We start from the raw sequence: 57,671 nt of genomic DNA, 5'->3' as shown, positions 1-57,671 counted from the left end.
GGGTCGATATAAAATTATTGAAATCTCTCAAAGCGGCCGTCAAATCGGAAGGAGCGATCATGGAGATTGTGGCCCCCGGCGTGGGCGGAGTGGAAGCCAGCGACGGAACATGGATAGAAGCGGATCAAAAAATCGATGGCGGCCCATCTGTCCTGTATGACGCGGTCGCCCTCCTTCCCTCCGAGGAAGGAGGGCGGGCTTTGGCCAAAGAGCCGGCGGCGAGAGATTTTGTAGCGGATGCCTTTGCGCATATGAAATTTATCGGATATGTCGAAGCCGCGACTCCCCTTTTTACCAAGGCAGGGTTGACAGATATGGACGGGGGTATGATCGCGCTTGACGGAAATAAAGGCACCTCCAATTTCCTGGAACTGTGCCGTCACCTCCGGTTTTGGGACCGCACCACGGCTTCATAACTGGCAGATCGATCAATGAATCGGGTACCAATGACAGGTCAGTGAGGAGAACGGGAAATTGAGACACAATGCCAAACAAGTCTCGATCAGCTTTGTGCAAAAATTCCAATGCCTTCGCAACTCCACCACAGAGCGTCCCTAGGAGTCGTTTCATTTTTTACCAAACAACATAAATGAGATATTTAGCACTGGCGACTGATTATGACGGCACTCTTGCCCTCCATGGGCGCGTCTACGAATCGACCCTTCGAAGTCTGGAAAAAGTCTTAACAACCAATCGAAAGCTCCTTCTGGTCACAGGTCGGGAACTGGATGATCTACTGAATGTCTTTCCTCACCCTTATTTATTTGATTGGATTGTCGCCGAGAATGGGCTTTTATTGTATAACCCTTCTTCCAAGGAAACGATCACACTGGCGGATATACCGTCGGAAGATTTTATCATGCAGCTTCGTTCCCGGGGCATTCCCATTTCAGTCGGACGAAATATCGTCTCCACCGTCCGCCCGCATGAAACTGTCGTATTGGAAGGGGTCCGTGATCTTGGATTAGATATTCAACTGATTTTTAACAAAGAAGCCGTCATGATGCTTCCCGCCGGATTCAGCAAAGCGACCGGCCTGGAGAAAGCGCTTCACAAAATGGGCCTCTCACCACACAATGTCGCCGGAATTGGCGATGCCGAGAATGATCTGCCCTTTCTGGGAATGGTGGAATGCTCCGCGGCAGTCGGCAACGCCCTCCCGGCTATCAAGGAACGCGCCGATATCGTGACGGAAGGAGAGCAGGGAGACGGAGTCGTGGAGTTCATCCGGCATCTTCTGGCTGACGATTTACAATCAATTGACCCGTCCCTTCATCGGCATTATGTGGTGCTGGGATCCACAGAGACGGAGCAGGAAGTCCGGATCAGTCCCTATGGTCCGAACCTTCTCCTGGCCGGCTCATCGGGAAGCGGAAAATCAACGCTATCAACGGGCATCATTGAGCGTCTTACGGATAAACGGTATCAATGCTGTATCATCGATCCTGAAGGCGATTATGAAACGTTGGAACAGGCTGTGATCCTGGGTGACATGAATCACACACCCACCTCAAAGGAGGTTATCAATATCCTGGAAAATCCGGATACGAACCTGGTCATCAATCTGGTGGGTCTGGCGATACAGGAACGTCCTTCTTTTTTTAAAAACATCTTTACGGATCTTCAGGACTTTAGAGCACGAACGGGCCGCCCTCATTGGATTGTACTGGATGAGACTCATCATTTGATGCCGGCAGAATTGGATACCCCTTTCTCCTCCCCATCACCACATTCCCTGCTCATGATCACTGTGCATCCCGATCAAATGGCTGCCGACGCCCTTGCCGCTATTGCCTGTGTCGTGGTGATTGGCAAATCTCCAGGCGAGCGATTAGAGGCTTTCACCAATTCGGTGGGGGATTCTCTGCCTTCCTTCGAGGACCATCACATCCAACCGGGGGAGGCAATATTCTGGGAACGCTACGGAGGGGCGCTGCCGGTTCGATTCCGGATACACCCCAATCGGAGCGAGAGGAGACGTCATCGTCGGAAGTATGCAGAAGGAGAATTAGGACCTGATCGCAGTTTTTACTTTCAAGGTCCGGAAGGAAAATTGAACCTCCGAGCACAAAATCTTATGGTCTTTCTTCAACTGGCAGAAGGGCTGGATCCTGAAACGTGGATGTATCATTTGAAGCGCCATGATTATTCTTCCTGGGCTCGAGATTGCATTAAAGATAAAACCCTGGCCTCCGAGATTCGGGAAATAGAATCCAACGAACCGCTTGAACATGGGCACAGTCTGGCTCGCATCAAAGCCGCCATTGCATCCCGGTATGTCCTCTCTCCCCACCCTCCCTCTCCATCCCCTCTTCCCTCCCCTTGATTTATGTAGTTTTCAATTTCCGAAAAATTAAATAGGGCCACGGATCAATCGGGATCGTAGAAACATACCGTCCCACCGGCCTGTGGGTCTGAATTTGGAAGCAGCGGGATGAAATGCATCCCCAAATGAATGGGGAAGAAGGTAATCGCTAGGGGTAAATATGGCTAATTCACGGGTTTTCACCAGTTAGCGGTTAACGGAATTCCCCTCATAATTTTTCATAATATGCAAGAGGTTTTTACATTTTCTCTTTTGGAGTGACCGCATTCCCAAAATAAGGAGGTCGAATTATGAAGGTGTTACACGCAGTGCTGGGCGTCTTAATGGTCATCGTTCAAATAATCGATTTTATTGTTTTCGTACGCCCATTAGTCTTGGCGATTTAATGGTCATTAGCCTTCGCTCTAGATATCATTTTGTTAAGGGAGAGATATCGAAGGAAAATGGATCAAAAGACGAAATGGGTCTCAAAGAAGGAGGCGAGGTGGACTATCAGTGACTTTGTCTCCTTTTTTCTACTGAGCCCTTTAAACCTTCAATACCATTTATTCGTGACTTGTTGTCCGGCTTCCGCTCAATCTCCATGCAGGTAACCCGGAAACCGGAACAGGCTATCTGTTAGCTGTTTTCACGTGAAAGGAGGAACTATGTCACTTTCCATAAAATTTTTCTCAAACTGGAAAACCACTGTGCTTTTCGGATCATGTGTGTATCTTTTGGTGGGGATAACGGCTGCATCAGGAGGGGATAAAGCCTCTACAGGTACATCCAAACCCCAGTCCACCATGGAACAGGAGAAAATGGATGGAGGCCGGCAACAACCATTTACATTGCTTCCCGGCCATCGGGTTATTAAGGGTGTGGTGGAAAGCGTGAAAGCCGATCAGGCAAAGGTCAATTCCGGAGATACCGGAGAAATCAGCCCCCGCTATCTGTCACTGGAAAGGGCGAAAGAGAAGGGCTTTACTCTGAAACAGGGGGATAAGGTCACCATCATGGTGAATGATAAAAATCACGTCGTGGATTACCATCTCACCGGCGGTGAAGGCCACAGTCATCACCAAGTCGTCAAAGGCAAACTTGCGCAACCGCTCAAGGTTGGGCAGGAACAAGCGATAATTAAAACGAAAGATGGGAAAGAACAATCCTTTGCAGTCCGTCCGCTTGCCAGAAGCGAAGTCGCCGCCATTCCCTTCGACACCGAGGGACTGTTTCTCATCGATGAAACCAATAAAATTGCGAGCGCCACATTAACCAAGGATGTCACGTCCGAGGACGATTGGGCTCGTTCCACTGCCTATAATGTCTATCGTCATATTGAGGGAGTCATCCAGGAAACACCAGATAAGAAATCCCTAACGATTCACACCAAAAACAAGAAATCCCTGACATTACCGGTCTGGGATTATTTACAGAATGAGTTGGAGGAGCTTTCAAAAGGCATGCCGGTGACCCTCTTGGTAGATCAGAATGATAAAGTCGCTGATATTGCCAATATTCCTTTGAATGAGAAATAGTCTCATAGAAGAGAAAGAAGGTTTGAGCCTTGACCTGGAATGGAGGGCAAATGGGAGTTCGCGCACAAGGGCCATGTTCTCTGATTGACATCATCGCGCCGGAAGTAGGACCCCTGCATTCCTCCAGTTCCAGCTTGAGGCACAGACCATGATTGGCGTCTCAGAGTCGATCATCAATTGGAATCAGAGGAATGGCCGGTCTTGACGAGGAGGTTTCAGGAATCCGGATCATCCCACGAGGCTTTCCACATCATCGGAAACCACACTCCATCTGGGATTTTCCCTATTCACTCTCGTTGATTGCTAAAGCCTCCCCTTCCTCGTTCCCAACGCGACAATTAAGTTATCTCTCGAGACGATGATGCCTCCGTTTGAACGGCGAAAGGCGATGGGCGCGCGAGTCACGGTGTAGTTTTCAATTTACCATATGAGGGAATGAGACCTTGTCACAGCGGAAGATACCCTGAGAACAGGCATGTCATTTGACTTGAATATTATTGAGAACGGAATCCACCCCGGATACATTGATTGCGGCCTTTTCCGCCGCTTTTCGGTGTGGTTCTTTTTCCACGAACCCTTCCAACGTCACCACCCCATTTCGGACTACGATGTCAATAGGAGCCGCATCCAACCCCTCCTGTATAAGAGCGACTTTTACTCTGGCGGCGATATATTCGTTCCTATCCGACACCTCTGCATCATGGCCGAGCGGAGAGCCACATCCGAACGTCGCCAATACAAAAACTAGCAGGCATACAGCAGGAACATGCCGCCACCCATCGGAAAAGGAAAAGGAGGAGAAATGGCTCATATGAATCCTTGAAAAGATCATTCTCAATGGAGATACAGAAACATACCAGATACATTGTGCCGAATGGCAATCCTAAGCAAACATCTTTTCATGGGCCCCCATTTCCGGAATGAAAGCGGGTGATATTTCATGAAGCAACAAGAGAGACAGCAAGGGTGGAGTGGGAAACTTCTCACCTCAATCATCCTCCTCGCATGCGTGATTGTCATACCTGTTGCAGGAGGAATCATGCTGCTGAACTCCCAATGGTTTCTTCATTTCGCTGAATCCAGGCTGACGGAATCTCTGGGTCAACAGGTGACTATCGGCGCATTGAAGGTAGACCCAGGGCGTATTTCCCGGTTACGAGTTGAAAAGTTATGGGTCGCGAATCCGTCCTGGGCAGCAGATCCTTACCTGGCGTCGGTGGACGTTGTGGAGGTAGAGATCGACCTCATGAATATTCTGAGAGGCGATCCGCTCATCACCGACCTGCAAGCGACCGCACCAGTTGTACATCTGGAACGGTCTGGTCACGGCAAGAGCAATTGGGCGGAAACGAATAACGGGAATTCTTCCACGGATAATCCACAAAACGACCGGCAGCAGGACAATGCAACGTTTGCTTGGCCACGAATTAATTCCGTGACAGTCAAAGGGGGAAGAATGACCTATCTTGATCCTCGCAAGGATATCTTTCTTGCCCTGTCGTTCTATGCCGGAAGGAGAGAAGCCGGCATGGTTCAAGGCGGTGTGATGGCCAATGGGGGTGGACACCTTGCCGGAGAACCGGTCACGATTGAATTGTCGGCAAGGCCGGCGTCACCGGCAACACCTACACACGACAATCCTATTCAGTTGGCGTTACTCATCAACGCCGTTCAGACGAAATTGCATGTTGAAGGAGAAATTGATGCACTGGTCTCTCCTGAGAGGGCAGAGCTACAAATCCTGTTGGAGGGCAAAGACCTCTCCCGATGGAATGAGGTAATCGACACCGCCTTCCCGGCCTTTCCCACATATCAATTAGCGGGCCGTCTTCTGCTGGCTAATGAAGAATGGGCGGTTAATGACCTGAAAGCCATCGTCAAGGAAAGCGATGTGACGGGTACCTTGAAATTCATTCCCGAGGCCAATCCTGTCCGGATTGAAGGGCAGCTCTCTTCCACACGACTGGATATGGCACAACTTCAGGAATACGTTCCTCAACAACCAAACCCGGAACCATGGACCGTAAAAATCGGCAATATCTTGAATAGTATCGGCCAGGCCGCCTGGCAAACCAGTCTTACATATCGAGCCGATCTGATCGAAACAGGAATTGTGCCGGTACACAATGCCGATATCGCCTTGAGGTTGGAAGACCAGAGGCTCATCATAAAACCCCTATCGGCGGAAATGGCGGGTATTCAGCTCAACATCGAGACGCAGATATCCGTGGAAGAAAATCTGGCAAAAGGGCAAGTTCACCTGCGAGCTGAAAACAAAGACGCTTCAAACATGATTAAGATCGCCAACGCATTCACATCCGGATCGAACGCCATGCAAGACCTTCCCGGCAATCTTGAAATGAACCTTGCGATGAACATACACATGGTACCTCCACCAGATCAAAAAAAAGGCTCCCCGGTGGGAACCAGTCCCCATACACCAATCCATGTCGTTGAGTGGAGCACGCTGGACATCGAAATTTTCGATATTCGCTATACAGATCCTTCCACAAACACCCAGATCCTGGCGCACATGGATGAAAACATATCGGATGGCATGGTCATCAAAGCCAAAGGAGTTTTACGCAACGAACCGCTGACACTGACAGTGTCGGGGCCTACCGTCGACACTCTACTCGAGCCTTCACCCGATCATGCCCCACAAACACCGCTCTCTGCCGATTTACAACTGCTCAACACGACGGCTGCGCTTTCTGCAATGATTGAGCCCGCCTGGCCGCCCATGTGGATGGATCTGTCAGTTTCCCTTCACAGCGATGCCCCGTCCACTGTCGCGTCTCTGTTTGACATGAAAATTCCGGCATTGGAACCGATTGCAGTAAAGGGAAAACTGTCTAAGAGGTCACGGACCTGGACACTGGACAACCTGTCGGGCGTCATGGGCCACAGCGATTTTGCCGCAGCGGCTACCATTGACCCGGGTGACAGGACCCGTTTTTCAGCAACCGTGCATTCGGGAACATTCAATGTGGTTTCGCTGGTACCCCTGTCCGGCATCGGAGAATCTCCGGCACGACAACCCGGAACACAGAAAAGGGGAGGCTTACACATCCCCGACTGGCTGACGCATCTAGAAGGCATTCTCGAGATTTCTGTCGGAAACCTGGTGTTCCCGAATGTCACGTTAGAGGATGTTTCCATGGTGACAGGAATCGAGAATTGCCTGCTTCGCATCTCCCCGCTGACAGTGGAAATCGGTGAAGGCACGATAACGACATCGGCACTGCTGGATTTGCGCGATCCATCGCTGCCCTCCCGTCTTGAGACCGATATCCAACGGGTGGATCTGGATAAGGCCATGCAGGCGCTGGGGAACGAATCCGATAGCTTGGGAACGGTGAGCGGCCGTCTCGCCTTGAGTCTTTCGTCTGCAGAGCGCAACGTGAACTATCCGTTTGAGATGGAGGCCCTGGTTAATCGGTTGCGCCTCGACGAAATGCGGATACGCTATGATGATCCCGACTTACAGGCCAAGTCGGATTTACAGGTCCGGGCGGAAAGCTCCGGCATTCAGGTAAACGGCACCATAGAATATCGTGGAAATCCTGTTGATATACGCCTAGCAACGGGCTCCATTCAGAAAGCCTGGAGGGACTATCAGGCGATGCCGCTGGAGGCAACATTTTCCGTAAACGACACCGATATCGGACTGGACGCTACGATAGGAGATATATTTCCCCTGTCAGCCTTTAAGGGAAAAGTGTGGGTGAAAGGACCGGATCCGGCTCGTTTAGGCGATGCCTTAGGTATTCCCCTGCCGCATCTTCCCCCTTTTAAGTTAGAAGCTCTGCTTCACCGGAAGCAAGGGCCGGAAAACCGACAAACGGTCTCTCTGCAGAACCTGAGCGGAACGGTGGGAGACAGCGATGTCGCCGGCACCCTGCAGGTTATGACAGGCAGCGACCGTCCCATGGTCTCGACTCGCCTTCACTCACGCAAACTGGATTTCGATGATCTGGCCGGGCTGATCGGTGCACCGCCGGATCCTGAGGAAACCGCTTCAAAGGCACAGAAAGCCCGCGCCGAGGAAGCCGAAAATCGTCAGACGGTGTTACCGGAAAAACCCATGGATTTCACCCAACTCCGGAAACTGGATGCAGAAGTTGAATATGTGGCGACGGATGTTAAGGCACCGGACCTTCCGCTCAATGATTTTGCCCTGAATTTGACGATTGAAGACGGACATCTACAGATGGATCGACTGGATTTCGGCGTGGCTACCGGAACCGTGTCCATGCAACTTGAGGTAAATGCCCGTGAAGATCCCATCCAGGCGAAACTGCATACGGATGTTGATCATGTGAACCTCAGCCGACTGCTTGCCCGCTTCGACGTGGCTGATGATTCGTTTGGCAACATCGGCGGACGGGCGAAATTGTGGATGCGCGGAGAATCGTTGGCGGAGTGGTTGGGCTCTGCGGACGGCGGTCTGTTTTTAACCATGACCGGAGGGAAAATTGATGCCCTGCTCGTGGAGTTGGCCGGAATGGACTTCAGCGAAGCAGCGGCAGTACTCCTGAGCACGGATACGCGTGTCAAGATAGAGTGTGCCTATACCGACTTGCAGGCCCGCAGTGGTATTGTAACCATCCATCCCTTCTTACTGGATACCCAAGACACCAAATTCAAAGGTCACGGCTCGATCGATCTTCGCCAGGAAAAATTAAATCTGACCGTAGAGCCATATCCTAAGGACTTTACCATCATGAGTTCACGGGGCCCCTTACATGTCACGGGCACCTTTTCGAATCCGGAATTTTCTGTCGAACCCACTTTTCCCTCTCCAGAGTTTGGAATGGCTGACGATAGTGCCCGGTGTAGGGGGATGGTGGACGCGCTCCAGAACGCCCGAAAGAAGCAACTGGCAAACACAAACTGAGTCTGCTGTCCTATTTACCACCTACAATGTGAAATTGAACAGTGCTATCCCACCGTACCCCACATAACTAAGCATCAGGTGATGGGGAGAAAAGACTTCAGGGAAATTAACAGGTTTCTACGCAAATTTTCCGTGTTACGCTGAAAATTATATTTGGGCAGCCGTCCATCTCTGAGCCATCGAAAGGGACCCCATGTCAATCACCACAAACGATCTACAGGATCTCCTTGAACAAAAAGAAAGTCCATGTGTGTCCTTATACATGCCGACCCATCCCGCAGGTCCGGAAATCCGACAAGACCCGATCCGCTTGAAAAATCTTCTCAAAAAGACTGAACAGCAATTGACGGACCAGGGCATCAGGAACACAGACGCTCGGACCTGGCTGGCCCCTCTCTCAAAGCTCCTGGAGGATGAGCAATTCTGGCGGCATCAGGATCAGGGGCTGGCTATGTATGTGGCGAAGGATTGGTACCGTGTCTTTCATCTGCCTCTCAGTCTTCCCGAACTCACGATGGTGGAATCCCGGTTTTATCTGAAGCCCATCCTGCCCGTGTTCATGTATGGAGGAACGTTTTATCTTCTCGCGCTCAGTCAGAACCATATCCGGTTCTTCCAGGGTTCACAGGATGGCTTGCAGGAATTGTGCATACCAAACATTCCCCTCAGTATGGAGGAAGCCAAGCAAACCGAAGGCGGGGAGCAATCGTTGCAATGGCATACCAAAGCTCCCATTGCCGGCGACCAGCGGGCCGCCATGTTTCATGGACAGGGCGGTGGGGATGACGAAGCTAAATCCCGCATTACCAAATTTTTCCAACAGGTGGCAAAAGGTCTTCATGAGTTCCTTCACGATGCGCAGGCACGGTTATATTTGACGGGGGTGGAATATTTGATTCCGATTTACAAAGCTGCCAATACCTACCCTCATATCAAAGAGGAAGGGGTCACGGGCAATGCTGATGAAAAAAACCTTCATGAATTGCACCGGCAGGTCTTGCCCGTCGTGAAAGCGGATGCCGATCACGGCATAGAAGAGGCTAAAATCAAGTGTGAAGAGTTTTTGGGTACGACCAAAGCTTCCGATGATCTGAAAACCGTGGTTTTAGCAGCCCACGAGGGAAAAATCGATACCTTGTTCGTCGCCCGGGGAATTCAACAATGGGGGCGTATCGACGTCATGCAAAACCGGGTGGAAACGCAACCGAGAAAGTCCGCTGAATCACTGGAAATCTTAGATTTTGCGGTGGTGCAGACGTTACTTAAAAAAGGCACGGTTTATGCCCTCCCCCAGGAAAAGATGCCAGGCCGCACGTCGTTGGCAGCCATTTTTCGTTATGAATGAATTCCGCCGTTTCAAAATTTGTTGGGGCGGCGTCTCTAGATTCCCGCGGGTCATGGGATAGTAAAGCCGGTTGGGTTTTCTTTATTAGCCGGTCAGTCTGTAACACATACCAGGAATCTGTAGCGTTTTTCCCTGCGGCCGCATTCTCGCTCAGTCGGCAGAAGTCTTTTCAAGACTCCTCCAAGTGTCCTTAGAGCCGCACGCACTACTCTGAGGGCACCCTCGATATTTCGCGAAAATTAAGGGTTGTTGACAGTTCACGACTTCCTTCCTGTTGTTTATAAGTTATCGGCTGGGCTGCAGATGACTGCTGGAGTTGATAATTCGAGAGAATTTTTTAATGGAAGGAGACCGGGATGGCAAATGACATAAGAGAAAAAGCGAAAGAGATAGGGAAACAGGTTCAAAAAAAAGCGAATGAAGTGGGAGAGCGGGTTCGAACGCAAAGCACCGAATTGGCGAACCAGGCTCAAGATAAAGTAAAGAGCACACTCGAAAGCCGGAAACAAAAGGGTGTCGGGGAACTCAGCGGGCTGGCGGAAGCCGTCCGACAAACGAGTCATACCCTGCGGAAGCAACAGAAGGAGAGTGTCGCCCAATATGTCGAGCGGGCGGCGGAACAAATGGACCGGATGGCGCAATATTTCGATTCCCGTGATGTCGGGGAATTGCTGAACGAGACTGAAATGTTTGCCCGCCGCCATCCGGAAGCGTTTTTAGGGGGGGCCTTTATGCTGGGGCTTGTGGCCGGAAGATTTTTAAAGAGTTCCAGAGATCGAGGGATAGACGAATCCTCTTCCTATGAACAGCAGGAATCGTTCAGGAGGAAAGAAACCACGGCAACAACGACCCCTGCCGCGCCAACCATGTAACGGGAAATCCTTTTATTCACATTGAGGAGAACATAGAAGGAGGGTGTTATGAGTTTATACCAGGAAGAACGACCACTCAGTGATCTCTTCCGTGACCTGATAAATGAAACAAAAATCCTCATTCAACAGGAAATCCAGCTTTTGAAGCTTGAAATGTCGCAAAAAGCCACACAGGCAGGCAAGGATGTGGCCTTTTTAGCGGTAGGAGGGGCGCTGGTCTATGCCGGATTGCTGGTTCTTGTGGCAGCGGCCACGCTTGGTCTGGCGTTGGTCATACCCGGATGGGCCTCAGCCCTAATCGTCGGTCTTGTGGTCGTGGGGATCGGTTACGGTTTAATTCAGAAAGGCATCAGCGACTTGAAGAACATCAATCCCGCCCCGCAAAAAACCATAGACAGTGTAAAGGAGACTAAACAGTGGACGACCAACGCGCTCAATTAAATACGTTAGAAACGAAAAAGATTGAAGATCCTGCCCGGCTTCGCGAACAAATCCGAGAAACCAGAGCGGAACTGGATGAAACAGTTCATACACTTCAACAACGTCTGTCTCCGGATACCCTCAAAGAACAGGTCAAAAACGCAGCAATGGATAAAGTCGAAACAGCAAAGGAAAATGCCCGGACGAAGGTGAACCAATGGCAATCCATCCTGGTAGAAAGGGTCCTGAACAATCCCTTACCTACCGCCCTCATTGGCATGGGTCTCCTATGGATGATGAAACAAGCAGCCAATTCCTCATCAGCCAGAAGCAGATTTGGTAGGGACCGATATAGCGATGACTATTCCCTTGATCCCTATGAAGAGTGGCCGGAATATGCTCCCGAAATTAAAGCCGGACGCATTCCCAGAAAACCATCCCGCCGGGGAAGATCCCTGGACGCTATGAAAATTAGAGCACAGGCCTCGGGGCAACAGGCAAAAGAACAGCTATTCGAATGGACAGACCAGGCAAAAGAATCATTGGAAGACTGGAAAGGAAAGGCGTCACACCGGCCTGATGAAATTCGGGAACGCACACGCGAGCAGGGCGAACGCATAAAGGATGGAGTGTACGGGTATATACAGGAGAGCCCTCTGGCGATCGGGGCCATGGCATTTGCCCTTGGAATTGCTATCGGCCTTTCCCTGCCCCGGTCTGAAAAGGAAGATCAATGGATGGGTGATACACGCGACCGGTTGCTGAAGGAAGCCAAGGCAACCGCCAAGGAGATCATGCCCATGGCCAAAGAAGCCGCTAGTGAGGCGCAGCGGGCAGCTGGCGAAGCGATAAAAGAACAGGTCGGCCTGAGATAGAACGCAAGCCACATTCACGGTTGCATGAGCCGGCTCGTCCCATGGTCAGTATTGATATGTGAAGACTGACTGAAATATTCAGGTCGGGTCCCATTTCATCCATGGGTCTGTTGAAAAAAGCCGCCAGCGGCGTTCTCGCCATTTTTCCGTGCTCACGTACTACGCGTACGCTCCGCGCGTAGAAACGGTTGCGGCCTTGCTGAACGGACTCTTCGGGAAGACTCAGGGCATGCTTTTTTGAACCGACCCGGAGCCTTTGATGAGTCATCTAATCCTGGGCAAATTTGTCCTTGACAATCTTAATTATTCAACACTCCCATCCATGAAATTTACTATCCGGACAAAATTTCACAACAAGAGGAGATAATATGTCCCGTGCCACAGCTGAAAAGAAATTCGGCACAAGAGGCCGGAATGCGACTCAGCCCGGTCAAATCCCCAATACGGGGTGGTGGGACATCCTCCTACGCGTAAAGGATCAGATTTCACAGGATAACGTTTCGATTGTCGCCGCGGGAGTAGCGTTTTATGCCGTCCTCGCGCTCTTTCCGGCTCTGGCGGCCATGGTCTCGCTGTATGGATTGTTTACCGAAGTCTCTGATGTTCAGCAACAGATTACTTCTCTCAGTTCCTTTCTCCCGCAAGACGCCCAAACCTTGATCGAAGAGCAGCTGACAAGCATTTCGACCAGCGGTGAATCGGCGTTAAGTTTTGGAGCGATCGGGGGATTACTCTTTGCTATTTGGAGCGCCTCCAAAGGCATGTCTGCAATGATCACGTCCTTGAACATTGCCTACAATGAAGAAGAAGAACGGAGTTTCATCAAAGTTACCGCGCTGGCGTTAGGGCTGACGATGGGAAGTCTTATTTTTGTCATCCTGACTCTCTTTCTCATTACCCTGCTGCCGGCGGTTTTGGGAATGCTGGGATTCGACCAGAGAATACAAACGTTCTTTTCTCTCAGTCGTTGGCCGCTCTTGGCCGTGATCGTCATGGGAGGATTGGCCATCCTGTACCGGTATGCGCCCTGCCGGAATTACCCGAGATGGCAATGGGTGTCTTGGGGTGCCGGAATCGCCACGCTGATGTGGATAATTGGGTCGTCGGCTTTTGCCATTTATGCAAATGATTACAGTAGTTACAACCAGACGTACGGGTCACTCGGCGCGGCCGTCATTCTGCTGATGTGGTTCTGGCTGACCGCATTCATCGTCATGATCGGGGCCGAAATTAACTCGGAAATGGAACGACAGACGCGGGTAGACACGACGGAGGGTGAACCCGAACCGATGGGCCAACGCGAAGCCTATTCGGCCGATACCCTTGGACAGCAACACTGATCATTCCATAATGCTTGGATTCCATATCAATCCTCATTTAATCTCTGCACTAAGTGTTACGATTTTCCTATTTTAGGAGGTGAAAATGCCGAGAGGAGACAAATCCAAATACACCGGAAAGCAAATACGTCAGGCGGAAAAAATTGAAGAAGGATATAAAGAACGAGGCATATCGGAGGACGAAGCGGAACGACGTGCATGGGCTACGGTGAACAAAATGACCGGTGGAGGAAAGAAACCAGGGGGATCCGGTCGAGAAAAAGGGATGAATACCGCTCCGGCCAAAAAAGGCGGGAAAATAGGCGGCAAAGCTTCTGCCTCACGGTCGGAATCCGCCAAATCCGCCTCTGCCAAGAAGGCCGCCGAGACTCGTGCTCGAAAGAAGAAATGAACGGCATGGGAAAGCAACTCTTCCCGCAAGCGCATAGACCCGTTTATTAGGAATCAGAGAAGAGATCGGGATAGCGTCTGCCGAAGATCAAAAAATCCTTTCCATGGATCTGCCCTAAGAGTCTGAAGTCGATGAGGAAGAGTGGTAAGAGTAAAGAACTGTGAGCCGGAGATGAAAGAGAGTTCATCCCAACTCACGGGAGTGGAAACAGGCGCTCCCGGGAGAGCTCGGGTGCCATAGGTGGCAATAGAAGTCGCCCCGAAGCTGTTACGCAGATAATCAATGTATATTTTCTCTTTTCGTTTGGCCTTACTCATCGTCGCCACAAATCCCGAGGGGTGCGCCTGGGCAATTTCCATCGCCAGTCTGTGAGAGTAATGTTTTAACTGGTCCCATGTGATACGGCGTGTCAAGGGGGCCACGACATGCAATCCTTTTCCTCCTGAGGTTTTCACAAAACTTTCTATCCCATCTCCTGAGAGACGATTTTTTAACATAAAGGCGCCTTCAACCACCTGTTCCCACTTCACGCCGGGACCGGGGTCCAGATCGAGGACGAGACGATCGGGTCGATCCGTCCGATCCTTCCGGCATCCCCAGGGATGAATTTCCAATACGCCCATTTGCACCAATGCGATCAGCCCCTTCACGTCATCAATCACCAAAAATGTATTTTCTGCGTTCGTTTCTTTTTCCCGGATCAGAATGCGGTGTACGGAATCCGGAAGAGATCCCGAGGCATGTTTTTGGTAGAAACATTTTTGTTCAGATCCCCGAGGACACCGCACCAGCGTTAGTGGACGGCCGGCCACATGAGGCAGCACCCACTTGGCAATCTGTTGATAAAATTCCGCCAGATTACGTTTCGTGATGCCCTGTTGAGGATAGAGGATCTTTTTAGGATGTGTAAGCGCAAGTTCCGGGTTTTCCGTAGAGATATCCGGCGAGGAATTGGAACGCCGGCTGGAAGAATCGAGTGGTTCGGAAAAACTCTTGTTCATAAGGTGTGGAGTTTCTTTGATGATTTCTTCTGCCGGTTTATCCTCACGGAGACCAACAAACGAAGGATGGCGCAGCATCCCGTCACGTGTCCATTCAAAAAACTCTACCTCGGCGACAAGGTCAGGGTGTACCCAATGCACCTCCCGAATGTCCTTTTCGGAAGGCAACCGGGCAAATGGAGGATGAGACTGCGGCCGCTTGGCCAGAAGCGCATGAACACGTTTAAGCCGTTGGTGGGTAAAGCCGGTGCCCACCCGTCCCGCATATTGTAAATGTCCCCGCTTATCAAAGTAGCCCAATAGCAGTGCTCCGAAAAATGTTCTGGATCCCGAAGGGATGGTATACCCGCCGATGATAAATTCCTGCCGATGGTGGCATTTGACTTTGACCCATTGCTTTGAACGAGCTTGGCGATAGGGACTCATGGCATATTTGCTGACAATTCCTTCCAAAGCCCGTCGGCAGGCCTGTTCGAATACACGTTTTCCATGACCCTGAATATGATCGCTGTATCGGACGTGCAAGGCCGTCCCCTCCGGCATAGATTTGATTAATTCCCATAGCAATTCTTTTCGCTGGAGGAGCGGGGTCCGACACAGGTTATACCCTTCGCAGTAGGGCAGATCGAAGACAAAGTAGACCAGAGGGTCGGAGGCTTCACCCTTCAAGACATTTTGCAAGGCCTGAAAATCGGAGGTGCCGTTCGATCGAAGTACGACAACCTCCCCGTCAAGGATGCCCTGTTGAATTGGCAATGCCTTCAGCGCTTCAGTAATGTCGGGAAATTTTTTTGTCCAATCCTTTCCGTTTCTGGTCAACAGGTGAATTCTTCCGTTGTTCACAATGCTGACAATACGATACCCATCGAACTTGATCTCGTGCAGCCAATCCTCTCCTTGTGGAGCAATTTTGACCAATGTCGCCAACTGGGGATGAAAGGATGCGGGTTGGGAAGAGGACACGGCGGAAGGAAGGTCTGACGGATCAGGGACGCGGGAAGCTCCGGAAATCACATTCCCCCGTGGAGCCATACGGGAGGAACCGCTTTTTGTGGAACTGTTTTTCGACTTTGGTTGGCAACCTGGTTTCTGCCTGCTTCTTTTCTGATTCACCTCGGCAATCTCTTCCAGTGATCGTCCGGTGGCAACACTCACGGGGGCTATGTCAATAATATCGGAATGTTTCCCTTTGAGGGCTACCGAATCCTTTTCTTTGATCAGCAACCAGTTTTTTTCTTCTTTGGCTTTTGCCCCTCTCATCCGAATCAGGCTCCATCCCCCTTTCAGCTTTTGGCCTTTTAGAAGAAATTTCAATCGTCCCCGGTCGTAGGATTGTTGGGGATTTCCTTGGGGGACCCATTGTCCCCGATCCCATATCATGATGGTCCCTCCGCCATATTCTTCTTTGGGAATGGATCCTTCAAAGGATCCATATTTGACAGGGTGATCCTCAACATGAACGGCCAGACGCTTGAGGGAAGGATGTAAACTGGGACCTTTCGGAACCGCCCAGCTTTTTAATACACCGTCCAGTTCGAGCCTGAAATCATAATGCAACCGGCTTGCCGCATGCTTATGGACAACAAACGAAAACCCCTTTTTCCGGAAGATCGTCCCACGAGGTTCCGGGGATTTCTCAAACTGCCGTTTACCCTGATATTCCTTTAATCCCATGTTTGTGACTCCCTGCGAGCAGCCTTGAGTGTCTTCGTCTTGAAGGACTGAAATAAAGACCCTTCTGCTTAGTCAGGCGAGCAATTAGCGATGAAAGGGACTTTAACTGGCCTTACGGGATTTTCGAGTGGGGGCGGATTTACGTTTTTTGGCAGGGCCGGAGGATTTGGCCTTTTGAACGCTTTTCTTTAATAAGGACATGATATCAACGACTTGTCCTGAACCTGATTTCTCTTCTTTGGCGACAGGGGGGACGGATGTTCGTGACTGGGCATTTTTCGATTTCTTTTCGATCCATTGCAACAAGGCATCACGGTAATCATCTTGATAACACTGGGGTTCCCACTTGGTGCTCATGGATTCCACCAACTGTTGGGCCAAAGTCAATTCTTTTTCTGAAATTTTATAGGATTTCATACTCGCCCCCGGCACATCCAATTCTTTCACATTGCGGATTTCTTGATAAAATCGTAGAAGCTCCAGCAACAGAACCTGTCCTTGAGGAATAAGCGCGGCTAAATACTGGCGTGTTCGGATAACGACTTTGGCAATCCCGATTTTGCCACTCCGACGAAGCACTTCCCGCAACAGCACATATACTTTTTCACCCTTTTTGTCGGGAACAAGATAATAGGGTTTATCAAAGTACTCGTAGCCGATATCTTTTCCATTGACAAAATTTTCGATTTCAACTGATTTATTCACTTCAATGGCAACTTTTTCAAAATCGGCATCATTTAACAGAACATACCGACCCTCTTCGTATTCAAACCCTTTCACAATGTCCTGCCATGGCACCTCTTCACCCGTCTCCTCGTTCACACGTTCATATCGCACTCTGGCATGATTCCGGCTATCCAATAACCGGAAATGCAGGTCAAATTGTTTTTCAGCTGAATGAACGACAACGGGAATGGTGACCAGACCAAAGGTAATGTGCCCTTTCCAAATTGGCCTGGTCATCACTGAACCCTTTTCTCGCTCCATTATCGATTGGGAAAATATAATACGGGGATACCTATCACCTGGACCGTTCACGTGGGAACTGCCCGTGGAATCATTTTTTATTCCTTTTTCCGTCTTAAACCCGTAAACCGGTCTTCTCAATCCTTTCCATGTTGACAGAACTATCCACCGCCATGCTCATATGGGTTTTCAGGATATTTCCTCACGAAACATCACTCGGATAATGCTTTCCAGTTGATCGATAAAAGGGCCAATTGGATCGGTTGGAGTTTTCCTCATGACTTGATCGACCTTGTGATGATGCATGTTAACCATTAATGGGCGATTGGAGGGTCCACTGATCACGATAATTTTTCCGCCAAAACCTGTGGCACGCAGACCTTTCAAGAGGGTTACCCCATTGGGATCGGCAATGGACATGTCCAGGACGATGACTTCCGGGGCATGTTTTGCCACCAGTGCATGCACATCCTGCCGATGTTCCGGTGTAGAACATGCATAATCCTTTTCTTGAAAGTGAAGCACTATCGCGCTGCGAAGGGCCTCATCAGGGGTAATGACCATAATCATGATTGAAACCAAATGAGTTTCCCCGGCCAGTGCTTCATGTTTTCTCTTGTAGAACTTTTTCAGCTAAATTCAACCGTTTTGCAGTCGCCAAACCTCCATCACCCCAATAGTGAGACGCTTCTAATTCATGACGGGTTTGGTTTCCTTCAATCCTCCCGTTAGGCCGGAGGTCTTTTTCCGGTAATAAAACTCAAGGCAAAAATTATCAAAAATACGACAAATAACACCCAGGCAATGTTGGTCGCTGTACCTGCCACACCCGTTAAGCCGACCACTCCTGCAATGAGAGCAATAACTAGAAATGTAATGGCCCAACTTAACATAGGTAATTCTCCTTTGTTTCCTACCAGTAGGGTAGGAATGGTTTGTTCATCGGGAATGACTTATTTGCCATATTGATGGAATGTGCATCCCCCTTTTCAACATTCAGATTCATAGGTATTGATTAATGCTTTGTTCCCTCCATTTGAATCGGTCGAAAATTCACCACCTTATTTTGAGCGTTAACCTCGATCTGAACCATGTCTCCAATTTTGAAATTTTCTTTCTTCTTGGAATTACTCAAATTCAGATACCGGGGAGCTAACTCTCCTGCCTCTCCCGCATCGACCCGTATCGTATTTTCGTTCACTTCCTCAACCACTCCTTCAATGAGTCGATGACCTTTGTCTAATTGATGATCTTTCTGTATTTGAGTGGTTGCCGATCGGTCGTGTTCGGCAGTATGACCGGTGAGATCGCTACCAACAGCAAATCCCGGAACTCCCATTAGAACAGCAAATATTGTGATAATTTTTAACTTCAGGTACCAATTCTCCTCGTGTTTGGGGATAGTCATGTTCGCCTCCTTCACATTAAAATTTCCCGCTCAACCCCAAAGAAACAACCTTCGTATTCTGGGCATTCGTGCTGCTAACCTCCGTGCCCACATCCGGAATGTCCGCACTGACATTTTCCGCCCTTTGAAGGTTGGGAAGACGAGCAATTTTCCGAGCAAAACTCCTTCCCTGGCGGGGCTTCACATGAACAGGAAGGGTGAGCACATTTTTTGGCATTGGCAGTGGTCATCATTTCTCCTTTCCGTCAGGGTAAGATGAAAATTCTGGAATTCAATGACATAATCACTCCCCCGCAAACATTACCTCAATTCATAATTCAGTGTTGCCTTTTCAACCCATTTCATACAATGGACAAAATTTCTTTCAAATAAGGAAAAATGGAGAAACAACAATGCCTTCGTCAGGATTTGGAGATTTCTAATTGGCCGAATCCTGTATATTTTCTCCGGCCTGTTCCATCTTTTCTCCGGCTTTCTCCATTGATTCATCTACCTTTTCGCCTGCTCGTTCAGCAGGGCCTTCTTGTTCACAACCCAGGGCAAGAAACAGAGACCCGGCAAAACATGCGAACAGCAAAATTCTTTTGACATAGGATTCCATGTATTTCCTTTCTTCATGATGGCATGATATTGAGTGTTTGGACATTAGGAAGGTGGATATTCTTTATTCTGCAAGGCCTTCTTTACGACCTGCCCAGCTTTCTGTGTCACATCTTCGGCCGTCGCTCCAACTGCCGTTTTCACAGATTCCACCATTTTTTCACGAGAAGGTCCCACCCATACGTCTTCTTTTCGACTCACGGGTATCGCCGCTGCGACGGCTACGCCGAGTGCGACCATGCCTGCTCCGACAGCGAGAGGATGGGCATCCAAAAGCCGGCTGAATTCTCCTCGTGCAACCATCCTTTTTTCTGCAATATATGCCTTGACATTGTCCATTTTTTGCTCGGTCCCTTTCTTCCACTCGTAGGCCTGTTGCCTCGCCTGAACCTTCCACTCTGTCAATTGGCCCTCAACCGTATCCGTCGCCTTTTCCAATTGCTCTTTGACTTGTTCTTTTATCGGAGTATGGCCATTTTCCTGCTTGCACCAAGGAGAAGATTCACTTCCCTCGGACCGTAGTGACGTGAGAGAACCTTGCGAAGAATTTTTACATAACCAGTATAAACCCACTCCAACAAGAGCGGTGGGAATAGGAATGTTCATAATAATATTTCGCATTGACTGATCCATTTTTTTAAAGTGCGGCAAGTTTCATTCATTCCCAATCGTGAGGTTTTCCGTAAAAATCATACATCCGCACTTCATATTCTCTATTGATGGGCTTGTTTGGATCATACTCAGGACTCCTTTCAATGGTTTCCCGATTCATGGATACGTCAACCGTGTGATTGCTCCAATCAATAGAATTCACCCACCGGGGGGCCATGAGAACTTTCTTCCCCGGCAACCAATTATGGGTATCGATTACCAGGTATCGGATGTCCCATGAAATATCCTCTACGATAAAATCGTCAACATGGCCGATCTCTCCATCCATGGCGCCGATGTAATATCCCTGAACCTCAGCGGCAGACCGCAGATATGGATTTCCATCCAATGTCCCGGAGGAATGCCTTTCCTTTCTGAACGATGGTTCGATGGCTTCTCCGCCAGGCACACTCATCGGAGTGAGGCCGGCAGGCTGGAGAAAAACATCATCGTCCCAATAATCTCTCCAATTGAAAAACATGCGTAATTCCTTTTCTTTTTGAAGCGAAAATGGCAAGTCGGTTTCTACTCCCGGGCTGTCTTCGATTTCTGCGGAGGTCAGGGTCACGAGAAAAACCTTATTTTCCCAATCGGACCGTTCAAGGGCTTCCTGACCGATAAGCACATTTCTACCCGGGAGCCAATTCCCTGTATCTGCCACGAGATATCGGATTTTCCATAACCGGTCGTCAAAATAGAAATCATCGACACTTCCAAGATCCTTATCGATCGCTCGCAGTCGATAACCTCGCATTTCCAATAACGTTTTCAACATAATGTTCCTTTTATGGGTATGAAATGAGAGGGGGGCTCATTTCTTATCTTAAGAACAGTGCATTTCATTCGTTCATTAACTACTTTCTAGAGTTTCATAGCAATATACAAAACTTTTTCCGGCCAACTGGAAAAGTCGAAAAAGGACCAATATCCGGGGCACAAGCACAGGGGGAGGAGATAGGAAATAGAATTAGCGAAGGAGATTCAACATTTTGTCCATCAAAAGAAAACTCCGGGTGACTCTCTTATGTAACAAAGCCATGACCTGGCGGCATCGATCCTCCACGACCTCTAAATCTATTTTTTGCTGGATGGATTCCCGGCTCGCTCTTTGGACCATTTCGACATGACGAAGGATTGCCTCACGATCCTCATGTCGGACCACATCTTCTGCCATACGTCCCAGGCCGTCCAACAGAGAGATGACCACTGCCACATTACCTTTTCCGTGTTGTCGGATTTGATGAAACGCCGCATTCACCACCCCTTCAAACGTCACAGCCGGAGCAATGACCCGAAGGACCCCATCCCGGTCGTACCGGAAAGGGGAAGGAATTTTTCGTTGGCAAAGCTGGCATAAAATTGCGCTAAGATGATCAATACAGTTTATGCACGTAAAGGGGTCATTTATTCCAGGCGAAAGTGCCCTCACGGCCACTTCCACGAGCTGAAGCACGGAAAACTCAATATCCTGTTCCTGGGTGCGGTTAGTTCCACAGATCATTTGCATATTGATATGTTGAGACACGACATCTGTCATTGGCCCAAGTGCCACTACTTTGGCTAACGATGCTCCCTTTGTGATAAAATGCCCCGGTCGATAATGAAGAAATATCACTAAATTCTGTTCACGGGCGATCTTCATAAGGCCATCATTTTCAATTGCCTGCAGGTAACCCCCAACTTCGGCCTTTATTACCATCCCCTCTTTTTCAATTCTGGCCATGAGATGCGGAATAATGTTTTTGTTCGCCTCATTCCCCTCCGGCATTCCTAAACGCTCTGGGAAAAGCCTTGTCAGGTCCTCTTCCAATTCCCCATAGACCGCAGCGATCAAATTCGGCGCCTGAATGGAAATAGCAATATGATGCATGAAATAAATCAATACCCCTAGGCTACACACAGCCAAAATGAGGCCCATCAAGGTTCCCCAATATGGGGTATACCCATTGGGATCCATATGGATGGTTCGTAAGACAAGCAGGCAATACAGAAACGTCGCCACAAACGTTCCCAACACAATTTGATTACCTCGGTCCCTCAAAAAGTTTCCAAGCAACCGGGGACCGAATTGGGCCGAAGCCAGAGTGAGAGCCACAATAGTGATGGAAAACACCACACCGGCAATGGTAATCATGGAACCGGCAATGGTCGAAAGCAGAGTCATCGCTCCTTCCGGCCCCATATTGCTGAGCCACCAAAGAGCGTCAAATTTCTCGGGAGAAAAAAACTCGTCCAAATACGGAACGGCCAACGAGAGAAAAATGGCGGCAATGGTCATACACGTGGGTATGAGCCAAAGACTCGATCGAAGTTTAGTCAGCCAATTTACAACCCAAGCCGGCATGGGTCACTCTTTCTTGAGGGATAATGAGCATTCATCATCCCGACAGGTTATTTCGAGCAGAAGGGAAATGTGCTCCTGCCATTGTAAACTCAGCGACTTAAAAATTCTCCAATTGTATTGAGCGGTTCAATTTGATCGCAAATAATTTTAAAGGATGCCACAAAAGGGACAGCCAGGAGCGCCCCGACGGCTCCCCATAACCAGCCCCAGAACAGGACACTCACCAAAATTATCACGGGGTTTAATGTCAGTTTTCGTCCCAATAAATGGGGTGTGATAAAATTTCCTTCAATAGCTGTCAGAAATAAATACGTACCGGACACCAGAGCCACGTTGTTCATATGTTCAAATGTGATGGTCGCTGCCAGCGTCACCGCGCCTAAACCGATAATGCTTCCCACGTAGGGGATGAAATTCAAAATACCCGCCATGGCGCCCCATAAATACGGGTTAGGCATGCCGAGGAGATACATGGCAAAACTGGTCGCCAACGCAAGACCGACATTCACACTGGTCACCGTGACAAGGTAACTGGAGATATTTCCCTCTATTCCACGGACAATTTCCACTGCTCGTCGTTTATCCGAAAACCGTGGAAGAACTTTCACGAGTTTTTCCAGAAATAAATCGCCTGAAGCAAGAAAAAAATACAGTAAAATCATGGTTGAGACCAATCCCAGAATAAATTCCGTGGTCCAATCGATCAAGAGACCTCCCAAACTGTTCGTTTTCACTTCAATTTTTGAGGCTTTCCGGGATTCCGAAAGACTCGCCATATGTTCCAGTGCTTGGGTCGCTTTCCCCATTTCCAGAACCGAAGTTTTGATGGTCCGAACTTTACGTTCTACCTGTTGTAAGGCTTCCGGGGCACGGTCCAGCCAGAGAGAAGCGGGAGTCGACAACTGCATAATTCCAAACGTAAGGGTGCTGATTAAAACGAGAAGGATCCCCCCAGCTGCTAGGGGCGCGGGAATATAAAATTTTTCAACTCCCCGCACAAGAGGAGCTAATAAGAGATTCAGGAATAAAGCCACAAACACAGGAAGCATGATGGCTTTGGCCACATACATCACCATGAGTGAGGCATACAGAAACAGTCCCGTGAGCGCAATGGACCGGATATTGATCGGTCCCTGAAATAATTGGGATAGATGGCCGGCTTCAAATGTGGATGACAGAGATGGAGAGGAACCCTCATACTCGAATTGGGAGGTTTCCTTCTGGTAGATGTCAGGCATCGGATGGAGCCAAGTTCGGCAGAAGAGGTCGGGGCACCGAACTTAAGTCTGTGTCGCAGGAAACATCAAAAATCCTTCGGCTCCTTTCGTTCTTCAAGATTGGATAACCATTCATCAGCATGGGCCACCTATGAAATTTTTTCTCTCACCATTACCGGACCGGTTGGAGAATGGCCCTGGCTGGAGCACCATCTCCATTTGGAATTTTTAAGGGTAAACAGATGAGCATATACTCACCCGCTTTAACTCGAGAGAATTCGAGTCCCTCAATAATGACAATACCGGCTTGAATAAGTATGCGAGCAATTTCTTTTCCGCATTCGTGTTTCCCTCCAATAAACAGAGCATCAATTCCCACCGTGCTCACCCGCCGTTCGGCAAGCCATGCCGCAGCAGTTCGGTCAAGAAAGATCGTATCGTCATGGGGGTATTCGGCGCACCAGTCAGAAGCGGAATTTCGTGTTTTTAGAAGAATCCGATCATGCGAATAGATCCGGTGTTTTTTGAGTTCTTCCGCTTTTACAGAATTTCTGTCCTGGATCTCAATCACTTTGGCCAGACCAATGGTTGCGGAAAACTCAGCTTGCTCATTATCTTGGAAAGAATTTCCACATTTCACCGGAGCGCCAATGTGCGTTCCGGCATGAGAACTCATTGATATTTTAGAGACATGAACCATCTCCCCATTTTGCCTGTCCGTCACCGGTTCCATCTGAAATGGTGGATCTTCGGGTCTTTGAACCATTCCCGGATACAGTGGCATGGAAATGTCAATCCAATTAGCGATCATGACCTTCTTCCCATCCCGACTTTCAATCCCTTCTCTTATCCAACTGGGATGTAGACTAATACCAGCCCTGCCCCCTATGCCTCTTTTCAGTACACAGTATGGATGACATGATTGGCAGATTATGATTGCCTTATGTTGTCACTCAATAGACCTTTTCATAAGGCCTTTTTGAGATTTGTCCACAGTCTCTAGCCAAATACACAAATTATACTGCCGACAGTGAAGATCCTACTTGAAGAGAATGGTGCACCGGACATTCCGGACCCAAGAGTAACCTTTCGATGAAAAATTCGGTCGATGAGAAGTACATTCTCCATGCCACTGAATTTGGCTATCATTTATGGATCGGTGAGAACCGAACGGCAAGGGTATCTAGGCCGTTCGATTAATGTTGAACACTGTCATACCCGTGGTCAAACCGCAACATTCATCGACCCTCTTCTTCGCCGTCTCCCGCTATCGGAAAAGTGTATAAGGAATTCAAGCCTGGGGCAGGCTCCTCAAACTCTCCAACGGATGGCTGAGAAGGGATTGAGAGATGACTCAGAGCAATATTGCCGCACGAGCATTTCTAATGATCGACAGTTTTCTGCTTGCGCGTGGCCGAATGGCGGTCTGACCGGGCTTTATCTGATATTTGTTGCAACGGGAATGCTCTGCCACTCGTGATGACAGAGTAGGGTTGTGCCATAATGGCACAAGAAATGAGACTCTCTTTACACTAGCCAAATGATTGAAGGATACACACCCGGTAACATCAGACAAGGATCACTCAAACTCGCTTCCATAAAACAAACCTTTTTAACTTGGTTATGGGTTTTATCCCATAAGCGGAGGATCTTCCCGATCTTCTCCAGTCAGAACTTCGGCTTCTGTTGCCTCCAAACTTTCCATTTCACTGACCAATCCCAATAACACCTGTCGTCTTTGCTGCAAAGACTTTTGTAACAGGTCACGGGAGGTCGGTTCTTGGGCAGACTCAGGAAGATTAACCAGGGCTTCCGCTTCTGCCATGGTGGCAAAATTATAGGCAGCCATTTTGGTTTCTCTTCCGTCTACCCGATTCAATATCTCCTCAGTCTCACGATCAAACTGCTCCAACACTTTGGTATTGACCTGGGAGTTACTCAGGTGCTCCAACTTTTTCAATTGTTGTTTCAATTGATCTACCCGGGAAAAGGCAGAAAATGATGCATTGGTATTTGGCATAACAACATACTCCCTTCGATTAAATCCGATTTTCTACCAGGAATAATTTTTCGGACTCAAGTCTTGGATGGAAAATTTTTGGCCTCATGCCCAGGACTCTCCCTGCCTGTTTGCCAGGGAATAACACAAATCCATACTCACATGCTCTTGGGCAATTCGGATAGCGCCCAATATTCGATTGATGGCCAAAGGACGACCGGCCGTTTGTATAGCGCCAAATCTGGAGACCTCAGGAACAAGAGGGGCAGAAGATCCACCTCCTAACACAATCGTTTGGCCTTTATACCCATCAGCTTTGAGATGCTTTAAAGCTTCTATCGTATCAATATGAGGGCAATTACCATCCAGGATGATGATATCAGGAGGAGTTTGCCGGAGATGCGTCCACAAATCTTCAATATGTGAAATTCCCCTCGTACTTTTACCCATTTTTCGCAATCGGCCTGTCACCAATTCTAAAAATTTTTGGTCCTCTGTCACGAAGAAAATCATCTCCGCCTCCTTTCATTTTGACAAAATCAGGGTTCCGCTTTATAGCCAATTTCGATGGACTCCGCCACTATCAAAAACCCTTGAATGTGCCAAATTCGTGGTTCCTTCATTGTTAACCTACGTTTACAGAGGGGTCTTTAGTGGATGCTAGACAAAGTGCTGATGGATCAACATATTTTATCTATTTTAGTGAGTGGAATAGGAATCTACATTGAACAGAGCACCATGCTTCTTAAGTGAATGTTAGTAAAAAAACCTATGAATCCGCCGCACGATGGAGATCTATATGCCGGTATCCTTTTTAATGACTTTTTTCGCTTCCATCTTCATCCTTGAGCCCTGTTCCCAAGCTATGGCTTTTTCCCCTGACCAGGGCTCCTACAAAGCGAGTGAGCTGGTTGGAATATCAGTCAAGAATTTGCAAGGCGAGGATATTGGGCAGATTGAAGAACTGGTCATTGGAAGCAATGGGGAAGTCGGGTATGCCGTTTTATCTTTTGGAGGGTTTTTAGGTATGGGAGATAAGCTCTTTGCTGTCCCCTGGGCCTCGCTTGCCCACCAACCGGATCGCGAGTATTTAACTCTGGATATTCAGCCGAAAAAATTAGAAAAGGCCCCAGGCTTTAATAAAAATGATTGGCCGGACATGAAGGATGAAAAGTGGAAATTCCTCATATGGGAATTCTACTCAACGACGGATCAAATCCCTCAGAATTTCAAGGCCCGGTAAGCCTGTGGGGGGCCATGGGCCGAAACGGACAAGAATGAAGGGATATCAGCCATAGGTCACTTAACATCCTCACATCTGTACAAGAATGAAGTCTGGAAGAATAAAAGGAGTCATCTTGGCGTTATTAGCCGGAAGTTTTGCCATGGGGATCGGTGCACTATATTCCATCGGAAGTGCCGACCTGCCTGTTCAAGATCAGCAACCTTTACGTTTCAGTCATCGACAACATGCGGGAACGTTGAATATCCATTGTCAATTTTGTCATCGGTATGCCACGCAATCTCCAGTGGCCGGGGTGCCTTCCATGGCTGTGTGCCAGACATGTCATGAGTCCCTTTCTGAAACAACACCGGATATGAAAATGCTGCAGGTTTATTGGAAAGAAAAACGGCCGATCCCGTGGGTCAGACTGCAGCGCCTTCCGGATCATGTCTACTTCACGCATGAAATGCATTTGGTCGCGGGCCTGTCCTGCACCTCATGCCATGGACATGTTGCCCGCATGTCGAGCACCCCGAGAGCGCCCACCTATGAAATGGGCTGGTGTTTGACCTGCCATGAACAACGAGGAGCCTCTCACGATTGTTGGACCTGTCACAAGTAAAAGGACACACCAATGGAATTATACCGCCGGACTTTATTTAAGATTCTTGGACTGACCGCAGCCGGGTCATCTCTGCCGGGATGTGAGCGAGAGGTGCATAACCTGGTGCCCTATCTGTTGCCGGACAAGGATATTGTTCCCGGAGTGGCGAATTGGTATGCCTCCACATGTCAGGAATGCGAAGCCGGTTGCGGGACCATGGTTCGCGTCATGGAAGGGCGCGCAAAAAAAATTGAAGGCAATCCCAAACATCCGGTCAATGAGGGAAAACTCTGTGCCCGAGGACAAGCCGCTCTTCAGGGACTGTACAATCCCGACCGCCTTCAAGGCCCTCTGAGGCGTGAAGGCCAAAGAGGTCAAGGCCAATTCCGTCCGATCACCTGGGAAGAAGGCCTAGCAGAATGGGTGGAGCAACTCGGAACGCATACCGGAAAGTCCGCCATGGTTGCCCGTCCAATGTCAGGCACATTAGCCAGCCTGTTGACCACGATGATGGATTCTCTATCCGGTCGTCTCGTGATGTACGAATCCACGGGGGAACAGACTCTCAGAACAGCCAACCATCTCAGCTTTGAAACCCATGCCCTTCCATATTATGACCTGGCAAATGCGGATTATCTCCTGTCATTCGGTGCGCCATTCCTAGAACACTGGCTCTCACCAGTATCCTTTGGTGTGGCCTATGGAAAATTCCGGCAGGGTCGTCCATTGGTTCGAGGTCGTTTCATTCAGGCGGAGCCACGTCTGTCGCTCACCGCGTCGAATGCGGATCAATGGATTCCTCTTAGGCCGGGAACGGAAGGGTTACTGGCGATGGGCATTGGACAGGTTTTATTACGGGATGGCCTGACAGGACTTTCTTCTTTTCACCGGCCATCTTTTCACCAAACCTTTTCTGCTTTCTCATTGGAAGATATTTCGGCCAACACAGAAGTCTCGCAAGAGGTGATTACTCAAGTGGCCCATGAACTGTCATCAGCAAATGCTCCGCTTATTATGGGTGGGGGGGCGGCCACGGCCCAGACCAACGGTACCACAACGCTAATCCTCATTAATGCACTCAACGTGATGATCGGCGCTATTGGGCGACGCGGGGGACTCCAATGGATGGAATCTCAAGACTCGCCGGTGAATCTTGCCCCATCCGAGCTGGCCAGCGAGCGCACGATGATGGACTTGGCGAGGGAATTTGAACAAGGCTCCCGCACGCTGCTTCATCTATATCGCGCCGATCCTCTGTTCACCCTTCCACCGTCCCTGAAGTTTGAGCGGGTGTTTGACCATGCGCAGTTCATCGTGAGTTTCAGCTCCTTCCTGGATGACTCCACTTTGATGGCAGATCTGATTCTGCCGGATCATGACGCGCTGGAATCGTGGGGTGATGTTGTTCAACAGGATACGACCCCCGTACCGGCCTGGAGTGTATCGCAGCCTGTGGTGCGTGCTCTCTATGACACACGGCCCATCGGTGATGTGTGGTTGTACGCCGCTCATCGATTGGGCGGATCGCTCCGTGAACGGGTCCCCTGGAATACTCTTCACGATATGATGAAGAGCCGGTGGCAGACTGTCCTTACGAGACATGATTCGCCACAGTCAGTTGATACCCGCTGGAGAGAGACTTTGCAGAAAGGCGGGTTGTGGCCTTCCAACATGCCCATGCGTCAGATGAACCCGGTCCTACCCTCCGTCACCTATGAACCGCCGCAATTCCTGGGGAACTCCTCCGACTACCCTCTGCATTGTTATCCCTATCCGTCCCTGGGGTTGTATGACGGGCGTGGGGCTAATCGTCCCTGGCTTCAAGAATTGCCGGATCCTTTGACCACCGGCATGTGGGGAAGTTGGATTGAACTCAATCCAACCACCGCTCAGAGGTTAGGAATACATCATGGCGACCGAGTTCGAGTCACGTCGGATTATGGTTCGATCGATGCGTCAGCCATGGTGTTTCCGGGCCTGCATCCCGACATGATTGCCGTTCCCATCGGCCAGGGGCACCGTGCGTACGGACGATATGCCAAGGGGCGCGGAGTGAATCCCATGGTCTTGCTTGGTCCAAGTTTTGATCCGCAATCAGGATCTCTGGCCACAGGGGGGACGCGGGTGCGTGTTGAGCGACTTAAAGGCGGATCGCGGTTGCCGATGTTGGAGCAATCCAGAAAGAACCCTCTTATCGGACGTTTACAGGAAACGGGAGGTTTGTAATGAGTCAAGATCCTCAAGCAACGGAAGAGAATTCAAAAACGGCGGAATTACCCTATAAATGGGAAATGGTCGTCGATCTGGATCGGTGCTCCGGATGTGAAGCCTGTGTGGTGGCGTGTCATGCCGAAAACAATATTCGCATTTCCGGGGAGGAGGAAGCGGCCGAAGGGCGAGCGATCAATTGGATTCGCATTGAGCGATATTGGGAAGGAGACTATCCCGACGTCAAAGCCAAATTCCTTCCGGTCATGTGCCAGCATTGTGACGATGCTCCGTGCGAACCCGTCTGTCCCGTCTATGCTTCATATCACACCCCTGAGGGGTTAAATGCGCAGGTCTATAATCGTTGTATCGGTGTTCGATACTGCGGGAATAATTGTCCCTATGTCGCGCGTCAATTTAATTGGTTCGACCCCAGTTGGGACGAGCCGTTGACGGAGCAGCTGAATCCGGATGTGTCCGTCCGATCCGGTGGGGTGATGGAAAAATGTACGTTTTGCGTGCAACGAATTCGAAGTGGAAAGGAAGCGGCCCATAAAGAAGGCCGCCGGGTCAGGGATGGGGAAATCACACCCGCCTGTGTGCAATCCTGCCCCACATCCGCCCTGACATTTGGTGATCGGAATGATCCCGACAGCCGGGTGTCTCACTTAAAGAAGAGCCGGAGGGGGTTTCATCTGATGGAATCTCTTGGTACGCATCCGGCCGTGACATATTTACGGAGGCTGTCGGAATGACCGACCGGCCAACGGTTTGGAAAGAAATGCCCAGGATCAACCGGGACCTTCTCTCGCCGCTTCAAACGACCACCTGGACCTTTTATCTCTGGGTAGGCGTGCTGTCCTGCTTTGTCGCAGCGGGCGCAGGAGCCTGGACCTACCAAATTCAAACCGGAATCGGACAAACCGATTTGAATCATCCCATTTTCTGGGGATCCTATATTGCCTCGTTCGTCTTCTGGATCGGCGTCAGCCATTCCGGAACGTTTATTTCCGGTGTCTTGCGGTTAACGAATGCGGAATGGCGTCGACCTGTCACGCGAATAGCTGAGCTCATGACGGTTGTGGCCCTTCTCGTCACCGCGTTATTCGTCTTCTACCACCTGGGTCGGGTCTGGCGGTTTTATTACCTGATTCCATACCCCAATCAACGGGAACTCTGGCCGAACTTTCGATCTCCGCTGATGTGGGATGCGACAGCCATTTTTACGTATGCGACGGCAAGCACCATCTATATTTATCTGCCCTTAATTCCCGATTTTGCGCTGGCACGGGATCGAATTCACGGTTGGAGAAAAACCGTGTATCGCTGGTTGGCGATCGGATGGCATGGATCTCAAGCGCAGTGGCGCACATTGGAAATGGCCATACGCATTATCACGCCCTTGATCGTGATGGTCATGATTTCGGTACATTCCATTGTGGGATTTGATTTCGGCATGGCTCTCGTGCCGGCATGGCATTCGACTATTTTCGCTCCCTATTTTGTGGTCGGCGCGGTGCATTCAGGCCTTTCTATGGTGCTGATTGGTCTCTACGTTCTGCGGAAAGTGTATCATTTGCAAAATTATGTTCGAACCGAACATTTTGAGAAACTCGGGAAATTGTTGCTCGTCACGACCCTGGTCCTGGCCTATATGTATTTTGCTGAGCAGTTAACGATCTGGTATGGCAAGGTGCCGGATCATATTGCCGTGCAGAATTCCCTCCTCTACGGAGCCTATGCCGTGCCGTTCTGGTTCATGGTGAGTTGTATTTATATCGTTCCCCTGCTGACGCTGGTATGGCCTCGTTTTCGACAATGGCCGGTTGGACTCATGATGGTGGGGTTGATCATCAATCTCGGGATGTATATCGAGCGCATGCTGATCATTGTCCCTCCCCTCGCCCATCCGAGACTGTCATTTCAGTGGGATGAGTATTTCCCTTCGCTGATCGAACTCGCCATTCTGGTAGGCACGTTGGCCCTGGCTCTCTTGTTGTATTCCCTTGCGGTGAAATTCGTTCCGGTGATTTCAATCTGGGAAGAAAAACTGGGGAAAAAACATGCCCAAGAACACTGAGACCGCAGACAGACAGGTGGTGCTAGGATTATTCGATCCGGCGATTGCTCTCCCTCCTGTGCTTGATCAAATACGAAACCAGGGCATTCCCGATATCCTTATGGAAATTCTCTCCCCTCTTCCACTGGAATCCTCGTTGCTCAATAAACCCGTTCGCATTCCGATCCATCGCCTGACCATTATCGGAGGGATCGTGGGAATTGGAATCGGGATTTTTTTCGCCGCAGGAACCGCGCTTTTGTTTCCTTTAGCGACGGGCGGAAAACCCATTGTGAGTATTCCGGTAGTGGGAATTATCTCCTATGAAACTATGATGCTGATGGCAATTGTCGTGACCTTTTTTGCGGCGGCGATCAAAATTGCCTTCGTGCAACAGTCGGGCCTTCCCAATGATCCGCGCATTGATGAGGGGTCGGTAGGTCTATCAATTCAGGTTGGGAACGACACCGCCAAGGCTCACTCCATTTTCCGCCTGCTTCAAAATGCCGGGGCTTCTGAAGTGGAAATTCGGACCATAACAGGTAACTCATAAGGACCGAGGAAAGATGCTGAACCATTTTGATTGGAACCACTCGTACCGTTTCCTGGGTTGGATCATGTTGGCTGGACTGTTTCTAGGGGGATGCTCGGAAGATATGGAAGAACAACCTTCGTTTTCGTATCAAGAAGCTCCCCGGGTACATTCGCCGCCGGAAAGCTCTCCGAATATGATGCCATTTTCCCTTGCGACATCTCCCCTGAAACAGACAAAAAATCCGACCGATGTCGCACGGCTCTTTGCAATTAATTGCGCCCATTGTCATGGACAACAGGGAATGGGCGACGGACCCGTGGCCGGGTATTTGCCGGACATGCCTCCCAATCTTCATGCTTCGGCGGTGCAACAGAAACCTGATGAAGTGCTGTATACCATTGTGACCCATGGAGAAAACGTGATGCCGGCGTTTGAACCATTTCTCTCTCAGGAAGAGAGATGGGGCTTGGTGACATTTCTTCGGACTTTTGGGGATCATGCGCTATCCTCCGGTCCCTTGATGCAGGAACCGAATCCGGCGAGCTAATTAAGGCGTCCTGGTAAATGTGGTGAACATAATGACGGGTTCAAGTTTTTGGATCGGCTTCTTCAGTTTGGCCCATATCACCCTGGCAAGTCTTGGTGTGGGTTTCATGGTACTGGCTCCTATTGCGGAAGGGTTAGGACGCAGGCGTCCCTATTTTACGGATTTTGCATATTTGGCCACACGATTTACGCTGGTGACATATACCACCAGCATTGTGTTGGCGGTCTTCATGTTGGAATTATTCATCGGGCTTTTTCCTCTCACGAATAGTTACCTGTTTAATCACTTCCGCTATCCCTTGCATCTGGCTTTGGTCGTGTTTTTTATCCAAGTGTTGTGTCTGTATCCCTATTATCACTTTTGGGATCGACTCCGTTCAAAAAGTATCACCTGGCATATCACGTTGGGAACAGTAGCTGCGGTACTCATTCTCGTGTGGGGAGGAATACTCGATGGAATCGGTTCATTCATGATGACTCCTGTCGAAGGCGATAGTGGATGGGCAAGACTCTGGAACCCGACGTGGGTGCCGTTGATGGTCCATCGATTCTTTGGAAACCTGGTCATCGCCGGATTTGTCACGGCGGCTTATGCCGGATGGCGTCTCAGGAAACAATGTGGTCAAAAAAACGATAAAGCCTATTATCTCACCCTGCTGAAAACCGGAATCGGCATCGGCATTGTGAGCCTGATGATTCAGCCGGTCTCCGGTTTCGTCTTCGCGCAACACATACAGAATGCCCAGCCGGATATTCTGCAGAACCTCTATGAAGGCCAAACGGTCCTGTTGGTGATAGGGCAATTTACCCTCCTGGCCCTACTCCTGTTAGGCAGCCATCTCATTTTTCGCTCGGTTCATCTGGAGCGCGGACATTCCTACCGGGCCGAGATATTTTATGTGCTGACGGTGGTGTTAATGGTCGCGTTGGCGCCGTATCCTTTCTATCGGCGTATCGTGAACCTTATCGTGCTTCTTCAAACGGGTTGGTACCTTTTGTATGTATTCCCTGTTTGGATGCGAGGCTCAACGCCCTCACTCAACAAGCCGTTCATTCATCTTATCGCCATGGTCCTTGGTCTGGCCGCGCTGGTCCTCTATTTGACAATGGGAACCATCCGGGAAGTGGCGAGAGGGCCCGATACCATTCATGGAATTATCACCAGTCAGACGGAAGCCACGTTTAGAGGAGAGACGCTCCCATGACGCTTGAGCCGCTTGAAACTTCCATGACCGTCGGACGTGTGGCAATTGCCGCCTCGGCCCTGACTCATAGCTTATTTGCCACGTTCATTGTGGGATCATCCTTGATCGGTGCGGTGACAGCGACCTGTAGTTATCTGACGGGAAAAGAATGGTTCCGTCGGCTGGCCAAGTTGATTGCGTTTGCACTAGTCCTATCTACCGCGACCATTTCATTTTTGGGCGTCGTGCTGGTGTTTGCTTTGAACATCTATTGGCCTCAATTCTGGCATCGTCTATTCCACGTCATGTTTTGGCCGTTTTTGGGAGAGGCGGCGTTGTTTTTGGGAGAAGCGATTTTTGCCTATGCCTGGTATTATCTTTGGGATTGGGGGCGGCGTGGATGGAGACAACAGGTGCATCTGGCCTTTATATGGCTTGCCGCAGGCTGTGCCTTAAGTGCCATGATTCTGATCGATATCACCGCTTCCTATATGTTGACGCCTCATCCGGTGTATGAAGCATGGGAAAACATTTTCAATCCCACCATGATTCATTTAGATCTTCACCGGTGGTTTGGCAATCTGACGTGGGCGGGTTTTGCCCTGGGGGGGATCTGTGCCGTCCGTTATCTGAAATCGACAACTGATACAGATCGAGCCTTTTTCCAAAAAGGAGGAAGTTACTGTTTTGTCATTGGCTATGGAGCTCTGCTGGTCATGCCGGTGGTGGGATATCAATACTTGCTTCATTTGCGATATGGGCAACCCCAGGCATTTTATACCGTGATGTTAGGAGAACGTTCATGGCTTTTTGATCTCGTGGCATTGTTGTATGGATTATTAATACTGGTCGGTTCTCTGTATGTTATGCAGATGGTGCGGTCGCAGTCAAAACCACCTCCCTCTTTCATCGGATACCTCCCCTTGTCACTCCCTGTCATCGTGATCGCCGCTATGATTCTGGCGATGCCCTATCAATTGCAACATATCCCTCTTCTCAACCGCTTGCTCGTTCAGGAAATAAATCCGCTAGGAAAGATGCAGCCATTCAAATATTTTGCGCTATCGGGCCTTGTTATTTTTGGTGTAGGACATTGGATCTATTCCATGCATGTCTTTAGTCGAATGTCACCAGCCACCGCCTCGAGTATCGAGTCTGGAACCCCACGAAGACGGATGGCGGGTTTGTTGATGACGTTGGCAGGGTTGACGGTGATCATTCTGTTAGCCATGGGGTGGGTTCGGGAATCTGCCAGAGCGGTCAATGGGTACCTTATTTATGATGTGATGCGGTTGGAGGACGAGAAATCAACGTATCAAGCCTCTCCTTCCGATCAAGGTATCTTTTCCCAGGAGATTCCTTACGACCCCTTTGTTCGATAATCCCTTTGAGAAAGAGTGAGGGACGAGGGGAATACCCACGCGGAGAAGCAGAGCGTTCTGAACCTTATAAATATGACGGAATTATCGAAAATTGGGGAACGGTGGGGTTGGCCGGTGTCACGGAATCTGTCGACGTGATGTATGTGTTTCGATTCGTTTCTCCAACCATGAAGGATTTTTCTGCAAAACAATTTCGACAGGGTGCCCCTCACAATTCAAGACGACCAGGCAACTTTCAGGCATCCATTTCAACCGTCCAGTTTTCTCATGGGCCGTGAAACGTTCGAAACAGGTCATGCCTCCAGCCATCATGGTATTTTGGTCCGGAGTCTTCGTGAGGTCCCAACACCTAACAGGCCTTTCTCTATCGATGTTCTGGTCAGTGCGCCAAACGAATCGATTGTAATCAACGACAGGCAGACGACTTTACCCAATGCGTCACATAGACAAGACGGCCTGATCGAAATATTCATAGCCTCTTACACCTCTGCCCTAGGGGCCATAATATCCTTCACGATCATGTTGCCCCTCCTTTGTATTTTTCAAGCCTGGGCCTTCCCGCGCAGACGTCACAAAGCGACCCCATGACGAACCCTGGTCTTCACGTTGTTGTCTATAATCACCAATCAGACTGACCTTCACCTTTCGTCTCCTGATGACTGACCGTGGGGTTTCTGAAAGAATGATGTTTTCCCTTTATTTTAAAAAATGTCGAATACGTTTAGCTCGCCAGTCATTCGTCATACCGGGCGGGAGGAATCGCATATGGAGATATCTACGGTACAGGAGTTGATTGCACAAGAAAAGTGGTCGGAATTGCGAGAGCTGTTGAACGGCCTTCCGCTTCCCGAAGCAGCTGAGGCCCTGGCGCATACTCCCAAACCAGTGCGCGTCCGCATATTCAGCTCTCTGTCTCGTCATGATTCCGGCGAGCTGTTTTCATACCTGACACCCCAAATTCAAGCTTCGTTATGGACTGAACTCACCGACAGGGAAGCGGGTGAATTGTTAGCACAACTGAGGCCTGACGATCGGACAGGGATATTAGAGGAATTGCCTCCCCACACAATTAGCCGGTTACTCAACCTTTTAGGTCCTGAAGACCGGCAGGAAGCACAACAGCTTTTGGGTATCTGAATATTCTATTGCAAACGTATTCTCAGGTTGATGGCCTTCATTCTGGTCCATCTGACTGCATCCAGTGTCATCGCCATGTATGAGGAAACGCTAGCTTCCACACTCGGCTTAACATTCTTTATTCTAATGGGAAGCGGAGGGAACACCGGTGGACAAGCAGCCATGCTGATGCTTCGAGGCCTGTCAATTAAGGACGTGAAATCCACATAATGGCTGAACACAGCCTGGAAAGAGCCTGAGTACCCTGGACTTAACAATGGGAATCGGTGCTGGTTGTATCGGTTATACATGGGGAGGGATGGTTATGGGCGTAGGTGCAGGATTAGCAATAGTTGCAGCCGTTGTGGTCTCCAATCTCCTCGGGGTATTATTTCCTGTCCACTTCACCAAATTAGATATCGATCCTGCCGTCGCCAATAGTCCCATGGTCACATCTACCACGGATGTGACGAGCCTTATCCTGTATTTTTCTGTTGTCCGGTTGGTGTTCGATAGACTGCAAGGAGTGGGCCTGAAATGGTCGCACCGTCGCTGAGCAAAGAATAAGGACACCCTTTGTCCCTGGAACGTCTGGCACTGGACGTTCTTGAAGGGGTTCAGAATTTGTCCAGTTTTGAGGCATAAGGATCATAGAGTAAAGTAACGCTCATCGAATTTTCATCTTAGACAAGGTAAAACACCGGTTAGGGGAGAATGCGTACATGCTGACAATTTTTTTGAAAGTCCTGTTCTTTTCCGTTCTGATCATCTCTTCGAGTCATGCGGAGGAAATCGGAAGTGTGGATACAAAATTCAATTTTTTGGGTCCTGATCACAAAATTGTGATTGAAGCGTTTGATGATCCCAAGATTGAAGGAGTCACCTGTCATCTGAGTCGATCGAAGACAGGGGGATTGAAAGGCATGGTTGGTGTCGCTGAGGACACTTCAGATGCCTCAATTGCCTGCCGCCAGGTCGGTCCCATTCGCATAGTTGCTGAGCTTGAAGAAGGAGAAAAGGTGTTTCATGAGAGTCGATCACTGATTTTTAAAAAACTGCAGGTGGTTCGATTCTTTGACAAGAAACGTCAGACATTCATTTATCTCGTATACAGCGATAAAGTGATCGAAGGCTCACCCAAAAATTCGATCTCAACGGTGCCGATCAGATCGTGGTCAAGTCCCCAACAACGATAAACGAATACAAACTAATTTTCACACATTTTAATGTATCGTAGTTTTGCCAACAATGATCTCTCAGTATGCGCTGGTGATTTAAGTACGGTTGAATTGCCGTGCACTCTCAAAATAACTTTTCCCTCAAGCCCTCCGGCATGACGTCCTTAGGCTAAGGTCACCCTTCGCATCCCGGACATCAAGGGTTTCGCATAGGACCCTTTTTCTCCATTTTCATTTATAAAGAACGTAGAAGCTACGCCCCCGTCATACCAACAAATTAATGCCAGTGGTCTTTTTGCAAATGAAGCTACTGCGGCTTTAAACACCGAACGAGGTCAATTCTTGCCTGAGAGAAAATTGGAGATATCAGGATAGTTTCAACACCCTCGGATAATGCAGATGAAAACCATTTTTCGACAAGGCTTCATACCCCCTGCTTTAAAGGTGATGGTATTAATGGTGGCCCTGCCATCACTAGGTTTGGCCAAAGTGGACCAGAATGTCATTAGGGACAAAGATATTACCGTCGCCATTGAAAGCCGTTTTCTGGTCGATCAGACGGTTCCCTCAAATGGCATTGATGTCCATACAGATAATGGAGTCGTCATGTTGTCGGGAGAGGTCCCTACCCTGCTGGCCAGGGAGCGTGCAGGAAAAATTGTTGCCAGCATTCGAGGTGTTCAAGCACTTATCAATACCATTGCCGTGAACCCTACCAGCCGGATTGGCGATGAAGAAGTACGGTTCAAGGTGATTGCCGCATTAGCCGCAGATCCGGCATCAGACTCTTATGAAATCACCGTACAGGTTAGTCAGGGTCGCGTAATGCTGACTGGAACAGTAGAAAGTTGGCAGGAAAAGCAATTGACCGAGGAAGTCGTCAGATCGGTAAAAGGTGTGCAATCCCTCAGAAGCCGGATTACCGTGAATCCGCCGGCTTCTCGTCCCGACTCAGAAATCGAAGTGGAAATTTTCCGTCGCCTTCAATCCGACGTCTGGGTCCATGAAAGCCTCATCGGCATCATGGTCGACCAGGGGCATGTGACGTTAACCGGTACTGTGGGGAGCCTGGCTGAAAAGAATAGCGCTTATACAGATGCCTGGGTGGGTGGAGTTAAAGACGTCAATGTGGCCCCACTCAAAGTTGAATGGTGGGCACGGGACAAAATGCTTCGTCAACGCAAAGACGTATTCACATCAAACACCCATACAGCAGAAGCGATACGAACAGCCTTCACATATGAACCCCGGCTTCAGGATGGTAACATCGACGTTCGCGTTGTCGAAGGCACGGCTTTCCTTACCGGAATTGTGGACAACTTAGCGGCTAAATACGCTGCAGAAGAGACGACCCGGAATACGGAAGGCATTTGGCGGGTACGCAGTTTCATTAAAGTTCGTCCTCCCGTGCGACTTGCTGATCGCGAACTGGAAAAACGGGTCCGGGAAGCGTTCAATCAGCATCCTCTCATTGACGGCTACGAAATTAAGATTTCAGCCAATAGTGGAAAAGTGTCTCTCGAGGGATACCTGAATTCTCCTACCGAAATTTCCCAAACTGTTCGAGCCGCGGCAAGAGTAAAGGGTGTCATCAATGTCGTGAATTATCTCCAAATTCAATCGCCTGGTAAATTGGATGAGGAAATTTGGGAAGAGATCAGACGTGTATTTTGGTGGGATCCGGGTCTTTTTGACCAGGATATTATGGTTACCGTGTCCAATGGCACCGTCACCCTCAAGGGTACCGTACCTACCATCGTGGAATGGAGACGAGCTAGAGAAGTCGCGCGGAATTCCGGAGCCGAACGGATTCGTAATCGGTTAAAAGTGAGATATGGTCCTGATTTTCATTCTACCTAAGGTGGATAATTTTTTTTCACCGACTCAAAAAAGAGTATCGAGAAAGGAGAGTATGTATGCAACAGAACTTTTCACAAAAATCATCCATCATCTTCATCACCACGATCCTCTGTATTTTCTCTTTTTTTTATATATCATTCGGAAAGACCAGAAGTTTTGACCAGACTCCTCTTCCCCCCATTACATTGGTAAAGGCTGTTCAGCAGAATCACGAACCCTACATTAAAGACGTCCACCAACAACTACAGAAATCCCGTGCGCTCCTCAATGATCTCAAAAAGATGCGAACACAGGCTCCCAGCCAAGAGAAACAAGAGGATTTAAATGCCCCCATCATGAAACTCACAAAGGAATTGGAACACGCGGAACGTATCTCCAAAAATTTTGATGTCATCGATCCTCAACCCTGGTTGAGGAATAAGACTGAAATGGATGCCGTGTTAGCAGACTTGGAAGTCACCTATGACGAAACATTGCCCCTCCTTCATGACCAGACGAGATTCCTCCAAAATGCGGTTCATCACGCAAAAATTGCTCGGGAATATGGAGAAGAGGGGAGGAAAGATTTATTTCACAAAAATACATTGGCCGCAAAAAAGGCCGCTTCTCTTGCACAACAGGAAGGGATTGATTCTGATTTTTTGAGGGAAGGGATTTCCGAATTGGACGATGCCCTTTCCCATATCAAACAAGATCGCATTGCCGCGGCTGCAACATTGACCGAAGGAGCCTATCTCCACTTGAATTCGGCCTTTAAACAGTCTCAAAACTCCAATTAACCATTGGCCTGAAATGGGGAAAACAATCACAATGATCCGCTTCGCATTCAAATATTGCCCATATGGGTGTATCGCTAAATAGGGAATGACAAACCATGTGTCATCTCTGTTTGCACAGCCCGACACGCACACAAGTCTCGAGGGTGGTTGTCACTTTCCTGACCGTCATGCTCACATTTTGGCCTATCGCCAGTGCCTGCGCAGAACAAGGACAGCATATGGTGATGGAGGCTGAAATGATCCTGGCCATCGAAGACCGGCTGGCCGGAGACGAATTTGTCCAGGAAAATCTGATTGATGTTGTCAGCGAAAAAGGCATTGTCACGCTCCTTGGCGAGGTGGACAACATCCTGGCCAAGGAACGGGCAGCGGCACTCACAGCACCCATCAAGGGAGTTCGCAGTGTCATGAATCAATTACTCGTCAACCCTTTAAGTAGCCTCGAGGATCAAGATATTGAAGATCACGTGCAATCGGCCTTATTAGAAAATCCCGCAACGGAACTGTATGACATGAGTATGAAGGTCACAGACGGTCGTGGCACCCTCACCGGTACGGTTCAATCCTGGCAGGAAAAACAATTGGCCCTCCAGGTGGCGAAGGGAGTCGAAGGCACCAAAGCCATTCAGGATCAGCTGGAGGTTCTTACCGTCAAGAATCGTTCTGATAAGGCCGTTCAACAAGAAATCCTGCAACGTCTGCATCATGATGTATGGGTTGATTCATCACCCGTGATGATAACCGTTCGGGATCGCCGGGTCACAGTAGCCGGTACGGTGAGAAGTGTTGATGAGAAATCCAGGATTATCTCGTTGGCCTGGGTGGATGGCATCACATCTGTGAACGGCGAACAGCTGCAGGTAGAGTGGTCTGCCCGTGAACCCATGCGCCGTTCAGGCTTTCACATAGCATCCGATGAAACCATCCAGTACGCCATCTATGATGCGCTTTCTTATGATCCCAGGATAACCAACGCGGATATCACGATTGAAGTCAAGGAAGGCCTCGTCACACTTACAGGCATCGTCGATAACCTCCAAGCCAAGACCACTGCCGAAGAAAATACCTGGAATACCACTGGCGTTTACAATGTCATGAATCTCATCAAAGTCCGTACAAAACAAAATTATTCCAATAAAGATATTGCCACACGCGCCAAGGCGGTATTTCGCCATGATCCCCTGCTCAACCATAAAACCATCAATGTCAGTGTTTCCAATCGTACCATCGCTCTGAGAGGTACGGTGAAGTCACGATCTCAGAAATCCCGGGCAGGGTTACTGGCCGCCCGTGTTAAAGGAGCGACAACGGTCGACAACCGACTCAAATATGCGATTGAATGGCAGGATAAATCCGATCCTGAGCTTCGACAGGATATCGAAGACCAATTCTGGTGGAGTCCATTTTTATCCGATCACTCCATCTCTGTCCGTGTTGAAGATGGCGTCGCGACGCTCAAGGGTTCTGTGCGAAGTTGGCAACAACGATCCCTCGCCGCAGAACATGCCTTTGTAGCCGGAGCCAGATTTGGTCACAACCGTTTACAGGTGGACCCTTCATAAAAGACTTCTCATTCAGCGCAGTAAAAAGGATCAGAGACCGGCTCCTCCACGTTCCACTCAGACAAATCTAACCCGGGTTCCGGGTTTTAAAAACTTCAGGATAGAAAAAGAATGACGATTCCTCCCAAATAAACAAGTAAAATAGAAAAACTTTCGAATCCGATATTGCCGATGCCATGTTCCTCCCGACGCAGCAACCCAAGCAATAAAATACCGTTCATGAGCATAGTTAAGGCGATCAAATAGACTTGCTGATTCGTCGCAGCATGATAAATCGATCCATCTTGATACGCGAAATCGGAAAACGCGACCAGAAGCGTGTCAAAGGTATTCCCTCCTATAATTCCTCCTACGGCAAGCGTCAGCGCCCCCCTACGCACCGCGGCAAGCGAGGTAATCAATTCAGGCAAAGAAGTACTCATGGTCGTGAAGACTCCCCCCACCAGTGTTTCAGAAAGTCCGGTATGAGTCACAAGAGAGACAGCAGAACCGGCGAGAATCCACCCGGCCGTTCCAATGAGCAAGGCAAAAGCAATGAACGCCATCAATAATTTTTGGAGATTTTCATGACAGTTGCCCGCCTCCGGTTCATCGGGTTTCGTGTGGGGCGTTACCTTGGGACTCCATAATGGCTCAACATGCGAATGATGCACCAGCCGAAGACCAAAAATGTATATGGCGACGACACATGGCGTGACCGGATGCACATTCCAAAGGCTGAAATCAGGACCCACGATAGCGAGTAAAATTAGCGAGAGCATGCTCATGAGGAGCACCCCGTTCATGAGATTGGCGGACGATGCTGCGGCATGCTCCAAATTGGCATGCCGATAGGTCATGTCGGCAATGGCAAGAAATGCTGTTTGTATGGCAATGCCTCCAAGGGCATGGCTCACGGCAAATTCAGCATGACCGCCCCATGCGGTTGTCACGGAAGTAACAATGCCCGGCAGGGATGTACTGGCCCCCAGGAAAACGGCGCCCGCAAGCGCCTCGCCAATCCCTGTTCGATCAGCCAGCCGGTCTACCAATTGAGTGAGTTTCCACCCAACCAGTCCGATGATTGCTGTCGAAACAAAAAAAAGAGCCAGGCTAAGAGTAAAAGACCAACCTTCATGTTCCAGAAAAAAGATCCTATCCGCTTCTATGCTTAGAATTGACCCATTTATTGTTTACAGCGTAGAAGCTTATATTTTTTTAATATTTACCCGACAAGTGACAACACATCGTTGACAGACAGCGGTTGCCCCAGTTTACAGCTGCGGTGTTCTGGCATTTTCACGGAGTTGGTAAGATCGATGATTGATGCGTGTGAATCTCTGACCCGCCGATGGTCTCCAGTATACGGAGAGCGTCTGGGGGCCCGTTCGAATAACCACTCGGACGAATTCCTGGGCGTACCGCAGGGGGAGCCGTATTTGTTCATTGAGGATCTGGATATGGCCCTGTTCATTCACTCTCCGGATAAGCCAAATCTGCCCTCGATAAAGGGGCAGAGGATGCCCCCACCGAAGATCTGGTGGCAGAAATCGCAAATCGGCTTTGATGATAGCCGGCGATCCCTGACGGTTCAGGCGTTGCTTGAGGTGGGTGGTGTAGGCGTCCTGGAAAGCCAGGGAACGCCTTTGCAGTTGCCCCAGCGTCCGAAACCGATACCGCTTCCAGACTTTTTCTTGCCACAGGCCGTTGTAGCGCTCGACGCGAGCGTTGGTGGCCGGGCCTCGCTCGGGGGTAAAGACGGGAACCACTCGACAGGCCAGGCACAATCGAATCACTTGCCCCAACCTGCAAGGATGCATGTGCCCGCCCGTCAGGCTCATATCGTTGTCCATTCGCAAAATCGAGGCACCCCATGGTGCTCCCAATCTCTGACCAGAAAAGCCAAGACCCGCTGCACCCGACGGTCGGGCTCCACCGTCCCACCGACCAGGCCTGTCGCCACATCCTCCGGTTCAGAATGACCACCGGACGCTGGGAGGACAGGTAATGGCCAACAATGAAGTCGATCTGATGGACGTCGTTCTGCTGGCTCGCCAAGGGACACGGCACCGGCGGGCCCTTGCGAGATCGGAACCGCCGTTTGCGGATCACGCGGTGGTGTCGAACCAGAATCCGATGAATCGTGCGAATCGTAGGCAGGGAGCGGATGCCCAAAGCGAGCAACTCGTTGGCAATAACTTCGGCCCCATAGAAGCCCAGCGGGCTCCTCCGACTTCTGAGCCGGGTATGGGTATGGAGCACCAACCGCTCGAAGGTCGGACTCACGCGTCGAGGGAGTTGGTGGGGACGTTTCGATTGCTCCAAAAACCAGGTCTTCCCCCCTCCCTGATAGCGACCAATCCATTTGTGCACCCATTGGCGACTCCGTTGCAGCTGCCGGGCAATCCAACTGACAGACTGTTCCTGCAACCACAACCCGATGCAGTGTTGCCGTTGCTTGATCAGCCCAAAGGTTTTTTTGACTCATATACTTCCTCTCTCCTTCATGAAACGAAGCAGACTGTATATCCAAAATCTTTGTCTTCCAACCTGTCAACGATGTCTTGTCCGTTTCTGTGTAAACGATCTATTGTCATGTGACCCCTAGCTGTTCGGCTTCGCTAAAAATTTTATTTAAGGCCTTGTCCCTCGGCATTAAGAAAATCAGATGGTGAAATCCACAAAGGTTCATATTGCCGATCACCATATATCTCAATTAACTCCTTCCGGTAGGTTACCGGCGAGTCATCAATAAGCTCCTCGAGCACCAGGGGGATTGCAGGTTCCTGACCTAGGGCCCTTCCAACCACTCCTAATCTAAGGAACATATAGGAACATATGCATAAAGGGAGTGTTGAATAATAAAGATTTTCAAGGGCAAATTTGCCCAGGATTAGATCACTCATCAAAGGCTCCGGGTCGGTTCAAAAAAGCATGCCCTGAGTCTTCCCGAAGGATCCGTCCAGCAAGGCCGCAGCCGCTTTTGCGCGCGGAGCGTACGCTGAGTACGTGAGCACGAAAAAATGGCGAGAACGCCGCTGGTGGCTTTTTTTCAACAGACCCATAAAAAGCATGAACTTTTCTAACCTTCATCTCCCCACTTTAAGGCAATACTCGAACCTCCCATACTGGCATTAACCCTGGAGGATATCTTCTTGATCCCCAGATTTTGCCTCCATCCAGGGTCTTGACCGCCTACTTACACACTACGCCGAAACCTACCGCCCGGCCGACCCCAATATTTTGTCAAACTCAATACAACCAGCTTCACTTTTATGGCCTTTTCCAGGGTTTTTGAGGGTTTGCCAGCCATAATTTGAGAGTTATTTTCCCACCAACAAGCGGTGGACGGAGAAAGTCTCACCGCATTTACCACTTAAAATATCTCATTTCAAGAAAGGAGGGTTTGTGATGAACCGTTTTTATGCACGACCAATTTTAGTTGCAGGAGCACTATCTTTGTTGGGAATGCCATGGGGAGGCAGCGACCATGAAATATCAAAAGTCCATGCAGCCCCCTGGATCGCGCCTGCCCCACAACAGGAATTGTCTGCAAATTGGGTACAGGATGTCGCCCGTGAGTTTCGTCAACCACAATTTCGTAACATTTTCATGAACATACCGGGAGGATCCCCTCAATCAACAATTCTGGATTTATTAAATGAAGCGGCTGAGGGATTAGAGAATGGGGAGCCCGGTTATGCACGTCACCTCGTTCGCAGGGCGATCAACGTGCTGGATCGAAGTGCAGGACGTGGGTGGTATACGGCATCGGAAATTCAACCTATCCAGGCCATGATTTTGAAATATGCCAAACGGGGTTTTTCTGAGGCCGATCAAAATTGGAAATCTCGAAACAGAAACCATCCGGGAAATAGGCAGAGGTCTTCCAATCGGTGGCAGGAGGAAGGCGTAAGATTATTTAATCCGGATGAACCAAACATTTCCGGCAACCGGTGGGATGGGTACACCAGCGATCATTGGCAAGGAAGCGGAGGCAGCTACGACAGAGTTCAAAAACGGAATATCCGGCAAAACACGGAGAATTTTGATCGTTCCCGAGATCGCGCATCGAAAGGTTCGTTCCGGGACAGGGAACAAAATTTAAGAAATCAGGGTGAAAATCCCCGGATGGAACGCGGAGGCACCCAGCGATATTATTCTGACGATTTTTATTATTCAGATTACCCCTATGAGGATCGTGGGAGATGGAGTGAATCATCAAGACATAATCGTAATTCCTACAGAGACCAGATGCCTTGGGCAATGGAACAAGATCGACGCCTCCATGCCCGTGGAAATGAGAGGTTTTACAGCGAGCAGCCTAGGGACCGCGGAAAACAAAGGCCATATGAACGTGGACCCGGCCAGGATGAATATTTTGAATCGACCACCAGAAATCAGTCCAGAGGATTCAATCGCTAACCTATATCACTGTAGTTACGTCAAGGAGGAACCATAAGATGAGATTATTACAGGACTCTTTCCGAACATTTCTAGCAGTCGCATTTTTGGTGGGTATAGCCGGGGCCCCGAGTCTCGCACAAAGCCAAGTCGTCTATGACGACGACGTGAACCCGTATTACGAGTACGATCCTAATTTTGATTATGATCCATATTTGGACGATCGTTATGGGTACGATTATGATTACGGATACGATTACGATGACTATGTCTTAACGGATTCGGAGCTTCGTCAACGTATTAAGTTAAATCTTGCCATGAGCCCTTTTGTTGATGACGACAATGTAGGTATATCCGTCGATTATGGAGTCGTGACCCTATCCGGCACAGTGGAAGACCGGAGCGCCATGATTGATGCCCAGGAAATTGCCTATGATTCGGGAGCCTGGAAGGTTCGCAATAAACTTTCTCAACGTGAGACCGAGGAGCGTCCATGGGCCGACATGGGAGACAGAGAACTAAAACAGGAGATTGAGGATGAGCTTTGGATGAGTCCATTTGTCAATTCGGACAACATCTCGGTCGGGGTTAAAAACGGAATAGCCACACTTTACGGTGGGGTTGAAAATAAAGGGGAGATTGCGGACGCGGTAGAAAATGCGTATGAAGCCGGCGCCAGGCGAGTCAAAAGCCGCTTGTGGGTTGATCCGGATCTTTCGTAAGAGGAAATTCCTTAATTGAAAAAGACAAACTCACCCATGTGGGGCAGGGAATATGCACGACGCCTTGTCCCACAAGGGGGGATGATTAACGCATGTCCGAGATCGATGCTATGCAACCAATAAATTTAACAGAAAAAAAGGAGAAAGCATGAGCGAATTAATCGTCGTGGCTTTTCCCGATGAGACAAAAGCGGAAGAAGTACGGAAACTTCTTTTTACCATGCAGAAACAATACCTTCTTGATTTAGAAGATGCAGTCGTGGTCGTGAAAAATCACGAAGGAAAAGTCACAATCAATCAGATCTACAATTTGGTTGCCTCCGGGGCGGCAGGAGGAGTGCTCTATGGAGGCTTATGGGGTCTATTAATTGGCGTGCTGTTTTTTAATCCCATACTCGGGTGGGCCGCAGGTGGACTGGCAGGAGCCACAGCAGGAAGCATTACCGGATGGTTAACGGATATTGGTATCGACGATAATTTCATCAAAGAACTAGGAAACACGATCCACCCGGGACATTCCGCTTTATTTCTTCTCTTAAAAAAAGTGACACCAGATAAAGTGATTAACGAATTGAAACGGAAAGGCGTGGAGGGAACGATTTTGCAGACGTCATTATCCACCGAAGATGAAGCCAAATTACAAAGCTTTCTTACGTCAAAAATTCATCGGGTTGAGCATGAGGTGCAATAATACATGATTTGTTCCATTTCTCCCGTAATGACCTCTGGGGAACTAATCAAAAACCCTCAACGTTCGCTATTCACGGGGAATTCTATTCTTGGCACACTTCTATGAAACGCATGTCATGGGTCATTTTCCTTGTGGGCACAATGATACTTCCGCTCCAGGCACAACAGGCAGAAGCAGGATCCCAGCTCGAGGAACCTCCTGAAATTTTGGCCCGTTCCGGAATTCGCCCATTCACTCAGTCACATGCATTTCCAATCCGGACAGACAATCCGGGCGTAGAAAGCTGCTTTCTTTACACACCCACACCATTACTCTCTCCGAGAAAATTGTTTGTTGTCGGAGAAAGTGAAACACTCTCTCTTGCTGAGGATATCGCACAAATTTTTTCGAACGTACAAAAGCTAATTACCGTGAAGGCACGAAGTATTGAGACGACCCGTACGCCCCCATGGTGGCAGATCTCTCAACACTCATCGATTGCCATCAAAAGTGAACGAATGGACGACCATGAACGGCTGAGGTTCGTGGACCAATGGGGATACGAGCCCACCCAATTGAGGATTGTCGCTGATCCGGTCGTGCTCATTGTTCATCCTTCAAACCCCCTTAAACAACGGGGAATCACTCTAACGGAATTAGGTGCCATTTTTTCTCAAACACCTTCACGGGAAACTCCACCAATTCAGACCTGGAAGGATCTGGGACTCGATGGAGACTGGTCATCCCGGCCCATAATTCTGCATGGTTATGATGCATCAGTCAGCTTGTATGACTTTTTCAAAAATGAGGCCCTTCATGGAAAGGACGTTCATAATCGTGTTCATCGCCATTCCGGTTCCGGTCAGGTCCTTTTCGCCGTGGGGGAAGAAAAAGGAGCACTTGGATTTACAAAGTTCAGCTCGGTTACTCCACAAGTAGGAATAGTCCCATTGCAAGTAAATTCAGAACTGTTGTCCATTGATAAAAATTCCCGAATAAACCCGGCCTATCCACTTATACATTATCTGTACGGGTATCTGAACCTAAATCCTCAAACACATTTTAACGAGGCAGCGGTCGAATTATTCAAGTTTCTCTATAGTCAACAGGGCCAACACTTTTTGAAGAATCAAGGTTACATATCTCTTCCCATTACAATGATTTCACAAGAATGGAACCAATTGAGGAAGAAATCGGACAAGAATTTTCCGGATTTCACAAACGTATGCCCCACTCACATTTCAGCAATGGGGGTTTACGTTTCCCGCAATTGCCGTTAAACACAAATCCCCCTCCTGATAGTAAACCAAAAGAATACGGAGGAGAGTTAGTGAAGATTTAAAGGCCGGCACGCAATCCAGAATTTCAAGGTTTCCAAGAATTACAGAGCAGTTCAAGGGTTTTCAACAGTTTCGCAGGTCCCGTTTTTTTAACCATACTATGATCAATCGCAATTTTTTAGGTTTTTGAACGCTTCTACGTGCATGTAACTTAACTAATTGGGGTCCGAAAGGCTCTCCTCAATTCATGCGGGTTTTATTACACCAAAGGGAGGAACTGCAAATGCAACGACACCAGATGATCCAAAAACAGTCTGCTATACATTTCCGGTGGTTTGCACCGCTGCTTTTCTTGGCGACGGTTGCCTGTCAGGATGAAACCGCACCCGTCAATAATCCTCCGGTTGAACCCACGGTTTCCGACAACTCGCAGGAGATTGCCCCTCCGCCCGTGAATTCGAATATTCCAAATCCCTCCGCCCCCGGCCAACCTTCTGATCATGCCAGATTAATTGTAGGAGAAGTTACGACCATAGATGACAAAAGTTATATGATCAAAGATTCTGAAAATAAGGAAATACGGGTAGAGACTACCTCCATGACGCTGGTAGATGAAGGAATTGAAGTCGGCGATAAAGCGGAAATCCGTTATTCAGCAGATGATAAACCCATCGCTATTCGAAAGGTACGGGGAACTTAATACTATTCCGGTTACAGTCAAAACCTAATAGGAAGGAAAAGAGGGCATACGTGGATTGAAGGAAAAGCTTCAAACAAATAACAACAGAGGTCTTCTTGTTTGTGACATAAAAAACTCCGGCGCAACGGGATAACCCTTTCGCGCCGGAATCAATTTGTTCATCAGATTTCCTATAACTAATTCTTCTGATCGTGGGCATCATAAGGATGATTTTCCAACCATTCATCCACCCATGCCCTGACTTCTTCTTTTCGCTCTCCATATCGTTCCTGAAGTTTTCCTTCGAAGCGGTCTGTACGTCCTTCAATTGCCAGCAGATCATCATCTGTAAATTCGCCCCAGTTTTCCTTAAGCGCCCCCTTGAGCTGTTTCCAATTACCATTGAATTGGTCCTCATTATATACCTTGTGGACAAACCCATTTTGGACGTCCTCTTCCGTAAAAGCAGAATAGTTCATTCCGTTTGCCCCCCACGCAGGAGCACTCATGAGAAGAAAAGCCATTACGGTTGAGGCTATTTTATTTTTTAATAAAAGTTGTGTCATCTTCATAATTTTACTCCTTGATCATAGGCATTTTTGGTCAATCAATGAGGCATATTTCTTCGCTGAAGAATTTTCCCGTCCCCTTTCCCCCAGGAGCGGGACTATAATATTCCGCTTCCTGGGGATGATGGGATCCTGATCTTCACTATAAGTGAGAACCGGATTATCGGACTGGTTGGTTTTTCGCCTGCCAATCCTCAGTCCATTTATTTATTTCGTCTTTTTGATCTCCATATAATTCCTGAGCCCTTCCCTTAAATTTATCGTAATCACCTTCGATTTGGGTTAATTCATCATCGGTAAACTTTCCCCACTTTTTTTTCACTTCGCCTTTAAACTGGTTCCAATTTCCTTTGAATTGTTCCTTGTTCATTTGGTTCTCCTTGGAATGTGTTGTGAATACGAAAATCTTTCAAATTGGTTCCAAAACCGTTTTCTTCGTTTTTTCCTCCACCTCCTTTGATGGGATTTCCTACAACTTAAATGCCCTGTGGGGACAACCCACCTCTTGATTCCTTACTTTATTTAGTATCAAAACAAACACCGCTTCACCAACGTATAAATTGGAATTCTCCTCACTCTTTTTTATCTAGATATTTTTCGTCAGACGAAATACAGAGTCCATGCCCATTTATTTCCATATGTCAATGCGAGATTGGGAAAGACATCCAAGGCAAGTGCTAATGCAGGATTTACTCAGGGCGTTTGGCTTTGGAAGGGGTAAGGTTTTTCCGAGAGAAGAAGGCGGAATTCCTCAATTGTGAATTAAGGAATTCCGCCTGACTTTTTAGGGCCCGATTTTAATCGGCTGCCTTTTCAATTGTTTCGCCTGCCTTTTGTACATCCTCGCCGGCACCTTCCATAGTATTACAGCCGGTTATCGCCAACAAAGTAATCAAAAACACTCCCCACACATAATGGTTAATATTCATTTTCGCCTCCTTTGTGTTTGAAAAATTCCGAGGAATCAATGTCCAGGGAACAGCCGGGATGAGGAATCATCCTTCCCCACAAGAATCCCCCAGTCTGGGTTTCCCTCTGTGGTTGTAATAAACATTCCTAATCGTGCTTTCCGACTTTTTTTAAATTTTCGAACGCTGGTGTCATCGCCTCAATAAACGCATTTCTGAAGAGATTCCAGATCAATTCCCATGTTCCTATCTTGATATCCTTTATATTTCCGGTGATAGCGGTTTTCGTAGCCACCTCGCCACTTGGTACATTTTCCAATAGAGAAGCAACCGCACCCACAACACCCTCATATAATTGTTGAAAGATATTGTCTGTTTTGTCCTGTGACAAATCATGAATTTCCGGCTTTTCAAAAAAAGGCTTAATATACCCTTGAACGCGGCCCTCGTCTGCATGCAATTCAGAAATTAAAGAAAAATTTCCACTTCTGACATCAAATCCTGCAAGGGCTTTAAATGCCTCGTTTAAGGTGGTCATATCTGTTTTTTCAATTTTTATTTTTACATCAAAATCAGGATATTCCACTTCCGGCCGGAATGTTCCATCGATTGATGTCTTGCCCTTTCCCATAAATTTTCCAGAAAGTTTGAATTCCCTCTTCTGGGTAATCTTTGGAGTCCCCACCCCTGTTACCTGAAGATCAACATGATTCATAAACATCGTATATGGGGGAGTCGTGGTTTGATCTTTATATCCAAATTCGCCATTGTTCACGGATGCCGAATCCACTTCTACCTTGAACGGGTCTTGGGATTTTGGTGAATCATCCATGTCTCGGGTTGGGGACTCCTGCTTGGCCTTTTGTGTCTTCGTAGGAGAATGTTTCTCCACATAGGTAATGTGTGGATTTTGTATTTCCAACCTGGCAATTTTTGCCATGTTTGTCCATGGGGAATATTCGACATGTCCATGCCCGTTTAGGGTTCCGGAATAAACTTCCACATTAAACAGAGAGAAGACGGGACCAAACTGTTTGAGCTGAACATTGCTCAGGTCAACATCAACAGATCCCCCGGGAAACGGTTCGGCCAAGAAATTGGCTTTCCCCGAAACACTCACAAATCCTGCTTGGTGAAGAGATCCTTCCAGATGGACGGTTGAGGGATACCCTCCATTTATCGAACGCATATTCTGTATATTTTCAACATTTAATTGCAGATTTGTCAGTTCCAGAGGAGGATGATCAGACTGATCCCGATATGAAAAGGAGCTATCTTCTACTCGAATAGTATTAATGGTGACGGGATATACTGCGTATAGGACCTCTTGCCAATCTTTGGCTTTAACGTCTGGTTTATCTTTGACCACTTTTTCGGCCTGAGGGTAGTCAAAGACCACTTTGGCATTTTTAATAAGGTGATCACTGACAATCTCCATTTTGAATAATTGTGTCCTTTGGATACTTGCGCTCCAGAATGGAATGATGAGTAGAGCAAGCTCCGGATTCGTTTCTTGTCGTAACGTCAAATTTTCAAAGTCAATGGAGAAACCAAGTGGATGAAAATCAACGGCCCCTAATTTAACCGTAAAGTCTTTAAGATGTTTATTGAGATTGGATTCAATGTACACCCGCAATGACTCATCAATAAAAAATGACGTGACCCCCAGGAGGAGTAGGATGAAACCCATAATTCCCGACGAGAAGATAAGGGCACGGATCCACCACGGTCGTTTTTCTGAGACCCCTTTTTTTCAATTATCGCCCTACCCGTCATCCCCATCTTGGAATATGTAATGTCAGGCAACATCCCTGGATTCAAAATTTCAGGAGTAGTTTGGTTTTCATTAGACTGAACATTCCGGTTCCATTCTTTAGATGAACAATCCCCACCCCGCCTCGGAGGCGGGGATTTACGGATCCTGATAGGTCAGACTAAGGAGATTGAACCGTCAGATCGTTGTCCACTCGCTTGACGCCTCTGACTTGCGTTGTCAGACGGCCCGCCTCTGCTTTGTCCCCTTCAGTTTTGGCCACACCCATGAGATGAACAACGCCCTTTACAGTTTCAACCTCTACTCGGGACAATGTAGAGGGTTGTTGATTGGCGAGTTTGGTTTTCACAGCGGCAGTTACACTGGCATCATCAACGTAATCGCCAGAGGTCTGTCCGGTCATAGATTGGCACCCCACCAACAATACCATTACCACCGCAATACTTAAAAAAGTTTGGATGACTTTCAACATGGTCTGACTACTCTGATATTTGCTGCTATAAAAAGAACATCTCAAAGTGTTCTCACATGATGAATATCACTCATCGTACTAGTGGACTGTAACACATAAAATGGTAGTATCATTGTTCCTATGGAGGTGCAATGGTGAAACTGACCAAGAGCGAACGCATGGAATTGCAACGGCAAAGCAGTGCGAGGAATGTTCGAGCCGATAGGGCTCGGCACGCCCGCTTGATCCTGTTGGTAGCCGAGGGCCTCACCTGGGCCGAAATTCGCACGAAGTTGGATTGCAGCGACAGCTACATCAGTCGCTGGAGCCAGCGGTTCAAGGCCGATCGGTTGGCCGGATTGTTCGCCCGGTATGCGGGGCGCCGGCGTTACAAAGTCACCGAGCGTCTCGAAGCACGCGTGCTGGCATGGACGACTAAACGTCAGCCAGCGGACGGCTCGACGCACTGGTCCTCGCGCAAGTTGGCGGCCGAGATGGGCGGCGCCCTCTCCCACATGACGATTGCCCGGATCTGGGCCAAGCATGGCCTCAGGCCCCATCGCCTGCAGGGGTACATTGCTTCGAATGACCCGGATTTCGAGACCAAGGCCGCCGATGTCATTGGACTGTACCTGAACCCGCCCCAACACGCGGCGGTGTTTTGCGTAGACGAGAAAACGGCGATCCAGGCGCTTGATCGTAAGGATCCGGTGCTGCCGCTGTCGCCGGGTCGCGCCGAGCGCCACGGGTTCGAGTACTTCCGCCACGGCACGCTGTCGCTGTATGCGGCGTTCAATACGAAGACGGGTGAAGTGCTGGGCAAGACGGCCAAGCGCCACACCTCGTCTGAGTTCGTCGCCTTCCTGACCGACATTGTGGCCAACCAGCTTGCGGGCAAGGAGATCCATGTCATCGCTGACAACCTCTCGGCGCACAAGACCACACGGGTCCACGAGTTCTTGGCACAGCATCCGAAGGTTCATCTGCACTTTACTCCGACCTACTCGTCCTGGCTCAACCAGGTCGAGTTGTGGTTCGCGAAGATTGAGCGAGACGTGATTGCCCGGGGGGTGTTCACGTCGGTATCCGATCTCAAAAGAAAGCTCATGCGATACATCCGAAGGTACAACAAGCAACCAAAGCCGGTGAAGTGGAAATACGTCGATGCATCACGACGAATTACTCCCGAATCAATTGTTACGATCCACTAGATGGGAGCAGATACGCCTCAAGAGACAAAACAGCCTCCTATCTTAATTTTTTGTCTTAGATTTTTATTTTTGTGCGCTGTATCATAAACAAGATCGCGAAGTGAAACCTGATAATCTTCAGGAGTTTGCATCCGGGTTGTTTACATGGCCTCACCCGATTCTGGGACGAAGACGCCCCGCAACACAGACAAATCGGTCCGATCTCACCAAAAAAATTTATGACAATATAATTTAACGAAATGGTGGGTAGCCGAATATTCATGGACTCCGCAGATGTATCCTCAATCTTGAGTAACAACATTTCAGGACTTTCGATTCCATGGATCTTGTAAAAGAAGCCAAACAATCCGTTAAAAACCGACCCATTGAAAAAATTCTTTCCCCATTAGAGGATTTTTCAAAACAAAATGCCTCGGGTGGAATCGTGCTGCTGGCAAGTACACTATTAGCCTTGGTCCTCGCTAATTCACCCTACGGTCAACCTTATTCGGAGCTTTGGAATCTTCCTCTTTCGATTGGAATCGGCTCTAACATATTGGAAAAATCCTTACTGTTGTGGATTAACGATGGCTTGATGGCCATTTTCTTTTTTGTCATTGGACTCGAAATTAAACGGGAAATATTGGTCGGAGAATTATCCGAACCCCGCCAAGCCCTTCTTCCCATTGCGGCGGCTTTTGGCGGAATGGTTCTTCCCGCAATGGTGTATCTCTTGCTTAATTTTCAAACCTCTTACAGTTCGGGTTGGGGAATTCCCATGGCCACCGATATTGCTTTTGCCATTGGCCTTCTGGGGCTATTGGGCTCAAAGATTCCCTTTTCGGCTAAACTTTTCTTGACGACTCTGGCTATTGTCGATGATCTCGGGGCTGTTTTAGTGATTGCCATATTCTATACATCAGACATTTCATGGATTAGTCTTGGAGTGGGGCTCGGATTTTTAGCCATTTTGATTGGAGCCAACTGGTTGGGAATTCGTTCACCTATCTTTTACGGCCTATTCGGCATTGGGGGTGTATGGCTGGCCTTTCTCTTTTCCGGCATTCATCCAACGATTGCCGGAGTCCTCAATGCGTTCACGATTCCAACGACCGCAGCCTTGACTGAAAAGGAATTTGCCCATAAAAGCGATACATTTAAACGAGAGTTTCAAAAATCGGAAGTCCCTGGAGCTTCGATTTTGGAAAATGAAAATCAGGTTCAAGCGGTCCAAGCGTTAAAAACCACCACTGATCTGATGCAGCCTCCACTCCAGAAACTCGAGCATGCCTTATATCCGTGGATCACCTTTGGCGTGATGCCTATTTTTGCGCTAGCCAATGCTGGCGTTGAATTCACCACAAATATCTCTTCTCTCTTCACCAGCTCACTCGCTCTTGGAATTAGCTTGGGTTTATTAATGGGTAAACCATTGGGAGTTTGCCTTGGGGCCTGGGCAGCTATCAAATTTGGAGGTTCATCAATTCCCACTCCACTGACCTGGCCCCAGATTGTGGGTCTGGGATTTATGGGAGGAATTGGATTTACCATGGCCATCTTTATTGCCACCCTGGCGTTTCCAGAGCCCTCTACGTTATCAAACGCAAAATTAGCTATTGTAATCGCCTCCTGCCTATCTGCCTGTATCGGCTTACTCCTGTTATCAAAATCACCCAAGACCCCGCCTGAGAAACAAACCTTATAGCCACGCAGAATCCTCCCCCTGAATTCTATCAGACCATTTTCTCACGTTGAAAAATCGTGAATTCCAAGCCCAGGGTTTTCCTCAGGTCTCCCATGAAGAAAAATTGTGTATATATGGATGTTTGTATTGTCTCTCAAATAAAATTTAACAAAAGGAGCGTTTCATGCCTTTCACCACCGTATTTCAAAAAACGTCAAAAACGCCATCCACACCAGGCTCCATGAGATGCTTAGGTCTGTTTGGAGTGTGCTTTTTGACTGGATGTCTGGTTATTCCCGGTGCGGTTATTGCCCATGAGGGAAAGAACACGAAAGGTAGTGAATCCCTGTCCGGGGAGCGTGTCTTAATTGGGACTGTGGAAGAAGTCAGAGGGGGGAGCAGGCCAAGGTGGACACAGGGGAAGGGCAACCACGATATCTGCCCATGAATCTCCGTGATGAAAAAGGGCTCCCCCCTCTAAAAAATGGGGATCGCGTTCAAATAACCGTCAACGATCAAAACCTCATTGTCGATGTTCATTTGGCAGGAGAAGAGTCACATCATCGAATCGTCCATGGTGTTTTGGCTCAGCCACTGGTGACCGGCCACGAAAAGGCCGTCATTCAGTTGAAGGAGGGTCAGCAGGAATCGCATAAGATCAGTTCCATGGCCAGGAGCAAAGTGGCGTCCATTCCGGTTGGCGCAAACGCCACATTCCTGATTGATGAAATGGATCAGATCGTGGACGCCACATTTGAGAATCAGACAACAGTGGGCAAAGCCCAACATTTTGGGGGAAAAAAGTCTCCCCTGAAAGGGAATTTCAAAAAGATTTCAGGAATTTTGAAGCAACCCCTGAACAATAATATGATTGCTGTTCAACCAGATGGGGAAAAGGAGCACGAGTATGAAGTGCGTCCTCTGATTCAGGAAAAGTTCAAAAAGCTTTCTTCGGGGCAAGAAGTCGTCCTATTTGTCGATGATGAAGATAAGGTCACCGATGTGTCTTTTGTCGAGAAAGAATAAAGCTCTCCCCGGATTGAATGAAGGCAAAAAATTGGACAAAGCAAAATGTTTGTTGAATTCTTTAGGAACATGGAACCCGCATGCTGCACTTCAAACGCGCTGAACCCGAGAGATAGGACAAGCACGGTTGGAGAGCAGGCTCCTGGTTCTATAAATTCCGGTTTAACTTATTAGCACTAATGGAACGAAATCCGTGTTCCTGACCTTTGAGGGTGTAGTTTGCCTTTAGCAGGTTCTCCTAGCATTATTTT

The 57,671-nt window shown here is 48.8% G+C and carries 57 protein-coding genes (1 of these 57 only partly in view); 34 read left to right on the top strand and 23 right to left on the bottom strand.

Annotated features, from left to right (window positions below; translation table 11 throughout):
• From H6750_13785 to H6750_13775, 3 genes are all read left to right on the top strand, one after another.
• Positions 1–416: the 3' portion of a catalase gene (locus tag H6750_13785; GenBank protein ID MCB9775377.1), read on the top strand. The gene continues 1,711 nt to the left of window position 1, outside the view; the window shows 416 of its 2,127 coding nt (coding positions 1,712–2,127); the start codon falls outside the window, past its left edge; the stop codon is at positions 414–416.
• A gap of 173 nt (positions 417–589) precedes the next feature.
• Positions 590–2,326, top strand: a complete 1,737-nt coding sequence (locus H6750_13780; GenBank protein MCB9775376.1) for an HAD hydrolase family protein — start codon at positions 590–592, stop codon at positions 2,324–2,326.
• A 647-nt stretch (positions 2,327–2,973) separates the two neighbouring features.
• Positions 2,974–3,843 carry a hypothetical protein gene (locus tag H6750_13775; GenBank protein MCB9775375.1) on the top strand — a complete coding sequence of 290 codons (870 nt, stop codon included), beginning with the start codon at positions 2,974–2,976 and terminating at the stop codon, positions 3,841–3,843.
• 478 nt (positions 3,844–4,321) lie between these two features.
• Here the strand turns inward: H6750_13775 and H6750_13770 are convergent, their stop codons facing one another.
• Positions 4,322–4,654: a BON domain-containing protein gene (locus H6750_13770; protein ID MCB9775374.1), complete on the bottom strand. Its 333-nt coding sequence runs from the start codon at positions 4,652–4,654 to the stop codon at positions 4,322–4,324.
• A 129-nt stretch (positions 4,655–4,783) separates the two neighbouring features.
• On the opposite strand from H6750_13770, the gene H6750_13765 reads away from it, so the two are divergent.
• The 7 genes from H6750_13765 (at position 4,784) to H6750_13735 (ending at position 13,986) form a co-directional block, all read left to right on the top strand.
• Positions 4,784–8,743, top strand: coding sequence for an AsmA family protein (locus H6750_13765; protein MCB9775373.1), 3,960 nt, complete (start codon positions 4,784–4,786; stop codon positions 8,741–8,743).
• Positions 8,744–8,936: 193 nt separating this feature from the next.
• Positions 8,937–10,088, top strand: coding sequence for a hypothetical protein (locus H6750_13760; protein ID MCB9775372.1), 1,152 nt, complete (start codon positions 8,937–8,939; stop codon positions 10,086–10,088).
• A gap of 356 nt (positions 10,089–10,444) precedes the next feature.
• The gene (locus H6750_13755) at positions 10,445–10,960 is read left to right on the top strand and encodes a hypothetical protein (GenBank protein MCB9775371.1); all 516 of its coding nucleotides are present in this window, start codon (positions 10,445–10,447) and stop codon (positions 10,958–10,960) included.
• A 48-nt stretch (positions 10,961–11,008) separates the two neighbouring features.
• Entirely contained in the window at positions 11,009–11,401 is a 393-nt protein-coding gene (locus H6750_13750; protein MCB9775370.1) for a phage holin family protein, read from the top strand.
• The gene (locus tag H6750_13745) at positions 11,377–12,255 is read left to right on the top strand and encodes a DUF3618 domain-containing protein (GenBank protein MCB9775369.1); all 879 of its coding nucleotides are present in this window, start codon (positions 11,377–11,379) and stop codon (positions 12,253–12,255) included. Before H6750_13750 ends, H6750_13745 begins: the two co-directional genes overlap by 25 nt.
• Before the next feature lie 368 nt (positions 12,256–12,623).
• Positions 12,624–13,595 (top strand): YihY/virulence factor BrkB family protein, encoded by a 972-nt coding sequence (locus H6750_13740; GenBank protein ID MCB9775368.1) that lies wholly within the window; start codon positions 12,624–12,626, stop codon positions 13,593–13,595.
• A gap of 85 nt (positions 13,596–13,680) precedes the next feature.
• A complete protein-coding gene (locus H6750_13735; protein MCB9775367.1) occupies positions 13,681–13,986 on the top strand; it encodes a plasmid stabilization protein in 306 nt (101 codons plus the stop codon).
• Between the two features lie 53 nt (positions 13,987–14,039).
• Here H6750_13735 and ligD read toward each other — a convergent pair whose 3' ends face one another.
• From ligD to H6750_13665, 14 genes are all read right to left on the bottom strand, one after another.
• Positions 14,040–16,661, bottom strand: a complete 2,622-nt coding sequence (gene ligD / locus H6750_13730) for a DNA ligase D (protein MCB9775366.1) — start codon at positions 16,659–16,661, stop codon at positions 14,040–14,042.
• 102 nt (positions 16,662–16,763) lie between these two features.
• The gene (locus H6750_13725; GenBank protein ID MCB9775365.1) at positions 16,764–17,624 is read right to left on the bottom strand and encodes a Ku protein; all 861 of its coding nucleotides are present in this window, start codon (positions 17,622–17,624) and stop codon (positions 16,764–16,766) included.
• Between the two features lie 192 nt (positions 17,625–17,816).
• The gene (locus H6750_13720; GenBank protein MCB9775364.1) at positions 17,817–18,197 is read right to left on the bottom strand and encodes a response regulator; all 381 of its coding nucleotides are present in this window, start codon (positions 18,195–18,197) and stop codon (positions 17,817–17,819) included.
• 158 nt (positions 18,198–18,355) lie between these two features.
• Positions 18,356–18,520, bottom strand: coding sequence for a DUF1328 domain-containing protein (locus H6750_13715; GenBank protein ID MCB9775363.1), 165 nt, complete (start codon positions 18,518–18,520; stop codon positions 18,356–18,358).
• 122 nt (positions 18,521–18,642) lie between these two features.
• A complete protein-coding gene (locus H6750_13710) occupies positions 18,643–19,035 on the bottom strand; it encodes a hypothetical protein (GenBank protein MCB9775362.1) in 393 nt (130 codons plus the stop codon).
• Positions 19,036–19,051: 16 nt separating this feature from the next.
• A complete protein-coding gene (locus H6750_13705) occupies positions 19,052–19,252 on the bottom strand; it encodes a hypothetical protein (protein MCB9775361.1) in 201 nt (66 codons plus the stop codon).
• 201 nt (positions 19,253–19,453) lie between these two features.
• Positions 19,454–19,636: a hypothetical protein gene (locus H6750_13700; protein MCB9775360.1), complete on the bottom strand. Its 183-nt coding sequence runs from the start codon at positions 19,634–19,636 to the stop codon at positions 19,454–19,456.
• Between the two features lie 44 nt (positions 19,637–19,680).
• Complete coding sequence (locus H6750_13695) at positions 19,681–20,256, bottom strand: hypothetical protein (protein ID MCB9775359.1); 576 nt, start codon at positions 20,254–20,256, stop codon at positions 19,681–19,683.
• Between the two features lie 37 nt (positions 20,257–20,293).
• Positions 20,294–21,061, bottom strand: coding sequence for a PRC-barrel domain containing protein (locus H6750_13690; GenBank protein ID MCB9775358.1), 768 nt, complete (start codon positions 21,059–21,061; stop codon positions 20,294–20,296).
• Between the two features lie 192 nt (positions 21,062–21,253).
• Positions 21,254–22,630, bottom strand: coding sequence for a DUF2254 domain-containing protein (locus H6750_13685; GenBank protein ID MCB9775357.1), 1,377 nt, complete (start codon positions 22,628–22,630; stop codon positions 21,254–21,256).
• Positions 22,631–22,719: 89 nt separating this feature from the next.
• On the bottom strand, positions 22,720–23,868 hold the full coding sequence (locus H6750_13680) for an AI-2E family transporter (protein ID MCB9775356.1): 1,149 nt from the start codon (positions 23,866–23,868) through the stop codon (positions 22,720–22,722).
• A gap of 151 nt (positions 23,869–24,019) precedes the next feature.
• Complete coding sequence (locus tag H6750_13675; GenBank protein MCB9775355.1) at positions 24,020–24,658, bottom strand: cyclase family protein; 639 nt, start codon at positions 24,656–24,658, stop codon at positions 24,020–24,022.
• Positions 24,659–25,477: 819 nt separating this feature from the next.
• Positions 25,478–25,867, bottom strand: coding sequence for a hypothetical protein (locus H6750_13670; GenBank protein MCB9775354.1), 390 nt, complete (start codon positions 25,865–25,867; stop codon positions 25,478–25,480).
• Positions 25,868–25,951: 84 nt separating this feature from the next.
• A complete protein-coding gene (locus tag H6750_13665) occupies positions 25,952–26,359 on the bottom strand; it encodes a response regulator (protein ID MCB9775353.1) in 408 nt (135 codons plus the stop codon).
• Positions 26,360–26,645: 286 nt separating this feature from the next.
• Here H6750_13665 and H6750_13660 point away from each other — a divergent pair, with 286 nt between their 5' ends.
• From H6750_13660 to H6750_13585, 16 genes are all read left to right on the top strand, one after another.
• A complete protein-coding gene (locus H6750_13660) occupies positions 26,646–27,089 on the top strand; it encodes a PRC-barrel domain-containing protein (GenBank protein MCB9775352.1) in 444 nt (147 codons plus the stop codon).
• Positions 27,090–27,174: 85 nt separating this feature from the next.
• Positions 27,175–27,693, top strand: coding sequence for a cytochrome c3 family protein (locus H6750_13655; GenBank protein MCB9775351.1), 519 nt, complete (start codon positions 27,175–27,177; stop codon positions 27,691–27,693).
• Between the two features lie 12 nt (positions 27,694–27,705).
• Positions 27,706–29,901 (top strand): molybdopterin-dependent oxidoreductase, encoded by a 2,196-nt coding sequence (locus H6750_13650; GenBank protein MCB9775350.1) that lies wholly within the window; start codon positions 27,706–27,708, stop codon positions 29,899–29,901.
• Positions 29,901–30,638: a 4Fe-4S dicluster domain-containing protein gene (locus tag H6750_13645; GenBank protein ID MCB9775349.1), complete on the top strand. Its 738-nt coding sequence runs from the start codon at positions 29,901–29,903 to the stop codon at positions 30,636–30,638. Before H6750_13650 ends, H6750_13645 begins: the two co-directional genes overlap by 1 nt.
• Complete coding sequence (gene nrfD, locus H6750_13640) at positions 30,635–31,963, top strand: polysulfide reductase NrfD (protein MCB9775348.1); 1,329 nt, start codon at positions 30,635–30,637, stop codon at positions 31,961–31,963. The genes H6750_13645 and nrfD overlap by 4 nt, the downstream gene beginning before the upstream one ends.
• Entirely contained in the window at positions 31,947–32,495 is a 549-nt protein-coding gene (locus H6750_13635; GenBank protein ID MCB9775347.1) for a DUF3341 domain-containing protein, read from the top strand. Before nrfD ends, H6750_13635 begins: the two co-directional genes overlap by 17 nt.
• Positions 32,496–32,508: 13 nt before the next feature.
• Complete coding sequence (locus H6750_13630) at positions 32,509–33,024, top strand: cytochrome c (GenBank protein MCB9775346.1); 516 nt, start codon at positions 32,509–32,511, stop codon at positions 33,022–33,024.
• A 31-nt stretch (positions 33,025–33,055) separates the two neighbouring features.
• Positions 33,056–34,228: a cytochrome ubiquinol oxidase subunit I gene (locus H6750_13625; protein ID MCB9775345.1), complete on the top strand. Its 1,173-nt coding sequence runs from the start codon at positions 33,056–33,058 to the stop codon at positions 34,226–34,228.
• Positions 34,225–35,589 (top strand): cytochrome ubiquinol oxidase subunit I, encoded by a 1,365-nt coding sequence (locus tag H6750_13620; GenBank protein MCB9775344.1) that lies wholly within the window; start codon positions 34,225–34,227, stop codon positions 35,587–35,589. The genes H6750_13625 and H6750_13620 overlap by 4 nt, the downstream gene beginning before the upstream one ends.
• 765 nt (positions 35,590–36,354) lie before the next feature.
• Positions 36,355–36,726, top strand: coding sequence for a magnesium transporter (locus H6750_13615; GenBank protein MCB9775343.1), 372 nt, complete (start codon positions 36,355–36,357; stop codon positions 36,724–36,726).
• 30 nt (positions 36,727–36,756) lie between these two features.
• Complete coding sequence (locus H6750_13610) at positions 36,757–36,936, top strand: hypothetical protein (protein MCB9775342.1); 180 nt, start codon at positions 36,757–36,759, stop codon at positions 36,934–36,936.
• Positions 36,937–36,982: 46 nt separating this feature from the next.
• On the top strand, positions 36,983–37,261 hold the full coding sequence (locus H6750_13605) for a magnesium transporter (GenBank protein MCB9775341.1): 279 nt from the start codon (positions 36,983–36,985) through the stop codon (positions 37,259–37,261).
• A gap of 166 nt (positions 37,262–37,427) precedes the next feature.
• Entirely contained in the window at positions 37,428–37,901 is a 474-nt protein-coding gene (locus tag H6750_13600) for a CreA family protein (GenBank protein ID MCB9775340.1), read from the top strand.
• Between the two features lie 381 nt (positions 37,902–38,282).
• Positions 38,283–39,743 (top strand): BON domain-containing protein, encoded by a 1,461-nt coding sequence (locus H6750_13595; GenBank protein ID MCB9775339.1) that lies wholly within the window; start codon positions 38,283–38,285, stop codon positions 39,741–39,743.
• A 56-nt stretch (positions 39,744–39,799) separates the two neighbouring features.
• Complete coding sequence (locus H6750_13590; protein ID MCB9775338.1) at positions 39,800–40,522, top strand: hypothetical protein; 723 nt, start codon at positions 39,800–39,802, stop codon at positions 40,520–40,522.
• A 95-nt stretch (positions 40,523–40,617) separates the two neighbouring features.
• Complete coding sequence (locus H6750_13585; protein MCB9775337.1) at positions 40,618–42,084, top strand: BON domain-containing protein; 1,467 nt, start codon at positions 40,618–40,620, stop codon at positions 42,082–42,084.
• A gap of 95 nt (positions 42,085–42,179) precedes the next feature.
• Here the strand turns inward: H6750_13585 and H6750_13580 are convergent, their stop codons facing one another.
• From H6750_13580 to H6750_13570, 3 genes are all read right to left on the bottom strand, one after another.
• Positions 42,180–43,208, bottom strand: a complete 1,029-nt coding sequence (locus H6750_13580; protein ID MCB9775336.1) for a sodium:calcium antiporter — start codon at positions 43,206–43,208, stop codon at positions 42,180–42,182.
• A gap of 325 nt (positions 43,209–43,533) precedes the next feature.
• The gene (locus tag H6750_13575; GenBank protein ID MCB9775335.1) at positions 43,534–44,493 is read right to left on the bottom strand and encodes a hypothetical protein; all 960 of its coding nucleotides are present in this window, start codon (positions 44,491–44,493) and stop codon (positions 43,534–43,536) included.
• A gap of 200 nt (positions 44,494–44,693) precedes the next feature.
• Entirely contained in the window at positions 44,694–44,969 is a 276-nt protein-coding gene (locus H6750_13570; protein MCB9775334.1) for a hypothetical protein, read from the bottom strand.
• 505 nt (positions 44,970–45,474) lie between these two features.
• Here H6750_13570 and H6750_13565 point away from each other — a divergent pair.
• The 5 genes from H6750_13565 (at position 45,475) to H6750_13545 (ending at position 49,839) form a co-directional block, all read left to right on the top strand.
• Positions 45,475–46,488: a hypothetical protein gene (locus H6750_13565; GenBank protein ID MCB9775333.1), complete on the top strand. Its 1,014-nt coding sequence runs from the start codon at positions 45,475–45,477 to the stop codon at positions 46,486–46,488.
• Between the two features lie 38 nt (positions 46,489–46,526).
• Positions 46,527–47,189: a BON domain-containing protein gene (locus H6750_13560; GenBank protein MCB9775332.1), complete on the top strand. Its 663-nt coding sequence runs from the start codon at positions 46,527–46,529 to the stop codon at positions 47,187–47,189.
• A gap of 148 nt (positions 47,190–47,337) precedes the next feature.
• Positions 47,338–47,880, top strand: a complete 543-nt coding sequence (locus H6750_13555; protein MCB9775331.1) for a DUF1269 domain-containing protein — start codon at positions 47,338–47,340, stop codon at positions 47,878–47,880.
• Between the two features lie 140 nt (positions 47,881–48,020).
• Positions 48,021–49,139, top strand: coding sequence for a hypothetical protein (locus H6750_13550; GenBank protein MCB9775330.1), 1,119 nt, complete (start codon positions 48,021–48,023; stop codon positions 49,137–49,139).
• A gap of 283 nt (positions 49,140–49,422) precedes the next feature.
• Positions 49,423–49,839, top strand: coding sequence for a hypothetical protein (locus tag H6750_13545; protein MCB9775329.1), 417 nt, complete (start codon positions 49,423–49,425; stop codon positions 49,837–49,839).
• A gap of 176 nt (positions 49,840–50,015) precedes the next feature.
• On the opposite strand, the gene H6750_13540 is transcribed toward H6750_13545, so the two are convergent.
• From H6750_13540 to H6750_13520, 5 genes are all read right to left on the bottom strand, one after another.
• Entirely contained in the window at positions 50,016–50,297 is a 282-nt protein-coding gene (locus H6750_13540; protein MCB9775328.1) for a CsbD family protein, read from the bottom strand.
• 250 nt (positions 50,298–50,547) lie between these two features.
• Positions 50,548–50,757 (bottom strand): CsbD family protein, encoded by a 210-nt coding sequence (locus H6750_13535; protein MCB9775327.1) that lies wholly within the window; start codon positions 50,755–50,757, stop codon positions 50,548–50,550.
• A gap of 427 nt (positions 50,758–51,184) precedes the next feature.
• On the bottom strand, positions 51,185–51,316 hold the full coding sequence (locus tag H6750_13530; protein MCB9775326.1) for an entericidin A/B family lipoprotein: 132 nt from the start codon (positions 51,314–51,316) through the stop codon (positions 51,185–51,187).
• 127 nt (positions 51,317–51,443) lie between these two features.
• Positions 51,444–52,985 (bottom strand): DUF748 domain-containing protein, encoded by a 1,542-nt coding sequence (locus tag H6750_13525; protein ID MCB9775325.1) that lies wholly within the window; start codon positions 52,983–52,985, stop codon positions 51,444–51,446.
• A gap of 244 nt (positions 52,986–53,229) precedes the next feature.
• Entirely contained in the window at positions 53,230–53,541 is a 312-nt protein-coding gene (locus tag H6750_13520; protein ID MCB9775324.1) for a BON domain-containing protein, read from the bottom strand.
• Positions 53,542–53,675: 134 nt separating this feature from the next.
• Here H6750_13520 and H6750_13515 point away from each other — a divergent pair, with 134 nt between their 5' ends.
• The 3 genes from H6750_13515 (at position 53,676) to H6750_13505 (ending at position 57,420) form a co-directional block, all read left to right on the top strand.
• Positions 53,676–54,731, top strand: coding sequence for an IS630 family transposase (locus H6750_13515; GenBank protein ID MCB9775323.1), 1,056 nt, complete (start codon positions 53,676–53,678; stop codon positions 54,729–54,731).
• A gap of 319 nt (positions 54,732–55,050) precedes the next feature.
• The gene (gene nhaA, locus H6750_13510; GenBank protein ID MCB9775322.1) at positions 55,051–56,415 is read left to right on the top strand and encodes a Na+/H+ antiporter NhaA; all 1,365 of its coding nucleotides are present in this window, start codon (positions 55,051–55,053) and stop codon (positions 56,413–56,415) included.
• 387 nt (positions 56,416–56,802) lie between these two features.
• Positions 56,803–57,420 (top strand): hypothetical protein, encoded by a 618-nt coding sequence (locus tag H6750_13505; GenBank protein MCB9775321.1) that lies wholly within the window; start codon positions 56,803–56,805, stop codon positions 57,418–57,420.
• Positions 57,421–57,671: the final 251 nt, after the last annotated feature.

Source organism: Nitrospiraceae bacterium (assembly GCA_020632595.1).
Lineage (GTDB): Bacteria > Nitrospirota > Nitrospiria > Nitrospirales > UBA8639 > Nitrospira_E.
The sequence above is the reverse complement of the archived record's forward strand: the minus strand, read 5'-3'. Positions and strand labels throughout refer to the sequence as shown.

Excerpts from the sequence above, each read along its gene's own strand:
- H6750_13750 (MCB9775370.1), top strand. The coding sequence starts at position 11,009 with ATGAGTTTATACCAGGAAGAACGACCACTCAGTGATCTCTTCCGTGAC.
- H6750_13635 (MCB9775347.1), top strand. The coding sequence starts at position 31,947 with ATGCCCAAGAACACTGAGACCGCAGACAGACAGGTGGTGCTAGGATTA.
- H6750_13725 (MCB9775365.1), bottom strand. The coding sequence starts at position 17,624 with ATGACCAGGCCAATTTGGAAAGGGCACATTACCTTTGGTCTGGTCACC.
- H6750_13615 (MCB9775343.1), top strand. The coding sequence starts at position 36,355 with ATGGAGATATCTACGGTACAGGAGTTGATTGCACAAGAAAAGTGGTCG.
- H6750_13770 (MCB9775374.1), bottom strand. The coding sequence starts at position 4,654 with ATGAGCCATTTCTCCTCCTTTTCCTTTTCCGATGGGTGGCGGCATGTT.
- H6750_13585 (MCB9775337.1), top strand. The coding sequence starts at position 40,618 with ATGTGTCATCTCTGTTTGCACAGCCCGACACGCACACAAGTCTCGAGG.
- H6750_13670 (MCB9775354.1), bottom strand. The coding sequence starts at position 25,867 with ATGCCAAATACCAATGCATCATTTTCTGCCTTTTCCCGGGTAGATCAA.
- H6750_13675 (MCB9775355.1), bottom strand. The coding sequence starts at position 24,658 with ATGATCGCTAATTGGATTGACATTTCCATGCCACTGTATCCGGGAATG.
- H6750_13695 (MCB9775359.1), bottom strand. The coding sequence starts at position 20,256 with ATGCGAAATATTATTATGAACATTCCTATTCCCACCGCTCTTGTTGGA.
- ligD (MCB9775366.1), bottom strand. The coding sequence starts at position 16,661 with ATGGGATTAAAGGAATATCAGGGTAAACGGCAGTTTGAGAAATCCCCG.
- H6750_13740 (MCB9775368.1), top strand. The coding sequence starts at position 12,624 with ATGTCCCGTGCCACAGCTGAAAAGAAATTCGGCACAAGAGGCCGGAAT.
- H6750_13595 (MCB9775339.1), top strand. The coding sequence starts at position 38,283 with ATGAAAACCATTTTTCGACAAGGCTTCATACCCCCTGCTTTAAAGGTG.
- H6750_13605 (MCB9775341.1), top strand. The coding sequence starts at position 36,983 with ATGGGAATCGGTGCTGGTTGTATCGGTTATACATGGGGAGGGATGGTT.
- H6750_13535 (MCB9775327.1), bottom strand. The coding sequence starts at position 50,757 with ATGAACAAGGAACAATTCAAAGGAAATTGGAACCAGTTTAAAGGCGAA.
- H6750_13560 (MCB9775332.1), top strand. The coding sequence starts at position 46,527 with ATGAGATTATTACAGGACTCTTTCCGAACATTTCTAGCAGTCGCATTT.
- H6750_13660 (MCB9775352.1), top strand. The coding sequence starts at position 26,646 with ATGCCGGTATCCTTTTTAATGACTTTTTTCGCTTCCATCTTCATCCTT.
- H6750_13775 (MCB9775375.1), top strand. The coding sequence starts at position 2,974 with ATGTCACTTTCCATAAAATTTTTCTCAAACTGGAAAACCACTGTGCTT.
- H6750_13705 (MCB9775361.1), bottom strand. The coding sequence starts at position 19,252 with ATGCCAAAAAATGTGCTCACCCTTCCTGTTCATGTGAAGCCCCGCCAG.
- H6750_13520 (MCB9775324.1), bottom strand. The coding sequence starts at position 53,541 with ATGTTGAAAGTCATCCAAACTTTTTTAAGTATTGCGGTGGTAATGGTA.
- H6750_13690 (MCB9775358.1), bottom strand. The coding sequence starts at position 21,061 with ATGTTGAAAACGTTATTGGAAATGCGAGGTTATCGACTGCGAGCGATC.
- H6750_13645 (MCB9775349.1), top strand. The coding sequence starts at position 29,901 with ATGAGTCAAGATCCTCAAGCAACGGAAGAGAATTCAAAAACGGCGGAA.
- H6750_13685 (MCB9775357.1), bottom strand. The coding sequence starts at position 22,630 with ATGCCGGCTTGGGTTGTAAATTGGCTGACTAAACTTCGATCGAGTCTT.
- nrfD (MCB9775348.1), top strand. The coding sequence starts at position 30,635 with ATGACCGACCGGCCAACGGTTTGGAAAGAAATGCCCAGGATCAACCGG.
- H6750_13545 (MCB9775329.1), top strand. The coding sequence starts at position 49,423 with ATGCAACGACACCAGATGATCCAAAAACAGTCTGCTATACATTTCCGG.
- nhaA (MCB9775322.1), top strand. The coding sequence starts at position 55,051 with ATGGATCTTGTAAAAGAAGCCAAACAATCCGTTAAAAACCGACCCATT.
- H6750_13565 (MCB9775333.1), top strand. The coding sequence starts at position 45,475 with ATGAACCGTTTTTATGCACGACCAATTTTAGTTGCAGGAGCACTATCT.
- H6750_13720 (MCB9775364.1), bottom strand. The coding sequence starts at position 18,197 with ATGATTATGGTCATTACCCCTGATGAGGCCCTTCGCAGCGCGATAGTG.
- H6750_13540 (MCB9775328.1), bottom strand. The coding sequence starts at position 50,297 with ATGAACTATTCTGCTTTTACGGAAGAGGACGTCCAAAATGGGTTTGTC.
- H6750_13700 (MCB9775360.1), bottom strand. The coding sequence starts at position 19,636 with ATGGAATCCTATGTCAAAAGAATTTTGCTGTTCGCATGTTTTGCCGGG.
- H6750_13680 (MCB9775356.1), bottom strand. The coding sequence starts at position 23,868 with ATGCCTGACATCTACCAGAAGGAAACCTCCCAATTCGAGTATGAGGGT.
- H6750_13590 (MCB9775338.1), top strand. The coding sequence starts at position 39,800 with ATGCAACAGAACTTTTCACAAAAATCATCCATCATCTTCATCACCACG.
- H6750_13760 (MCB9775372.1), top strand. The coding sequence starts at position 8,937 with ATGTCAATCACCACAAACGATCTACAGGATCTCCTTGAACAAAAAGAA.
- H6750_13525 (MCB9775325.1), bottom strand. The coding sequence starts at position 52,985 with ATGGGTTTCATCCTACTCCTCCTGGGGGTCACGTCATTTTTTATTGAT.
- H6750_13650 (MCB9775350.1), top strand. The coding sequence starts at position 27,706 with ATGGAATTATACCGCCGGACTTTATTTAAGATTCTTGGACTGACCGCA.
- H6750_13655 (MCB9775351.1), top strand. The coding sequence starts at position 27,175 with ATGAAGTCTGGAAGAATAAAAGGAGTCATCTTGGCGTTATTAGCCGGA.
- H6750_13665 (MCB9775353.1), bottom strand. The coding sequence starts at position 26,359 with ATGATTTTCTTCGTGACAGAGGACCAAAAATTTTTAGAATTGGTGACA.
- H6750_13555 (MCB9775331.1), top strand. The coding sequence starts at position 47,338 with ATGAGCGAATTAATCGTCGTGGCTTTTCCCGATGAGACAAAAGCGGAA.
- H6750_13625 (MCB9775345.1), top strand. The coding sequence starts at position 33,056 with ATGACGGGTTCAAGTTTTTGGATCGGCTTCTTCAGTTTGGCCCATATC.
- H6750_13765 (MCB9775373.1), top strand. The coding sequence starts at position 4,784 with ATGAAGCAACAAGAGAGACAGCAAGGGTGGAGTGGGAAACTTCTCACC.
- H6750_13620 (MCB9775344.1), top strand. The coding sequence starts at position 34,225 with ATGACGCTTGAGCCGCTTGAAACTTCCATGACCGTCGGACGTGTGGCA.
- H6750_13735 (MCB9775367.1), top strand. The coding sequence starts at position 13,681 with ATGCCGAGAGGAGACAAATCCAAATACACCGGAAAGCAAATACGTCAG.
- H6750_13610 (MCB9775342.1), top strand. The coding sequence starts at position 36,757 with ATGGCCTTCATTCTGGTCCATCTGACTGCATCCAGTGTCATCGCCATG.
- H6750_13715 (MCB9775363.1), bottom strand. The coding sequence starts at position 18,520 with ATGTTAAGTTGGGCCATTACATTTCTAGTTATTGCTCTCATTGCAGGA.
- H6750_13570 (MCB9775334.1), bottom strand. The coding sequence starts at position 44,969 with ATGAGTGATCTAATCCTGGGCAAATTTGCCCTTGAAAATCTTTATTAT.
- H6750_13780 (MCB9775376.1), top strand. The coding sequence starts at position 590 with ATGAGATATTTAGCACTGGCGACTGATTATGACGGCACTCTTGCCCTC.
- H6750_13755 (MCB9775371.1), top strand. The coding sequence starts at position 10,445 with ATGGCAAATGACATAAGAGAAAAAGCGAAAGAGATAGGGAAACAGGTT.
- H6750_13630 (MCB9775346.1), top strand. The coding sequence starts at position 32,509 with ATGCTGAACCATTTTGATTGGAACCACTCGTACCGTTTCCTGGGTTGG.
- H6750_13530 (MCB9775326.1), bottom strand. The coding sequence starts at position 51,316 with ATGAATATTAACCATTATGTGTGGGGAGTGTTTTTGATTACTTTGTTG.
- H6750_13710 (MCB9775362.1), bottom strand. The coding sequence starts at position 19,035 with ATGACTATCCCCAAACACGAGGAGAATTGGTACCTGAAGTTAAAAATT.
- H6750_13550 (MCB9775330.1), top strand. The coding sequence starts at position 48,021 with ATGATACTTCCGCTCCAGGCACAACAGGCAGAAGCAGGATCCCAGCTC.
- H6750_13600 (MCB9775340.1), top strand. The coding sequence starts at position 37,428 with ATGCTGACAATTTTTTTGAAAGTCCTGTTCTTTTCCGTTCTGATCATC.